Source organism: Anaerotignum propionicum, assembly GCF_024461735.1.
GTDB lineage: Bacteria > Bacillota > Clostridia > Lachnospirales > Anaerotignaceae > Chakrabartyella.
Window position 1 is genome coordinate 115,344 of sequence record NZ_JANGAD010000005.1, and the last position, 57,671, is coordinate 173,014.

The 57,671-nt window shown below is 41.0% G+C and carries 49 protein-coding genes (1 of these 49 only partly in view); 35 read left to right on the top strand and 14 right to left on the bottom strand.

Annotated features, from left to right (window positions below; genetic code table 11):
• The 20 genes from NE558_RS08330 to NE558_RS08430 all read left to right on the top strand — a co-directional run.
• Positions 1-822: the 3' portion of a hypothetical protein gene (locus NE558_RS08330; protein WP_256149555.1), read on the top strand. Its footprint begins 636 nt before the window's first position; 822 of the gene's 1,458 nt are visible here — the last part of the coding sequence; the start codon falls outside the window, past its left edge; the stop codon is at positions 820-822.
• Between the two features lie 392 nt (positions 823-1,214).
• Positions 1,215-1,391, top strand: coding sequence for a hypothetical protein (locus NE558_RS08335; protein ID WP_256149556.1), 177 nt, complete (start codon positions 1,215-1,217; stop codon positions 1,389-1,391).
• 69 nt (positions 1,392-1,460) lie between these two features.
• Entirely contained in the window at positions 1,461-1,619 is a 159-nt protein-coding gene (locus NE558_RS08340; protein WP_256149557.1) for a hypothetical protein, read from the top strand.
• Positions 1,616-2,095 (top strand): lipoprotein, encoded by a 480-nt coding sequence (locus NE558_RS08345; RefSeq protein ID WP_256149558.1) that lies wholly within the window; start codon positions 1,616-1,618, stop codon positions 2,093-2,095. Before NE558_RS08340 ends, NE558_RS08345 begins: the two co-directional genes overlap by 4 nt.
• Before the next feature lie 93 nt (positions 2,096-2,188).
• Positions 2,189-2,743, top strand: a complete 555-nt coding sequence (locus tag NE558_RS08350; protein ID WP_256149559.1) for a LemA family protein — start codon at positions 2,189-2,191, stop codon at positions 2,741-2,743.
• Between the two features lie 301 nt (positions 2,744-3,044).
• Positions 3,045-3,224 carry a hypothetical protein gene (locus NE558_RS08355; protein WP_256149560.1) on the top strand — a complete coding sequence of 60 codons (180 nt, stop codon included), beginning with the start codon at positions 3,045-3,047 and terminating at the stop codon, positions 3,222-3,224.
• Entirely contained in the window at positions 3,221-7,831 is a 4,611-nt protein-coding gene (locus NE558_RS08360; protein ID WP_256149561.1) for an S-layer homology domain-containing protein, read from the top strand. The genes NE558_RS08355 and NE558_RS08360 overlap by 4 nt, the downstream gene beginning before the upstream one ends.
• A 10-nt stretch (positions 7,832-7,841) precedes the next feature.
• The gene (locus tag NE558_RS08365; protein ID WP_256149562.1) at positions 7,842-7,970 is read left to right on the top strand and encodes a hypothetical protein; all 129 of its coding nucleotides are present in this window, start codon (positions 7,842-7,844) and stop codon (positions 7,968-7,970) included.
• Between the two features lie 1,177 nt (positions 7,971-9,147).
• Positions 9,148-9,297 (top strand): YezD family protein, encoded by a 150-nt coding sequence (locus NE558_RS08370; protein WP_256149563.1) that lies wholly within the window; start codon positions 9,148-9,150, stop codon positions 9,295-9,297.
• A 62-nt stretch (positions 9,298-9,359) separates the two neighbouring features.
• On the top strand, positions 9,360-10,661 hold the full coding sequence (locus NE558_RS08375) for an O-acetylhomoserine aminocarboxypropyltransferase/cysteine synthase family protein (RefSeq protein WP_256149564.1): 1,302 nt from the start codon (positions 9,360-9,362) through the stop codon (positions 10,659-10,661).
• Positions 10,662-10,881: 220 nt separating this feature from the next.
• Complete coding sequence (locus NE558_RS08380; RefSeq protein WP_256149565.1) at positions 10,882-11,250, top strand: NifB/NifX family molybdenum-iron cluster-binding protein; 369 nt, start codon at positions 10,882-10,884, stop codon at positions 11,248-11,250.
• Positions 11,234-12,109 (top strand): radical SAM protein, encoded by an 876-nt coding sequence (locus NE558_RS08385; RefSeq protein WP_256149566.1) that lies wholly within the window; start codon positions 11,234-11,236, stop codon positions 12,107-12,109. Before NE558_RS08380 ends, NE558_RS08385 begins: the two co-directional genes overlap by 17 nt.
• 400 nt (positions 12,110-12,509) lie before the next feature.
• On the top strand, positions 12,510-14,093 hold the full coding sequence (locus NE558_RS08390) for a nitrogenase component 1 (protein ID WP_256149567.1): 1,584 nt from the start codon (positions 12,510-12,512) through the stop codon (positions 14,091-14,093).
• 58 nt (positions 14,094-14,151) lie between these two features.
• Positions 14,152-15,495, top strand: a complete 1,344-nt coding sequence (locus NE558_RS08395) for a nitrogenase component 1 (protein WP_256149568.1) — start codon at positions 14,152-14,154, stop codon at positions 15,493-15,495.
• Between the two features lie 29 nt (positions 15,496-15,524).
• Positions 15,525-16,376 (top strand): nitrogenase iron protein, encoded by an 852-nt coding sequence (gene nifH / locus NE558_RS08400; RefSeq protein ID WP_256149569.1) that lies wholly within the window; start codon positions 15,525-15,527, stop codon positions 16,374-16,376.
• A gap of 832 nt (positions 16,377-17,208) precedes the next feature.
• Positions 17,209-17,943 carry a LytR/AlgR family response regulator transcription factor gene (locus NE558_RS08410; RefSeq protein ID WP_256149570.1) on the top strand — a complete coding sequence of 245 codons (735 nt, stop codon included), beginning with the start codon at positions 17,209-17,211 and terminating at the stop codon, positions 17,941-17,943.
• On the top strand, positions 17,940-19,208 hold the full coding sequence (locus NE558_RS08415) for a sensor histidine kinase (RefSeq protein ID WP_256149572.1): 1,269 nt from the start codon (positions 17,940-17,942) through the stop codon (positions 19,206-19,208). Before NE558_RS08410 ends, NE558_RS08415 begins: the two co-directional genes overlap by 4 nt.
• A gap of 96 nt (positions 19,209-19,304) precedes the next feature.
• Positions 19,305-19,604 (top strand): hypothetical protein, encoded by a 300-nt coding sequence (locus tag NE558_RS08420; protein WP_256149573.1) that lies wholly within the window; start codon positions 19,305-19,307, stop codon positions 19,602-19,604.
• On the top strand, positions 19,601-25,294 hold the full coding sequence (locus NE558_RS08425; RefSeq protein ID WP_256149574.1) for an S-layer homology domain-containing protein: 5,694 nt from the start codon (positions 19,601-19,603) through the stop codon (positions 25,292-25,294). Before NE558_RS08420 ends, NE558_RS08425 begins: the two co-directional genes overlap by 4 nt.
• 865 nt (positions 25,295-26,159) lie before the next feature.
• A complete protein-coding gene (locus NE558_RS08430) occupies positions 26,160-27,305 on the top strand; it encodes a Kelch repeat-containing protein (RefSeq protein WP_256149575.1) in 1,146 nt (381 codons plus the stop codon).
• Positions 27,306-27,726: 421 nt separating this feature from the next.
• Here the strand turns inward: NE558_RS08430 and NE558_RS08435 are convergent, their stop codons facing one another.
• On the bottom strand, positions 27,727-28,494 hold the full coding sequence (locus NE558_RS08435) for an OmpA/MotB family protein (protein ID WP_256149576.1): 768 nt from the start codon (positions 28,492-28,494) through the stop codon (positions 27,727-27,729).
• A gap of 31 nt (positions 28,495-28,525) precedes the next feature.
• On the bottom strand, positions 28,526-29,329 hold the full coding sequence (locus NE558_RS08440; protein WP_256149577.1) for a motility protein A: 804 nt from the start codon (positions 29,327-29,329) through the stop codon (positions 28,526-28,528).
• Positions 29,330-29,534: 205 nt separating this feature from the next.
• Here NE558_RS08440 and NE558_RS08445 point away from each other — a divergent pair, with 205 nt between their 5' ends.
• From NE558_RS08445 to NE558_RS14605, 5 genes are all read left to right on the top strand, one after another.
• Positions 29,535-29,684, top strand: a complete 150-nt coding sequence (locus NE558_RS08445) for a hypothetical protein (RefSeq protein ID WP_256149578.1) — start codon at positions 29,535-29,537, stop codon at positions 29,682-29,684.
• A gap of 387 nt (positions 29,685-30,071) precedes the next feature.
• On the top strand, positions 30,072-31,031 hold the full coding sequence (locus NE558_RS08450) for an alpha/beta hydrolase (RefSeq protein ID WP_256149580.1): 960 nt from the start codon (positions 30,072-30,074) through the stop codon (positions 31,029-31,031).
• 672 nt (positions 31,032-31,703) lie between these two features.
• Positions 31,704-32,945: a S8 family serine peptidase gene (locus NE558_RS08455; protein WP_256149581.1), complete on the top strand. Its 1,242-nt coding sequence runs from the start codon at positions 31,704-31,706 to the stop codon at positions 32,943-32,945.
• 177 nt (positions 32,946-33,122) lie between these two features.
• Positions 33,123-33,827, top strand: a complete 705-nt coding sequence (locus NE558_RS08460) for a response regulator transcription factor (RefSeq protein WP_256149582.1) — start codon at positions 33,123-33,125, stop codon at positions 33,825-33,827.
• A 307-nt stretch (positions 33,828-34,134) separates the two neighbouring features.
• Positions 34,135-35,421 (top strand): sensor histidine kinase, encoded by a 1,287-nt coding sequence (locus NE558_RS14605; protein WP_256149583.1) that lies wholly within the window; start codon positions 34,135-34,137, stop codon positions 35,419-35,421.
• 306 nt (positions 35,422-35,727) lie between these two features.
• Here the strand turns inward: NE558_RS14605 and NE558_RS08470 are convergent, their stop codons facing one another.
• Positions 35,728-36,387, bottom strand: a complete 660-nt coding sequence (locus NE558_RS08470) for a helix-turn-helix domain-containing protein (RefSeq protein WP_256149584.1) — start codon at positions 36,385-36,387, stop codon at positions 35,728-35,730.
• A 581-nt stretch (positions 36,388-36,968) separates the two neighbouring features.
• Between NE558_RS08470 and NE558_RS08475 the strand changes: the two genes are divergently transcribed.
• The gene (locus NE558_RS08475; RefSeq protein WP_256149585.1) at positions 36,969-37,367 is read left to right on the top strand and encodes a hypothetical protein; all 399 of its coding nucleotides are present in this window, start codon (positions 36,969-36,971) and stop codon (positions 37,365-37,367) included.
• A gap of 74 nt (positions 37,368-37,441) precedes the next feature.
• Positions 37,442-37,960: a DUF1456 family protein gene (locus NE558_RS08480; RefSeq protein WP_256149586.1), complete on the top strand. Its 519-nt coding sequence runs from the start codon at positions 37,442-37,444 to the stop codon at positions 37,958-37,960.
• Positions 37,961-38,361: 401 nt separating this feature from the next.
• On the opposite strand, the gene NE558_RS08485 is transcribed toward NE558_RS08480, so the two are convergent.
• Positions 38,362-39,303, bottom strand: coding sequence for a helix-turn-helix transcriptional regulator (locus NE558_RS08485; RefSeq protein WP_256149587.1), 942 nt, complete (start codon positions 39,301-39,303; stop codon positions 38,362-38,364).
• A gap of 107 nt (positions 39,304-39,410) precedes the next feature.
• Here NE558_RS08485 and NE558_RS08490 point away from each other — a divergent pair, with 107 nt between their 5' ends.
• Positions 39,411-40,025 (top strand): peptidase E, encoded by a 615-nt coding sequence (locus NE558_RS08490; RefSeq protein ID WP_256149588.1) that lies wholly within the window; start codon positions 39,411-39,413, stop codon positions 40,023-40,025.
• A gap of 175 nt (positions 40,026-40,200) precedes the next feature.
• Here the strand turns inward: NE558_RS08490 and NE558_RS08495 are convergent, their stop codons facing one another.
• Positions 40,201-40,542: a winged helix-turn-helix transcriptional regulator gene (locus tag NE558_RS08495; RefSeq protein WP_256149589.1), complete on the bottom strand. Its 342-nt coding sequence runs from the start codon at positions 40,540-40,542 to the stop codon at positions 40,201-40,203.
• Between the two features lie 184 nt (positions 40,543-40,726).
• Here NE558_RS08495 and NE558_RS08500 point away from each other — a divergent pair, with 184 nt between their 5' ends.
• Both NE558_RS08500 and NE558_RS08505 read left to right on the top strand, forming a co-directional pair.
• Positions 40,727-41,053, top strand: coding sequence for a cupin domain-containing protein (locus NE558_RS08500; protein WP_256149590.1), 327 nt, complete (start codon positions 40,727-40,729; stop codon positions 41,051-41,053).
• A 45-nt stretch (positions 41,054-41,098) separates the two neighbouring features.
• A complete protein-coding gene (locus NE558_RS08505; RefSeq protein ID WP_256149591.1) occupies positions 41,099-41,479 on the top strand; it encodes a VOC family protein in 381 nt (126 codons plus the stop codon).
• 569 nt (positions 41,480-42,048) lie between these two features.
• Here NE558_RS08505 and NE558_RS08510 read toward each other — a convergent pair.
• From NE558_RS08510 to NE558_RS08520, 3 genes are read right to left on the bottom strand one after another with little or no spacing between them, the layout of a single operon-like run.
• Positions 42,049-42,837, bottom strand: a complete 789-nt coding sequence (locus NE558_RS08510) for an ABC transporter permease (protein ID WP_256149592.1) — start codon at positions 42,835-42,837, stop codon at positions 42,049-42,051.
• Positions 42,834-43,757 (bottom strand): ABC transporter ATP-binding protein, encoded by a 924-nt coding sequence (locus tag NE558_RS08515; RefSeq protein WP_256149593.1) that lies wholly within the window; start codon positions 43,755-43,757, stop codon positions 42,834-42,836. Before NE558_RS08515 ends, NE558_RS08510 begins: the two co-directional genes overlap by 4 nt.
• Positions 43,754-44,875 carry a helix-turn-helix domain-containing protein gene (locus tag NE558_RS08520; protein WP_256149594.1) on the bottom strand — a complete coding sequence of 374 codons (1,122 nt, stop codon included), beginning with the start codon at positions 44,873-44,875 and terminating at the stop codon, positions 43,754-43,756. Before NE558_RS08520 ends, NE558_RS08515 begins: the two co-directional genes overlap by 4 nt.
• A 706-nt stretch (positions 44,876-45,581) precedes the next feature.
• Between NE558_RS08520 and NE558_RS08525 the strand changes: the two genes are divergently transcribed.
• From NE558_RS08525 to NE558_RS08545, 5 genes are all read left to right on the top strand, one after another.
• Positions 45,582-46,010, top strand: a complete 429-nt coding sequence (locus NE558_RS08525; protein WP_256149595.1) for a MarR family winged helix-turn-helix transcriptional regulator — start codon at positions 45,582-45,584, stop codon at positions 46,008-46,010.
• A gap of 87 nt (positions 46,011-46,097) precedes the next feature.
• Positions 46,098-47,861 carry an ABC transporter ATP-binding protein gene (locus tag NE558_RS08530; protein WP_256149596.1) on the top strand — a complete coding sequence of 588 codons (1,764 nt, stop codon included), beginning with the start codon at positions 46,098-46,100 and terminating at the stop codon, positions 47,859-47,861.
• A complete protein-coding gene (locus NE558_RS08535) occupies positions 47,854-49,704 on the top strand; it encodes an ABC transporter ATP-binding protein (RefSeq protein ID WP_330643419.1) in 1,851 nt (616 codons plus the stop codon). Before NE558_RS08530 ends, NE558_RS08535 begins: the two co-directional genes overlap by 8 nt.
• Positions 49,705-50,166: 462 nt before the next feature.
• On the top strand, positions 50,167-50,625 hold the full coding sequence (locus NE558_RS08540) for a MarR family winged helix-turn-helix transcriptional regulator (RefSeq protein ID WP_256149597.1): 459 nt from the start codon (positions 50,167-50,169) through the stop codon (positions 50,623-50,625).
• Positions 50,618-51,148 carry a flavodoxin domain-containing protein gene (locus tag NE558_RS08545; RefSeq protein WP_256149598.1) on the top strand — a complete coding sequence of 177 codons (531 nt, stop codon included), beginning with the start codon at positions 50,618-50,620 and terminating at the stop codon, positions 51,146-51,148. The genes NE558_RS08540 and NE558_RS08545 overlap by 8 nt, the downstream gene beginning before the upstream one ends.
• A gap of 312 nt (positions 51,149-51,460) precedes the next feature.
• Here the strand turns inward: NE558_RS08545 and NE558_RS08550 are convergent, their stop codons facing one another.
• The 6 genes from NE558_RS08550 to NE558_RS08575 all read right to left on the bottom strand — a co-directional run bounded on the left by NE558_RS08550 (position 51,461) and on the right by NE558_RS08575 (position 57,006).
• Positions 51,461-51,862 (bottom strand): arsenate reductase ArsC, encoded by a 402-nt coding sequence (locus NE558_RS08550; RefSeq protein ID WP_256149599.1) that lies wholly within the window; start codon positions 51,860-51,862, stop codon positions 51,461-51,463.
• Positions 51,855-53,612: an arsenical pump-driving ATPase gene (gene arsA, locus NE558_RS08555; RefSeq protein ID WP_256149600.1), complete on the bottom strand. Its 1,758-nt coding sequence runs from the start codon at positions 53,610-53,612 to the stop codon at positions 51,855-51,857. The genes NE558_RS08550 and arsA overlap by 8 nt, the downstream gene beginning before the upstream one ends.
• Positions 53,609-53,986, bottom strand: coding sequence for an arsenite efflux transporter metallochaperone ArsD (gene arsD / locus NE558_RS08560; RefSeq protein ID WP_256149602.1), 378 nt, complete (start codon positions 53,984-53,986; stop codon positions 53,609-53,611). The genes arsA and arsD overlap by 4 nt, the downstream gene beginning before the upstream one ends.
• A 52-nt stretch (positions 53,987-54,038) precedes the next feature.
• The gene (gene arsB / locus NE558_RS08565; RefSeq protein WP_256149603.1) at positions 54,039-55,088 is read right to left on the bottom strand and encodes an ACR3 family arsenite efflux transporter; all 1,050 of its coding nucleotides are present in this window, start codon (positions 55,086-55,088) and stop codon (positions 54,039-54,041) included.
• On the bottom strand, positions 55,075-55,401 hold the full coding sequence (locus NE558_RS08570) for an ArsR/SmtB family transcription factor (protein WP_256149604.1): 327 nt from the start codon (positions 55,399-55,401) through the stop codon (positions 55,075-55,077). The genes arsB and NE558_RS08570 overlap by 14 nt, the downstream gene beginning before the upstream one ends.
• 357 nt (positions 55,402-55,758) lie before the next feature.
• The gene (locus NE558_RS08575; RefSeq protein ID WP_256149605.1) at positions 55,759-57,006 is read right to left on the bottom strand and encodes a [Fe-Fe] hydrogenase large subunit C-terminal domain-containing protein; all 1,248 of its coding nucleotides are present in this window, start codon (positions 57,004-57,006) and stop codon (positions 55,759-55,761) included.
• Between the last annotated feature and the right edge of the window lie 665 nt (positions 57,007-57,671).

A 57,671-nucleotide genomic window follows, 5' to 3' on the forward strand; every position in this document is an offset into this window, starting at 1 on the left:
ATGAAATATAAAGAGAACGGCGCGCAAATCACGAAGGGCTATCGCTTCTGGGTGCCGGGAGAGAAAGACCTGTGGGTAGTTGTTGGGAACAAGAGCATTGTCATTCCGTTTACAGTTACGCCATTTGTTTCTTCCGTTGAGGTGAGTGATGAACCTGATGGGGGTAGCTCGACCTTCTCCACAGGTGACTACTCCGTTAAAACTAAGTATAAGGACGGAACTTCAGAGGTACTCAGTGGCGACTGTCTCAACATTTCAGTCGGGGGTCAGAGAATGTATCAAGGCGGCGAATATGTAGTCCCTTCTGGCACCTCCACTGTTAAAATAAGCATGGGTGATTTTTCTGTTCAACGTAAAATGACTGCTTTGAAAAAAAGCGAATCTAAACCATCGCCGTCAACACCCCCAAACGACAACGCCACCATTATTGAATCCGGCGAATACTATATGAAAATCGGTGACAGATGGGTTTACCCTGATAATGGTTATGATTACTGGCTTACGCTATCAGAAAAAAAGCCCGATAAACCATTTAAGGTTACACTCGTCGGCGAAGATAAAGACCGTGGACCTGAATATACAATTGAGTATTGGGACCGTTATGTGGTCTGCAGTAATATGTGCGTATCGGATCTGCAATTGCACGCAGATATTAACAAGCTAACGTATAGAATCAATACCTATCCAGGATCTGGCTTTAGCACAATAAGGATTTACACAAGCCAAAGTTACCTTGTTAAAGGCACAGGGGGTGGAGTATTCGCTGAAGTCTCAAAGGGTTCTGCTCCCGACTTAGCCAAAATCGTATTCATAAAAAGCTGATACGCTTTCCGACGCACTTTCCTTCACACCAACTTCATCCGCTCCTGTCACCGCTGAGCAGACTAAAACTACCTTTATACTAAATGCACAGAGGTTCTTCCGGCTTACAGTATTGATAACAACAACTATGTCTAGCCCCCTTGATGTAGGCGCACTCCCAAATACACGCTTTGATGTGTTGGGAGAACGGCAAGGTGTTGATCGAGCCTGATGCGGCCCGTACACGGAGGACTAAGTGCGCAGCCCCCACGGAACAAAGCGCCCGCAAGATCATGTTTCATGTGGAAAAAAACATGTTTATACGGCGAAAGGTATTCTGTGGTAGGGTTTTGATAGAGTGAACCTATGAAAATTTGTCCAATACAATCAAATAGAAAACGGAGGATATATAAATGAAAAAATTTCTGATACTTATAATGGTACTTGCCATGACGCTGAGTCTTGTAGCCTGCGGAGGAAACAATGCTGCTCCCACTGCGGCTCCTTCCACCCCCGCACAAGTGGAGAAAACGGAATTTTCAGCAGAGCAACAAGCCCTTGCCGAGGATTTTATGAGCATGGCAGAATAATATGATGCAATTGCTGACAAGGTAAATGCAAGCCCTGAGCTTTTAGAGAATGAAGAGCTTGTCACTTCCATGAACGAGCTTGCTGATGAAATTATCAAGGCGGACGAATACTTTGCCAGCCCTGAAACCCTCACGCCTGAGATTATGGGCGCTCTGACAGTTGCCATCGAGGTAGGCCGTTCATTCATCGCTGAAGCCGGTGCGGCTTTAGAAGAGTTTGGTCAATGATATTCCTTGAACGCCACAAAATTAAAAGAAATGAAATGGAGGAATTTATAATGAAAAAATTACTGGTACTTATGATGGCTCTTGCCATGACACTGAGCCTTGCAGCCTGCGGAGGCGGCAAGACCGAAACCCCTGCATCAGCACCTGCACCCACCCCCGCCACTGCGGAACGAAAAGACAACGTAACCCCCGAGCAGGCAGCGGCAATTGCAGACATCATGGGGAAGATGGGTCCGCTGTACAACGAGGCGGCTGAAGCTGCCTCCAAAAATGGCTGGGATAAGGAAGAGACTGCGGTGCAAGAGCTGAACATGGTATATGCCATTATGGACTCCGCGAGGGTTGGACTTGAAGAAATTGACGGATACGGGGATACTAGCACAGAGGAGATCGACACCGTTGTAGCACAGTATCAGGTTGTTCTGGATGAAATGCCTAACTTAGTTGCCAAGTACAGCGAGCCCTACAGCAAATAATTATTGCTGTTGTATTAAATCTAAAAAAGTATTCTTGTGGCTCAGGCGGATGCGGAACACCAGTATCCGCTTTTGCAAAAAGGAGGACAGACTATGTTGCCAACTTTCATCACAATCGTCGTAATTATAATGGTCATTGTTCTATGGATTATCTCTACCCAGCGCAGACTGGTGGTGCTGGATGAGAATATCAGCAATGCAATGAGCCAGATTGGGGTGCAGCTTTCCAGCCGTTTTGATGCACTGACTGCCCTTTTGGATTTGACAAAGGGCTATGCCGTACACGAAAGCGAAACGCTGATTGAGACAATCAAATCAAGAAGAAGTGTTATTACGGCAAAATCCACACCGGATGATGTGATGCGTCAGGAAGGAATTATTGCTGAAGCACTTAGCAGTATTGCCATGGTAACGGAGCAGTACCCCGACCTGAAAGCCAACCAAAATTACATCAAAACCATTGACGCGGTGCAGACCTTTGAAAATATGGTTCGCACCAGCCGTCTGATCTACAACGACAGTGTAACTAAGCTGAATCGTGAAATTCGAATGTTTCCGGTTTCTATGGTCGGCGGGATGCTTGGGTTTGGGCAAAGAGAATATCTTGTGGAGCAGGTGGATAAGGCGGATATGCCAAGCATGAAATGAGGTCCCTGCGAAAAAAAGTATGGTCTGATTTTAAGATGAATCCTCATTTGAAGAAATTGCAAAAGCTGGCTGCCGTGCTCAGGACGGTGGCATTCTCCGGCGCAGCCGAGCAGTCTGTTGGTGTGAGTAGGGGCGTTACATACCGCCCTGGCTCCACCTGCTGACGCCATCGAGGAAATAAAAAAATATACGGTACTCATGGAGGACGGGCGTGATTTCCCGGCAGGAGTTTGAGGCAAAGAAAAAGCAACTCCTTTGGATTTGAAGAAAATCAACCTGTCTATGCGGAAGGGGGCATGACATGACTTACGCCTGCGAGGACTGCGGCTTTTTATTCTGCCGGGTGGGATCGATAAAGGAATGCCCTTTCTGCGAGAAACCCAATATTCGCCCCGCCACCGAGGAAGAAATCGGGATGTTGGAAAAACTTTTGGAACAAGGAAAACCAAGTTTAAAAATCAAGGAGGGAGAGACCTTATGAACAAACGACTACTAAGTATGTTTCTTGCGCTGTGCATGATGGTGTCCATGCTGCCGGTATCGGCAATGGCGGAAGAAAACCATACGACCATTGGCGGGAGCGGAGAAATTGTCAGCTTTGCACCGCTGACAGAAACCAAAAAAGCGGTATCACTCAGAACATCCATTGAAGATTTGGAATTGCCCGAAACGCTGACCGCCACAATGCGGACAGCCGTGCCTGCCGATGAAAATACCACACAGGATTCCGGCAGCCCGGAAACGGCAACTCCCACAACGACCGCCGAGCCCCAATGGGAAGAAACCACTCGAGATATTCCAGTGAGCTGGGATTCGCCCGGGTATGACATGGATATTGAGGGCGTTTATATCTTCACCCCGATGATAAAGGGTTATACCGTGACGGCCCCGCTGCCGGAGATTACCGTGACGGTGGGTGAACCCACACTTGGTGTGCGGGGAATCGAGCTGTTGTCCATTGAAGACACAGATGTTGCTGCAATTGACAGTACAGGCTACCCCTCCCTGCAAGCTGCGGTTGACGTGGTGACCGGGGGTCAGACCATCAAGCTGCTTGATGACATTACACTTTCGACTGTTGTCACCATCTCACACAATAACAGCTTCACCCTTGACCTGAATGGCAAAACGCTTGACGGCGGCCCTAACGCTGCCATCGCACACGAAGGCGAAGGTATACTGACCATCATTGACAGCGATGTTGATGGCATGGTGACAAGCCGAACAACCATAGGCACGATTCGTGTAGGAAATAACAGCACCTTGAACATTTTCGGCGGAACGGTAAGCGCGACAGGCAGTAGCGGTTATGGGATTTATAGTCATAAAGCAACCTTAAATATTTCCGACGGAACGGTAAGCGCGACAGGCAGTAGTAGTTATGCGATTTATAGCACTATTGAGTCCGCCCAATTGAACATATCGGGCGGCACGATAAGCGCCGTCAACGGTACTGCGATTTTCTTCCCAAGGACTACTATTCAAACCGGAACAACCGCCATTATTCAAGGTGGCACGAAAGTAATGGCGCATACGCCGACGTTGGTCAGCGGCGTGCAGGGGGCGGCAAGTAAAAATTACAACGGCTCGCCGACGACCGAGTATAAGGCGACGAATCTCGCATCCTACAAATACTTAAAGTTTGAGCCTGCCGCCGCTATCAGCTATGACGTTTGGGTGGGCAGCGTGCGGGTAACCGACGCCAACGCAAGCGATGTACTGGGCGACGGAAAGGTAAGCTATGCTCCCGCTGAGGGGTGGATGCCCCAAATCCTTACCCTGAACGGTGTGACGCTTGGTGCGGAGAGTCAGTATAGCTGGGAATCTACAAGCAACCTTGGCGTTACCTTCTATGCCGCCGTCTATGCAAAAGAGAGCCTGAGTCTTGTCTTGACTGGCAATAACATCCTGACAGGCGCTTCTCAAGATACTCGTAATGAAGAGAGCTATGGGCTGTATTGCGCCGGTGCCTTAACCGTCACAGGCAGCGGAAGCCTTGAAGCGACCGGCGCGGCAATGAGCCAATTTAACTGCTCTAGCTACGGTTTGTCTGTGAAAGGTGACCTAAGCATCACTGACGATGCAACGGTAACCGCACGCGGAGGAAATGTGGGCACTAGTAATAGCAGTAGTTTTGGCGTGTTATGCACTGGAGCCGGTGGTCTCATTATCGACAATGCGACGCTGACGGCTTCCGCCGGTAAGGGATATAACAGCTTTGGCTTACGGGTTAAAGAGGATATCAGCATCACCAACAGTGCTGTTATCGCCACCTCCGATGAGCCGTACAGTTCTAGCGAAGCTATGAGCACGGTTGCTGGCAATATTCGGATTTCCAGCGGAACGGTATCAGCCGTCGGCGACCGCCGAGCGATTACAGTCCCCAACGGCAAGAGTATTACAATCTCATCGGGCGCCGCAGTGACAGCACAGGGGATCCGAGGTCTCGCCATGAGTCAAGCCCCCAATCTGGACGCTTACGGCGGCGCGTATTACATCACGGCCAGCGAATCCTATCTTGGCAACGACCCGACACCCTATGATTCGGAGAAAATATCTACCTATCGTTATCTTGACATCGGGCAAAAAACCACAGCTCCCGTCGTCTCTTCGGTAACGGTGCCGAACAACGGAACTTATTTGCCCGGAAATTATTTGGACTTCACAGTAAATTTCCACGAAAATGTTCTCGTCACCGGCACGCCGTACATCTCGCTGATGATTGGTACAACGGTTAGACATGCAATGTATGTAAGCGGCCATGGCACATCGGCGCTGGTCTTTCGTTATACAGTGCAGGCGGGCGACAGCGACAGCAACGGTATTGCCGTCGGCCCGCTGGACCTCGACGGAGGCACCATCAAAGACGCCTCTGGAAATAATGCGGTTCTGACGCTCAATAGCATAGGCAGCACGGCCTATATACTGGTGCATACTCCGGTGGCTACCGTTATCACCGGCCATCCATCCCCTCAAACGGTGGACGCAGGGGAGGATACTGCCTTTTCAGTTGCGGCAACGGGAGAGGGTTTAACCTATCAGTGGCAGGTTGACAGCGGCTCCGGCTTTTCCAACATTTCGAACGGTGGAGTATACAGCAGCGCCACAAAGGCGAAGCTATTCATCACCGGGGCAACCGCAGGGATGAATGGCTATCAATACCGCGCCGTCGTAACAGGTGCATACCCGCCTGCCATTTACTCAACTCCAGCCATGCTAACAGTAAACGCCGCCCCTAACTACACCGTCACAGCGAATCCCACCAGCAAGAACTTCGGCTCCCTGGCAGTGGGCTACGATGCCCCGGCAGCACAGACTGTCACTATCACAAACACCGGAAACTCCAGTGTGACGCTGACCCAGCCGACCAGCACCAACTATACCATCGGGACACTCAGCAGCACCAAACTGGTGGCAAACGGCACGGCAACCTTTACCGTTGCACCGAAAGCTGGTCTTGCAGTGGGTAATTATAATGAGGCGCTGACCGTAAGCACCAACCAAAGCACTAAGGCTGCGGTGGAACTGAGCTTCTCTGTAACGACGGTTCCGAACTACACCGTCACCTTCAACCCGAATGGAGGCACAGTTAGTGAAGCTTCACGCTCGGTTGCATGTGGTACGGCGGTAGGAACGCTCCCAAAACCGATACCTTCCGGTAGTTATAGCTTTGTCGGCTGGTATACGGCGGCAAGCGGCGGAACTCAAATCTCCCCAAGCACAACTGTTAATGCAAATGTGATCTACTATGCCCATTGGACTTATATCGGCGGTGGTGGCTCTGGAAGTGGCGGGGGAAGCTCTTCTAAAGATAACAGCAGCACCGTCATCATTACCCTACCTACTGCCGATAAACCCACTGCCCCCACACAGGGTGAAATCAAAGTTCCAGCCATGGCAGACGGCCAAGGCAATGTTACAGTAAACATCACTGATAAAATCGTGACCCATGCCTTTGACAAAGCTTACACCGACGCAAAGAAAAGCGGTAACGAGCAAAACGGCATTGCAGTGGTTCTTAGAGCAGGCCAAGACAGTAGTACGGCATCTCATGTTACCATCAATCTGTCTAAAACTGCGCAGGATACCATTATTCAGAAAAAAATCGTCAACACCGTCGTGGTGGTAGATAACCCTAATATTAAAATTGGTATGAACCTAGCCACAGTGAAAGAAATCAACAAGCAGGCAAGCTCTGATGTTAACATTACTGCAACCCGTGCAGACAACGGCAAGCTGACGGAGGATGCCAAAAAGGTTATTGGTAGTCGCCCGGTATTTGATCTTAACGTAAACTACGGTAGCGGAAAACAGGTAGAAAATTTTGGTGATGGTAACGTTTTGGTGACTATCCCTTACACCCTTGGTGAAAATGAAAAGGCACAGAATGTTTGCGCTGTTTATGTGAATGTGAATGGCAGTGTAGAATGGCTCACCGACTCTATTTATGACAGCAGGGAAAAGGTATTGCGCTTCAGTACCAATCATTTTTCCACCTATGGCGTCGGCTATAAACAGCCTAGCACTGCATTCATGGATATTGAAGACCACTGGGCAAAAGAAAATATTGCGCTTGTAGTAGGCCGTGGATTGTTTAGTGGGACTTCAGACTATACTTTTAGCCCGAACATGACGATAACAAGAGGAATGTTTGTCACCGTACTGGGGAGGTTAGCAAATGTTGATGTGAGCAAACATAAGCAGAGCAGCTTCACTGATGTAAAAAGTAATGCTTACTACATGGGTTACATTGAATGGGCAAGGGAAAATAGTATCGTAAAGGGATATGAAAATGACGAATTTGCCCCAGATCAGTCCATTAGCCGTGAGCAGATGGCGGTTATTATGAGCAACTATGCTAAGACCATGAAGATTAATCTGCCACAGGTTCAAGCAGAAAACATCTTTGCTGATAGCCACAAAATAAGCGCTTATGCTAAAGATGCCGTGAAGCAGGGGCAGATATTGGGTATTCTCAGCGGTAAAAATGACAATCTCTTCGATCCTCAGGGAACGGCCACTCGTGCTGAGGTTTCAGCCGCTCTTTCTCGTTTTGTAAAGCTAATGGATTCGAGTGAAACCATGTAGGGGCTAAGCGTTGACGCACAATGATAGACCCGAATACCACGGAAATGTCTCCATCCTTTATGAAACTCTGCCTACCAAGGAAAAATGTGAAACACTTGTTATCATAGGTGGTAGCATGGCGATTGAGAAGAATACATAAGAAATCAGATGCAAGAGGACTTAACGGCAGACCAAATAACCCTAAAGAATACATTGACCCGTTTACGGTGAGCAAGTGAGAACAGGCAGGAAATAAACTGCTTTAGCAGTAGCCAGAGAATAAGAAATGGTTGGCAAACCGTTCAATGCATCTTTAGATGTAAGTCGGTAAAAGCCCCTTCTAGGGGCGCATATCAAACCACCAGCTGATCTGATGGTGATGATTTTGATAAGATTCATCTAGAAAAATTTGCCCAAAACATTGCCTATCATTTTTAAGATTGTATTGTAGAAATCACCATGCGCATAAACCGGCAAGGCAGCATGACTTTTTAAGCTGTAAGTCTTGTAGGATAGAATTTATCAACTAAATGCAGACAGAGCACCCACTTGAATTGTAGCGGGTGTTCTTTTTGTATGCAGATGGGGTCGTCACAATCTTATTTGCACACATTTAATTGCAGAAAAGAGTAATGTACGATTTAATTGAGGTTTTTTTCTCATGACTACCAGAGACTGACATAGGCAGACAATTCACTTAGAAGATGTGAAATAGGCAACGAAGGCATATAGGTTTAGGATATAAACTTCTATATTCATTGTATATTGGACGTATAGAAGAACCCGTGATATTCTTATAAAAAGATCAATGGGAGGAAAACATCAAGATGGATTTTACAATAAGTGCAGAATGCATCTGTGAAGGAGAATAGTAAAAGTGAAGGGTATCATACTTCAATTTGATTTGTTGGACTAGATTCGCTCGTTATCAGGATTTTGGAAAAGATGATATTAATCATTGGAAATTGATACAAAATTGTTTGATACTATCAGTATTATAAATATATTAGGAGGTGCAAGTAGTATGAAAAAAACAAATAATTGTTGGATGCAACTGATGTGTTTCCAAATGATGGAGATGGGTCAAATGTGTAATCAAATGAAGGAAACAGTACGAATGTGCTATCTTGTCATGTGTGAATCTAAACGATGTTTTGCTTATGAAAAATAATATTGTTTAGGAGTATTTTAAACATATCACACACCATATGGAAATCATAAGAAATTATAAAATAATGATTTGACACTATGCATAATGGCTGTTTCAATAAATGATTTTGTTTTATTAGGAACAGTTTTTTTATGCCTTTTTTATATCATTTTGAAGGAGTTCTTATATGGATAAAAATATATCAACAGAGATGAAAGCCGCATTTGAACAAATTGAGAAGATTCTGAAGCAAATTAAATTCGGTTCCATTACATTAGTTGTTCAGGATGGAAAAATCATTCAAGTAGAACGCTTTGAAAAAATAAGAATTAAGTAAAGTAAATTATAGTGTATAAACTAGCGTCGAAAAACCTGATGAGAGAAAAGAGGTAATTTATTATGAGTAAATTAAACGAGAGAAATGTAAAATTTGAAACAAAGCAGATTCATGTTGGGCAGGAAAGTGCAGACCCAACAACAGATGCTAGAGCAGTTCCCATTTATCAAACAACATCTTATGTGTTTCACAACAGTGAACATGCTGCCGCAAGATTTGGGTTGAGAGATGCGGGAAATATCTATGGAAGATTGACAAACCCAACTCAAGGTATTTTTGAGGAAAGAATTGCAGCCTTAGAAGGGGGTATTGCGGCATTGGCAGTAGCATCAGGAGCAGCCGCCATAAGCTATGCCATCCAGAATCTTGCCCAAAACGGTGACAATATTGTCTCCGCAAAGACAATTTACGGTGGTACCTTTAACTTATTGGCTCACACACTTCCTCAGTATGGAATTACTACAACCTTTGTTGACGCAAATAATCTGGATGAGGTTGAAAACGCAATTCAGGAAAATACAAAGGCAGTTTTTATTGAGACCCTTGGTAATCCAAACTCAAATGTAGTAGATATTGAAGCAATTGCAAAAATTGCGCACAACCATAAAATTCCCCTTGTGATTGATAATACCTTTGGAACACCCTACTTAATCAGACCCATTGAATATGGTGCAGATATTGTGGTTCATTCAGCAACGAAGTTTATCGGTGGACATGGAACGGCAATAGGCGGTGTAATTGTAGATAGCGGTAAATTTGATTGGGAAGCATCAGGTAAGTTTGCTTCCCTTACAGAACCCAATCCAAGCTATCATGGAATTAGCTTTATTCAGGCAGCGGGACCAGCAGCATTTGTGACAAAAATCAGGGCGATTTTGCTCAGAGATACAGGCGCAGCATTGTCGCCTTTCCATGCATTCCTTTTCTTGCAAGGCCTTGAAACATTATCCTTAAGGGTTGATAGGCATATTGAGAATACCCTAAAAGTCGTTGACTTTTTATCAAAACATCCTCAGGTTGAAAAGGTTAATCATCCATCCCTAAAGGATGCGCCAACCTACGACCTTTACAACAAGTATTTTCCTACGGGAGGAGGCTCGATCTTTACGTTTGAAATAAAAGGTGGGGAGGAAGAAGCTAAGGAATTTATTGATCATCTACAAATATTTTCTTTGCTGGCAAATGTTGCCGATGTGAAATCTCTTGTTATACATCCTGCATCAACAACACACTCTCAGTTAACACAGGATGAGCTGCTTGACCAAGGAATCAAGCCGAATACAATCAGATTATCCATTGGAATTGAGCATATAGATGACATCGTTTTTGATTTGGAGGAGGCATTTAAAGCACTGAATAACTAAATAAATTTGGTTGACTAAAAAAATTAGAGGCCACTAAACTTTGCATTGCAGGGTTTAGTGGCTTTTGAATTACAAAGGCTTTTTTGGAGCATTGGATAAGAACAAAAATGGAGGTTTATAAATTGACCGGCATATTAAGAGTAGAGATCTTAGTTGAATTCTATAAAGGTTTTGGAAATTGTGAATGGAGAAAAGCAATTTCCCTTTTGGGAGGGAAGAGATGATAGTTAAAGTTGCAGTTGCAAGCACAGATGGAAAAGTGGTGAACGAACATTTTGGAAGGTCCAGAAACTTTCATATTTTTGAGGTTGAAGGAGGCGGTTATAAGTATCTGGAAACGAGAGGCGTGGAGCCTTGCTGCACCCAAGAAGGTCATACCAATCAAGCGTTTGATAAGGTGATAGAAAGAATTAAGGATTGTGGGGCTATTGTTGTATCAAAAATTGGGGACGGTGCAAGTTTTTATATGGAAGAAAAGGGGTTTACAATTATTGAGGCACCCTATTTTATAGATGCAGTTATTAAAAAGATGATTCAGGATCATTTATTGGAATGGGAAAGAGAGGAGAAGGATGGGAATTTCTTATAACGAATTAACACTTAGGCATCCGTGCTTTGCCAAAGAGAAAAAAGGCGAAACGGGAAGGATTCACCTCCCAATAAGTCCTGGCTGCAACATAGAATGCAAATTTTGTGACAGGCAAATCAATGATTTTGAAAAACGTCCCGGTGTTACATCAAAGGTGATATCTCCAGAGGAAGCAATTGATGTCATAAGAAGATCTCTTGCATTATGTCAGGTGATTACCGTAGCCGGCATTGCCGGACCGGGGGACACGCTTGCAACACCCTACGCACTGGAAACATTTCGTTTGATTAAGAAAGAATTTCCTGAGCTTATCAAGTGTATGAGTACCAACGGATTGCTTCTTGTTGAAAAGGCTGATGAAATCATCGAAGTTGGCATAGATTCCTTAACGGTGACAGTCAATGCGGTGAACCCTGAAATTGAAGCTCTGCTCAATGGAGGTATTACATATCATGGGAAACATTATTTGGGTGTGAAAGGGGCAGAAATTTTAATAAAAAATCAGTTGGAAGGCATAAAAAAGGTTTCATCGGCAGGAATTACGGTTAAGGTAAACACGGTTTTGGTGCCCAGCATTAATGAGAATCATATTGAGGAAATTGCAAGAACAGTTCATGAGGCTGGCGCAAGCATTTATAATATTATTCCACTGATACCACAGCACGAATTGGCAGATTGTAGTGCACCAACCTGTGCCCAAATTGACAGCACAAGACAGCTGGCAGAGAAACATATTGACGTATTTCGGCACTGTCAGCGATGTAGAGCGGATGCCATTGGGGTTCCCGGAGGCGAGGACTTTGGAGAAAAAATATACTTAAAAAGGATGCTGCAAAAAGATACATTTTCCCATGGATGATAAATATATGAAAGGTTTTGAAGAATTCCTGTTTCCGCTTACAGATGGCTTGTAGCAGGAAGTAGAAATTGCAAGGGTGCTTGCTGAGGGTGTTTCTATTCTTTTAATGGATGAAGTATTTAGTGGGTTGAGGTAAAAACCAGAAAGCATAGCAGGTAATTCGATTGGAGAAAAAGCCATGAAAGAAAACAGTGGTTTTTGTGACCATAATATTGACAAAGAAGTGTCCTATCAAGACGGTTGATTATGATGACGTAGAACAAGGTGTGTGTTTGTAAAGTATTTAAAAGTATTCCCAGACAAGGAAATCAGGAAGTATTGATGAAATCAAGGAATATTAAGTTTTAGAAAGGAACGTATGTCTGGGTGCATGAAATCTTAGAATGGGAAGGAGATTCGTATGGCTAGAAAAAAAATTAATTTGAATCTGGCAAGTGTAGACAACCGAGAGATGCGTTTGGGTTCCATTATCTCATGGGACGGCAGTGCTAGTGAGTTGGTTGAAGCATCAAAGTATGAAATCAGAGGCCAGAAAAAAACTGAAGGAGGGGGATGCGCAGGTGGGAGAAGCACAGGCTGTAAGCTTTGTGAATTAAATATGCCATTTAATCAGCAGACAATGTGCAGCCATTCCATTGTGGGCTGTCAGGTGGGAAATATCCCCGATTGTATTTTGATTGAGCATTCACCCATTGGGTGTTCGGCGATACACCCAAGATTTAACCTGGGATTTCGGATTGGCCTTATGAGGCGAGGAAAAGAAGCAGAAAACATTCAAATTTTCAGCACAAATTTGTTGGAGCGAGACATGGTGTTTGGAGCAAGCGATAAGCTGCGTCAAACAATTCGTGATGCATGGGAAAGGTTTCATCCAAAGGCTATTTTTATTTCTATGTCATGCTCCACTGCCATTATTGGTGAGGACATTGAAAGCATTGCCGCAGAAATCGAGGAAGAGATTGGAGTTACTGTTATTCCATTGTTTTGTGAGGGCTTTCGAAGCAAGCACTGGAGTACGGGGTTTGATATTTCTCAGCACGGCGTTGTACGGCAAATTGTCAACAAAAATCCCAAAAAGCAAGAGGATTTAATTAATATTGTGGCTTTATGGGGAACCGATTATTTTACCGAGATGCTGAAACCTCTGGGATTAAGAGTGAATTATCTAATTGACATGGCAAGCTATGATGAGCTGGCACAGGCATCAGAGGCGGCGGCGACGGCAACCTTCTGTCACACTCTTGGTTCTTACATGGCAACGGCATTGGAGGATGAATATGGCGTTCCTCAAGTTGATGCGCCACAGCCCTATGGCTTTTCTGGAACGGATGAATGGTTGAGGGCAATAGCCAAAATTATGGGTAAAGAGGATATTGTGGAAGATTACATTGCAAGGGAGCACACAAGAGTGCTACCAAAAGTAGAGGAGTTGAGGGAAAAGCTAAAAGGAATCAAGGGCTTTGTAGCCACCGGCTCCTCCTATGCCCATGGCATGATTTCCGTTATCAGAGAATTGGGAATAGAGGTTGATGGCTCCATTGTATTTCATCACGATCCTGTTTATGATAGCGGTACTACAAATCAAAATACGTTAAAGCATTTGGTGGAAAATTACGGAGAGATTGACCATTTTACAGTAAGCAAAACACAGCAATTCCAGTTTTACGGTTTATTAAAGAGGGTAAATCCCGATTTTATAATAATCAGACATAATGGTTTGGCACCTCTGGCTGCAAAAATCGGAATCCCTGCTTTTGCTATGGGAGATGAACATTTCCCTGTGGGTTATGATGGAATTGTTAGAGTTGGAGAGGCACTGATTGAAATTCTTGCTCGTAAAAAATTTAATCAAGTTTTACAAAGACATGTAAAGCTTCCATATACGGATTGGTGGCTTAGCCAGAAGGATCCATTTATTTTGGCAAAACAGCCTGAAATTTTAGACGATCCAGTTGATATGGGGGAGGACAAAGCGGCAATTTAAGAGAAAAACAACGCCGTAAAGGTATTTATTTATAAAACGGATCGAAAGGGAGTAGGATATGGCAGAGTCGAAAAAAAATAAAAAAAGCAACTCCATTGTGCATCCAAGATACGGGTGTGCCATTGGTGCGGTAAATACGGTGGCGGCGATTCCCAGAGGAATACCCATTGGGAATTGCGGCCCTGGATGTGCGGATAAGCAATATTTTATGATTTCCTTTGAAAATGGCTTTCAAGGTGCCGGTTATAGTGGTGGAGGGGCTTTGCCCAGCTCCAACCTTGGGGAAAACGAAATTGTATTCGGCGGGCATAATAAGCTAGATGATTTAATTAAGTCTTCCCTAAAAATAATGGATGGTGATCTGTTTGTTGTGTTAACAGGATGTACGGGAGAGCTGATTGGGGATGACATTGGCTCCATTGTAAGAAGATATCAAGATGAAGGATACCCTGTGGTTTATGCGGATACAGCAGGGTTTAAAGGCAATAACCTCATTGGTCATGAAATAGTGGTGAAGGCAATTATCGATCAATTTGTGGGTGACTTTAATGGAGAAAAGCAAAAGGGGTTGATTAACCTTTGGTTTGAAATTCCCTACTTCCATACAAATTGGCGGGGTGATTATATTGAATTAAAAAGAGTACTGGAAGGTGCTGGCTTCTGTGTAAATGTGCTGTTTGGTTCAGAATCTAAGGGGATAGAGGAATGGAAATCCATACCAAAGGCTCAATTTAACCTTGTGGTTTCTCCTTGGGTTGGGATAGAGACGGTGGAATATTTACAAGGGAAATATAATCAGCCCTTTTTACATATTCCTGTAATCCCTATAGGCGAGGAGCAAACAACTGAGTTTGTCAGAAAGGTAGTTGCTTTCGCAGGGATTGATAATAAACAGGCAGAGGCATTTATTAAGATTGAATCAGAAAGGTACTATTACTTTCTGGAACATTTTTCGGAGTTTTTCTCGGAGTATTGGTTTGGGCTTCCAGCCAGATTTACTACCGTGGGGGATGCGGCTTACAACCTTGCAATTACAAAATTTTTAACTGATCAGGTTGGGTTAATTCCTGTAAAACAGATTATTACCGATAATACACCGGATAAATTTAGAGAAAAAATTAGAGCGTTATACCGAAACATTTCGGAGGATGTCTCTTTAGAAGTTGATTTCATTGAGGATGGTTATTTAATAGAGCAGGAAGTGAAGAATGCGGATTATGGTTCCAGCGTTCCCTTGGTTTTAGCCTCCTCGTGGGAAGCGGATGTGGTGAAGGCGTTGAACGGTTTGCTTGTTCCCATTGGCACGCCGATTACCTCAGAGGTGGTTCTAAATAGAAGCTATATCGGGTATCATGGTGCGCTGACACTGCTGGAACGAGTTTACACGGCAACAGTCAAATAAAAGATATTCATTTGGAAGGAAGCGATAAAATGGCAAAAGGATTAAGACAAATTGCAATATACGGCAAAGGCGGAATCGGAAAATCCACAACCACACAAAATCTTACCGCAGGCCTTGCGGAGGCAGGGAAAAAGGTCATGATTGTTGGATGTGACCCAAAAGCCGATTCTACCAGATTATTATTAGGGGGGCTTGCGCAGAAGACCGTTTTGGATACCTTAAGGACAGAGGGGGAGGACATAAGTCTTGACCAAATTCTAAAGGAAGGTTTTCATGGGATTGAATGTGTGGAATCCGGTGGACCTGAGCCCGGGGTCGGCTGTGCCGGACGTGGTATTATTACCTCTATTGGACTTTTGGAAAGTCTAGGTGCCTATACAGAGGATCTGGATTATGTATTTTATGATGTACTGGGGGATGTTGTGTGCGGAGGATTTGCCATGCCCATTCGTGAGGGCAAAGCAAGAGAAATTTATATTGTGGCTAGTGGAGAAATGATGGCATTATACGCAGCCAATAACATTGCAAAAGGCATTCAAAGATATGCAAAGCAAGGTGAGGTCAGGCTTGGAGGCATTATTTGCAATAGTAGAAATGTGGATAGAGAAATTGAATTACTAAAGGCATTTGCAAAAGAATTGGGTACACAGCTGATTCATTTTGTCCCTAGAAATAATATTGTGCAAAGAGCTGAAATTCGCAGGAAAACGGTAATTGAGTATAAGTCAGATGCAGATCAGGCGGATGAATACAGAAATTTGGCAAGAAAAATTGAGGAAAACAAACTGTTTGTTATACCCAAACCCATGACACAGGAAAGGCTTGAAGAGATTCTTCTAGAATACGGTCTGATGGATTTAGCTGGAGATTATGAGATATAGTGTGATTGCAGTAAGAAATGGAAATGGTTCTAACGCAAATAATCATGTAGGAAGCAATGTATCGATAGTGCACATGGCCCAGAAAGTGGAATCGCAGGCTGATCCGACAATAGAATTATTCCATTTGTTTGGACTAAGAGTTACTCGGGTAAAAATTGAGCAAAAATATGGCGGTTTTTGCTCCTTTAAAATAAAATCCAATTATATAATTTTTGGTTTCTGTTTCTACTGATGATACAGACCAAGGTACATATATGTATCAATATGAAGACGGTCTTATAGCAGAAATTCAACTTAAAGAATCTACTGATGGTAATGTTAGGTTGAAAATTGTTGAAGGTAATAAAACTGTTACTAGATTATCCCTGTTGCTGTGAATTTGAAAGAGAAATTCTCAAGTGAATAATCTTTCTTCCAAATTGATTTAATGTTAAGAATGTAGTCTGAAAATCCAACAGAAGCAATCTATCAGAAAGAATGAGAGAAGAAGCTGCAGGGTAAGTTGGGCTTGCTTTTCATCCGCTTTTCTATGGATGGTGGCATGGGTCATTTTGCAGACCCTTGTCTATTGAAACCATACGGATATTCGTATATAATATATTGTATATTTTTATATACACATGGAGGTGAAGTAGTTGAGCAGTTTGCAGGGATATATCTCAGCGCGGGAAGCGTCATCTAAATGGGGCGTATCAGAACGGCGCGTACATCAATACTGCCAAGCTGGGCGCATTTTGGGGGTTTCCCGTTTTGGGCGCTCATGGGCCATTCCTGCCGATTCCCAAAAGCCTTCTGACCCACGAAAAGAACAAACCGGAAGGAAGTGACCGCTATGCTGCGCATTGCTATCTGTGACGACCAGGCGAGAGAGCTGGATATCATCACCGAATACATAAAAGAATACCTCAATGCCCATTCAGAGGAAGCGGAGATTCAAGAATTTTCACACCCGGATCATTTGCTGACCGCTATTGAAACTGAGAGTTTTCATATTTACATTCTGGATATTGTAATGCCCATGGTCAGCGGACTGGAGTTGGGGCAGAGCATCCGCCGTATCAGCCGGGAGGCACAGATCGTCTACATCACCACCGAGCCAGGCTATGCACTGGACGCCTATGCAGTCAATCCGCTGCATTATCTAATTAAACCTGTAGAAAAGCCTGCGCTGTTTTCCGCACTGGAGTTGGCTTTTTCCAAGGTGGATTACGGCAGGGGAATTACCGTTACTGTGAAAATCAAGGAGGGTCTTCGCACCTTGCCCGCAGATCAAATTGCCTGCTGCGAGTATAAAAACCACACTGTACGCTATACGCTTATCAATGGTGAACAGGTGGAAACGACCACGCTTGCCTGCGGTTTTGCTGAGCATATCACTCCCCTCCTGCGCGATGCGCGCTTTCTGTCACCTCATGTTTCCTTTGCGCTCAATATGAGCCGTGTGGAAAAGCTAACGCGAGAGGGTTTTTATTTACGAGATGGGGGATTTGTGCCTGTTTCCGCCAGACAGTATGCCGCCGTGCGCAATGCTTATTTGAACTACCGCTTGTGCAGGGAGGAGAAATGATGGACATCTTTTTCGCAAACCTTTTGCGGGGTATCGTATCCGCCGCCATGAACGTGGTGCTTCTGATTTCCCTCCTGCAGCCGAAATACAGCCGAAAAGTAACAAATCTCGTTATGTTTACAATCCTTACCTTAAATTTATCCACAGCGATTTTTTGCTATAGCATCGGCAACCTCACCTTACTTGCTAAGATTGATGTAATCTTGTTTGCACTGCTGTGTTTTGCAGCACGGCCTTTTTTTCGTGACAGCTTCATGCAGTGGCTGTTCTCTTACATCACTGTAATAAACGTAAGCTTTATTGTGACGATACTCAGCTTTATTTTTTCAAGATATTTACCTTACCCTGCATATGCAAACACTGTATTGCGGCTTTTTCTTTTTGTAGTCGTTATTCTGCTGTTCCGCAAGGTTCTGCGGCCACTCTACCTCCAAGTGGCGGAACATTGGGCGGTGTTTTTCTATGTGGCAGGCAGCGCTTTCTTGGCCTTTTCGTGGTTCATGTTCAACAGCGATAATATCGTACAGACCCTTACCATCCAAACCGTGCCGCTGCTTTGGCTCATCCTTGTAACTTTGGCGGCGTATGCATCGGTTTTTTACGGTCTCAAAAGCGTGGGCGCAGAATACCGCCTAAAGCAGGATAAGGCCTTGTTAGAGCTGTCCAGCGAGACAATGAAGCAGCGACTTTCTCTTATGGAGGAAGCGGTAGGGCAAATGCGCGTTGTGCAGCACGATCAGCGTCACCTGAACGCCACACTTTTGGAGCTGATGCAAAAGGGCGATGTGGAAAATGCCGCCGCTCTGATTCGCCGCCACATTGCCGCTTTACCGCAAAAGCCGGTGCGTTATTGTGATAATATTACGGTAAACGCTGCCGTAAGCTACTACGCTGCCTTGGCCGAGGGGCGGAGAATCCGTTGTGATCTTAGGCTGGATATCCCTGAAAAGCTGCCTTTTTCTGAGCTGGCTCTCGCTATGGTGCTATCCAACCTGATGGAAAATGCCATACACGCCTGTGAGAAACTCGATCCCCAAGAGGAGCGCTTTCTTTGCGTCCGCACCATCTACACGGGCCAGCTTATTTTGGAGGTAGAAAATCCTTATTCCGGCCAGGTATTGCTGGATGAAAACGGTTATCCCCTGGCTCAGGAGGAGGGGCATGGCTGGGGAGGGGAGAGCGTCCGCGCTTTTGCACGGGAAAATGGCGGTGAGCTTCTCTATCGGGCGGAGAACGGTATTTTTAATGTGCGGCTGCTGATCTAAGCACAGACTGGTTCCTTTGTCAAGAGAAAATTTGGGGTTATTCTCAAACATTAAGTAGAAAAACAAGTCTTTTAAGTAGAATTTGGTCGCTTCCTTTTGTTTTGTGCTATCCTGCCCTCAGGAAATCACAAAACAGAAGGGAGCGATTTCTTTATGAACGAAAAAAACAGACGCAAAGACGATAAAGAAGATCAGGTTCTTTCCGCTCCCAACGCGGAGGGCAATGTATGGCCAAGGCAATCCTGCCCGGCCTTTACCCCTCGTATCGGCGCGGTAGAGGAAACCTGCTGGTACTGCGGCTACGCAGATTTTCATTTGGACAAGCCCCGCGCATTGGATGTGGGTGTGTGCTATTATCCAAAAAAACAATCAAAACAGGAGGAGACGAAGGAATGAAAAAACGATTAGTAAGCTTCGCACTGGCATTGTGTATGATACTGACCCAACTGCCGATTCCAGCCATGGCGGAGGAAGCGGATACTTCCGTCGATGCAAGCGGAGAAATTATCGCATTTGCACCGCTTGATGAAACAGAAAAGTCAGTATCAACCGGTACAGCGATTGAGGATTTGGGGCTGCCTGAAAGCCTCACAGCAACAGTGAAAACGGCCGTGCCTGACGACAGCGGTACAACGGCGGAACCTGTGCAGGATTCGGGTGAGCCAGAGGAGAGTGTGACGTCGGAAAATCCGGCAACAACAACCAGCAGCTCTGCCCTACAAGGAGATATGAATGAGCAACAGAAAGCAACTGCTCCAAAATGGGAAGAAAAAATCGTGGAGATTCCGGTTAAATGGACATCTGATCCGGAATATGACATGGACACCAAGGGCGATTATGTATTTACACCAGTGATTGAAGGCTATACGGTAAGTACCGACCTGCCGAAAATCACCGTGACAGTGGACGCACAGCCCCTTATGAGGGCGCTGACGGCAACCGACTACGGCATATGGGTGGGTACGACCAAGGTCACCAGCGACAACGCAAGCAATGTGGCCGGCGACGGCATCAGCGGCATCGTCACTTATGATGCGACTACCAACACACTTAAGATGAACAACGCAACCATCACAGGGACGAACAACTACGGATTTGCCATTTATAGGCCTTCCGGTGACCTGAAGATTAACCTCATCGGAAGCAACTCCATTAACATCAGCAGTGTTACAAACGTCGATGGGGATTGCTTTGGGATTGTTGTCCAAGATGGTAAGTTGAGCATTCAAAGCGCGACGGTGGGCGGCAGCCTTTCCATCATCAGCACCTCGACTGTCAGAACCTCGAATTCCACCCCCAAAAACAACCTCGGCATTTTGGCTCGGGGTGTTTTGACAATCGAAGACTGTACGGTAGCTGTTACGGCGGGCAGTGCTGATGCCCCTTACTCTATATGCAACGGCATTGAGGCCATTGGTCTTTCTATTAATAACGCTACCGTTACGGCCAACGGCGGAACCTGGTTGTCAAGCAGTGGCAGAAACATAAGCTATGGCATAAATGTTATTGGCGGCTCTCTTTCCATTGAAAACTCCACCGTTACAGCCAACGGTGGTAGCAGTATTTCTAGCGAGAGCTATGGCATAAGAACCGCATCCAACGTTAATACCACGATTTCCGCCTCCACCGTTACCGCCACAGGAAACAACTGCGCACTCAATTTTAGCAAAGTTCCGACTGCCACCGGTCTTGCGGCGACCGCTTCGAGTGATAAAACAGGTACCGATGCGCTTGCTGTTACCTTCGACGGAAATGTTTATGGTGAGAACAACACCTATAAGTACGTGCAAATCAGCCCGGCCACCCCAACATCTCAAGCCCGATGGGGCGTGGCGGGAAGCGCTGACGCCACACCGACAGCGTGGACATATGGTACGCTGACCGAGGCCATGAGCTATGCCAACAGTTTAGCAAGTGGAAAGGCATATATTCAGCTTCGGGAGGACATAGCTATTACTGAAGCGCTGGTCTTTGCGTCGGGCAAGACCACTATCCTTGACCTGAACGGCAAGGATATCGACCGGGGGTTGACGACGGCAACTCCAAACGGAAATGTAATTAATGTCAGCGGAAGCCTGACCCTCAAAGATAGCAGCACGGATACCGTTGCAAGTCAAGGCAAAATCACCGGCGGTTTCTCCCAATACCCCGATGAGCCCAATTCCTACTACGGCGGCTGTGTCGACGTCAATACATCCGCCAGCTTCACGATGCAGGGCGGCAATATTAGCGGCAATAAGACCAAAGCATCCTCCACAGGTGGCGGCGGTGTTTATGTCGATGAAGATGGCATCTTTACCATGACGGGCGGCAGCATCGCGGACAACCAAGCGTACTGGGGCGGCGGCGTGGGCGTGTATGGCGGCAGCTTTACCATGCTGGGCGGCAGCATCACCGATAATCAGAGCGCAAACGGCGGTGTTTACTTTGACTCTGGTTCAACCTTTACGGTAGGCGGTACGGCCGTGATTGATGATAACACGGTGTCCGGCTCCTCCACTGAGTGCAACGTAATGCTGACTGACAAGACGATTTTGGTGGATAGCGGGACGCCTCTCACCACCGGCGCATTCATCGGTGTGACCGCGAACACTGCGCCTTCAAAGGGCAGCCCGGGAAGCGTCACCGGCACAAATTCCGCCGATTACAGCGGCTATTTCCACAGCGATAACAGCAGCTACATCATTCAGAACAGCGGCTCAGGCAGTGCACAGGTGATGCAGCTTGCAGTGGGTCCCGTCACCATCAGTCCGCTGACCATTACCGGCTCTTTTACGGCGGGGCATAATCTCACGCTGAGCGAGCTTGATAGCAAATATAAGCAAACCATAACGAATAATGATGAGATGTTTACAGTGATTACAGAATATGGCTGGCAGACTCCCAATGGTCTTGGCGAATGGACAAAGTGGTCGGAAGGATTTATTCCGCTTGACACCTCGGGTACCTATAAGCTGCGCTATTATGTGGACTACACTAGCGACAGTAGCCCATCAACGGCTTACTCCAACGCAGTAACGCTGAACGTCGTCGGCAACACAACCTCCCTTGCGCTGACGTCAGCGCCCGAAAGTCCGCAGAACACGGGAACCCCCATCACCCTGACTGCGACCCTCACGGGCTTTTTTGCAAACGCCGGCGTAAACAATCATACAATTACCTTTAAGAACGGAACGACGACCCTCGGCACGGCAAGCTTGAATTCCAGCGGCGTGGCTACCTATACTTTGATACCCAGCAGCACGGGCACGTATTCCCTGACCGCTACGTATGCCGCCACTGCTTACAACAAGGCCGCCACCTCAAACACCTTGAACTATACCGTGAATGCCAATCTCCCCACGGCGGCGATGTATGCGGCGGACGCGGCTTCCGGCACGGACTATGTGCTGGACGACACAAATCAAACCCTCACCATCAAAACCGCCAAGGGCGCGGCGTTCTGGTCGGCAAGCGGCACAGCCTATTTGAGCTACACCGTCAAGCTCGTAAGCAGCATCGACGTTTCCGGTTTCCAGTGGACGCCGGTGGGTGACGGCTCAAATAAATTCACCGGAACTTTTGACGGGCAGAGAAATACGATCACAGGGCTGACGGTCAATTTGAACGGACAATACGCCGGATTGTTTGGCAGTATATCCGGCGCCACGATCAAGAACGTCGGGCTGGTTGGCGGCACGGTAAGCGGCGTAAGCACCTCAGCTTCCGCTTTCGCCGGCGGCATCGCGGGTCTTGCCGATGGTTCCACGATTGCCAACTGCTATAACACCGGCACGGTAAACGCCTCCTGTAATGTTAGCTTCATCTGCGCGGGCGGCATTGCCGGCAAAATCACGAACAACTGCTACGTCACCAATTGCTATAACACCGGCGGCGTAAGCACTACCAATGATGGTGGGAACGACAACTACTCCGGCGGCATTGCCGGTTTTGCAGACGAGAGCAGCACCATCCAGAACTGCTATAGCATCGGCACGATCTCGGCTGCCGGCAAGTTTGGCGCCACTGCCTTCCTCGGTGGCATCGCGGGCGGCGTATTCACCTCCAGCCACATCTACAAGTGTTACTATTTGACAAGCTCGGTTGGAAAGGGTATCGGCAGCCAATGGGATGCCATTATTTCAAACTGCGGCACTTTATTGGACAACTGCGGCACACTGACGGCGGGGACGGCAGACCAGTTTGTGTGGGCGCAAACTCTCGAAAACGATGCCGATACCCTGCTGAACGCCCTGAACGGATGGGTTAACGCTAAAGCAAGTGCAGACTACAACACATGGCAAGCCGACAGCGCCACCCCCACAAACGGTGGCTACCCGGTGCTCAACGCAGCGTGGACTGCCCACAGTTCTCTTGATTTGACCAGCGTGAGCTGTGACGTTGCAGCTGGGAAGCTCACCGGCACGGCGGCCAATATGCAGTACAGTCTGGATGGCGGCGGCACATGGCGGGACTGTGTCGCAGACAGTACCACCGGACTGACCTTTTTTGCTGGCACTGTCAAAGTGCGACAGAAGGACGAAACGACAAATGAACGCACCATTATCACCATTGCTACCGCAGTGACTTCCAACGCTCCGACGCTGGAAAGCAAGACCTATAACAGCGTGACGCTGACCGCTATGGCAGGTTATGAATATTCCAAGGATGGAGGCGCGACTTGGCAGAACAGCAATCTATTTTCCAGCCTGAGCAGCAGCACCACGTACAGCTTTGTGGCCCGAGTTAAGGCCACCGCCGCAACACTGCCCAGCAAAGTAAGCACGGCGCTTAACGTCACAACGAATGAGGTATCCTCTGGCAATGGTGGCTCCAATGGCGGTGGTTCTACAAACCCTCCGTCTACCAAGCCAACCGAGCCGGTCACCGGCAGGACAGAAAATAAGGCTACGGTGGACAATAAGGGCAACGCCAGCGTCAGTCTGACCGACAAAAACATCACAGATGCCATTGCAGATGCAAAGGCAGAGGCAGCAAAGAAAGGCGTGAACCCAGGCGACATCACGGCGGTGATCCATGTTACCACAGACGCTAAGGATGCAAGCACAGTTACAGTAAATCTGCCCAAGACAACACAGGTGCAGGTCATAGGCAACAAGATTGCCAGCGTTCAGCTTGTTATTGACCGACCCGACCTTATCATCGGCATTGACCTTGCGGCGGTAACCGAGATCAACCGGCAGGCAAAGGCAGACGTACAGCTTTCCGCCACCCGCATAGACAATGCAAAGCTGTCCGGCGATGCAAAGGCCGCCATCGGCAATCGTCCCGCATATGACCTCAAAGCACTCTACGGTAGCGGCAAGACCGTGACCAATTTCGGCAACGGCAGCGTCAGCGTGGAGATTCCTTATACCCTGCAAAAGGGTGAAATCGCGGGCAATGTTTACGCCGTCTATGTGGACGTAGAGGGAAAAGTAACCTACCTTACCGATTCCAGCTATGATGCAAAACGTGGGACGGTGGTATTTTCCACCAGCCATTTCTCCACTTACGGCGTAGCCTACAAAGCCAGCTTCCAATTTACCGATATTGACGGACATTGGGCAAAAGACGATATTCTCTTTGTCGCTAACCGTGGCCTTATGACCGGCACCAGCGCTACCACATTCAGTCCCAACGGCTCCATGACACGAGGAATGTTTGTAACAGCACTGGGACGTTTGGCAAATGCCGACATAAGCACCTACAAGAAGTCCAGCTTTACCGATGTAAAGGTTGATGCCTACTACATGGGATATATCGAATGGGGCGTAAAAAATAACATTCTGGTGGGCATCGGCGGCGGCAAGTTTGATCCTGACGGTCTTGTGACCCGTGAACAGATGGCGGCTATTATGGACAGATATGCTACGGCTATCGGATTCAAACTGTCGGAGGTTCACGCACAGAACGTCTTTGCGGACAATGCCAAGATTGGTGCATGGGCGGCTCCGTCTGTAAAGCGCATCCAGATGGCAGGCATCATTCTGGGGAAAAACAACAATTTCTATGATCCTCAGGGAACAGCTACCCGCGCCGAGGTTTCGGCAGTGCTGCGGCGCTTTGTGGAGCTTACGGTTTTCAGTGATACAGCACAGGGCTGAGTGAAAAATGATTCCGGCCAGTGAATGTACTTTAAAGACGATTGGCTCTTACAGTGTGCAGACCATTAATGGAAAGGTCTACCGCTTTGACAGCATGAGCATGTTGTCGCTTTCGCAAGCGGTTGGAAGCAGCCAATTTCCATAGCCAAAGAAAACTGACTGGACTATAATAATGCGTTAAATAAATATGCTTCGGTATTCTAGATGATTTTATTAATATGCTTGGAGATTTAGAAGAGGTTCAGCTTGATAAATATATTTCTATTATAGTAACACAGAACCAATCACAACAAATGTAAACTAGCTGAAATTTAAAATATCAAACTTTTATCTTATGTAACCCAATAAAGTTTCTTTTTTAAAATGCAACCCATTTGGGTTGCATTTTTGCAGTTCTATACAGAACTACGTAATTACAGTAATCGATGAATTAAATAAAGTGTTTTCCAATTCATTAGCCAAAGATGTTGAATTCAGTGGGGTAGATGAGGTTCAAGGTTTGTTCCTCACTACAGAAGATTCATATATTTATTTCAGAATGTTTTTACATGCTTATTTCTCCTGTTGAAATATGAGCAGGAATTGGGGTAGGGGAATGGAATGTAAATTGAAAATGCAAGTACCACTGCTCAAGATAGACCTGTATATCATAATGCAAGAAAAGCCATTGAAAATGTAAATGATGCCATAGGTAATTTGACTTTTTTAGATAGAATTGTAAGTGTAAAGGCAAATGTCATTACAAAATGTATTTGAATGTGATTAACAATTGGTGTGGTGGGATTCCAATAATTTACAAAATATAGGAAGTGTTATATACTAGTATTGACAATTCTACAGACAAATACACGAAAGGGATTTAATGATGAAGAAAATAATGGTTAAAATCTTGAGTTTTGTAGTAGTATCTGTGCTATTCTTGCCGATTACAAATGTATATGCTAATGAGGAAAAAACAAGCTGGATAGAACTGGCATCTATACCTACAGAAAGATTTACATTTCAATCGGAAGTAATTGATGGTAAAATCTACACTACCGGAGGTAGTTGGAACATCGATTACACAAAAAAATTTGCACACATAGAAGTTTACGAACCTTTTACAAATACATGGACCAATCTAGCTTCTATGCCAACAGCTCGGGAGAAATTCCAAACAGCAGTATTAGATGGTAAACTTTATGTCATTGGAGGCAGTAAGCTGGGAACTTGGGAGCTTGTAGCGTCTACAGAAGTTTATGATCCTACAACAAATACTTGGGGAAAGAAGGCATCTATGCCGAAAGTCCTATCAGATTTATATGGATTTCAGACCGAAGTTGTTGATGGTAAAATCTATGTTTTTGGGGTTATTCCTGATGGGACTAGGACACCAATAACAGAGGTTTATGATCCATCTACTGATATATGGACTATTTTAGCACCTATGCCAACGTCTCGTCAGGGATTTCAAACAGAAGTTATTGATGGAAAAATATATGCCATTGGAGGATATAGTGGCCCCCTCGTAGCTGGTACTATTTCCCATATGGATTCACTTTCAGTAGTAGAGGTATATGATCCTGCTACCGATCAATGGAAGACACTGGCTTCAAGATGTTTTTTTCAAACAGAAGTCGTTGACGGCAAAATATATACTATTGGTGGTTGGAACGTAAAGGTTGGAGAGTATCTAGGTAAGGTACTATCATCAACTGAGGTTTATGATCCATCTGTGAATAAATGGACGACTCTTTCGGATATGTCCACAGCTCGACATGTTTTTCAAACTGAGGTCATTGACAATAAGATCTATGCAATTGGTGGTGCTGGACCGTTTGGCCCTGATAATAATTTATTGTCGGCAGAGGCTTTTGATACATCTACAAATAGATGGACAACTCTTCCATCAATGAAAAAAGAAAGGACATTTTTTCAAACAAAAGTAATTAATAATGTAATTTACGCCATTGGGGGAATGAATGTAACCGCTATGGAATCCTATACCGTTCCTATTAGTACAACAAAATAATTCTGAATAATCTTTTTTTAAAATAAGTGATATATATAGTGCTCAAAAAATTACAAATAAACATGGGGTTTCTGGTTTATATAAAGTTCCATATTGGCCAGTAGGTTTTGTTTGGTAATCTTCTTCAAGAAGGTTCATAAAACAATTCACATTTATTACATAAAAAAATTATCTCTCACAAAAATAATTATAAGCTTTCCTTATGTATTATAGCATGGCAAAATAAATTTATATTCGTATAAAATCTAGAAGGTAAGACTGTTCTTCTAAAGAAAATATAAAAAGCAGTAGATACCATGGGATGGTTTCTGCTGCTTTTACTTGTTATGTATTTTTCTACCAGTAATAAAACAGTGTTGTGAAAGTTATCTACTTATCCCCAAAGGAAAATGAATAAGTTCATATTATATAGAATTTAAGACTAGTGAGAACCAGTGCTATTTTCTAATACATCATGCTCAATGTCAGTAGTGCTTGGATCAGGATATTTATAGATGGTAATATCCACACGTCGATTTCGAGCAAGACCTTCTTCTGTTCCAGAAGTATCTACAGGCGAAAAGTAAGAAAACCCTTGTATGGAGAGCTTATCTTGCTGAATGCCATGATTTACAAACTCTGTCAGTACAGTTAATGCTCTTTCTGTTGACAATCTCCATGATGCCAAGTCATCCTGCAAGGAATGATCTCCTACATCGGCGATATGTCCGCTAAACGTAATATAATCTGCCTGATCATAGATTAGAGATACCATGGTTGCAAGATCATTTATAACAGCAAGACTTTTAGGATACAAATTTGCTGTATTTGGCTGAAACATTAGATTGTCTTTTACCTGAATTCTTACATAGTTATCAGTTACTTCAATAGAAAGGCTGGCATCCAAGCTATGTTCGTCTATATATGAGGATATCATATTGTATACTTCTTGTAGTTGTACCTCATCTGCTTCACCATTCGCTGTCGTCTTTTCAGATGGAGCTTGATTTTTAGGAGATGCATCTTGAGAGGGACTGTACGCCTGACTGGCTGCATCTGCAATTTCTTGAAACTTCTGAGCATTTACATTGCTGATTGCATATAGAATAATGAAAAGGGCCAGCAACAGTGTAATCATATCCGCATAGGTTAAGAGCCAACGCTCCGAATTTTCTTCTTCCTCATGAGAAGAATGATTTCTTTTTTTCAACTAAATTCCTCCAGTATTAAGAGAAGAAATGCTATTTTTCAATACCTGCTTTATATTTTTTAAGCCCACCGGGAAAGGCTTGATAGTATATAGACAGTTTATTTTCGATAACACGAGGGGGTTCCCCATTTACGATCATACAAATACCAGAAATCATCATTTCTTTTAGAATCTGCTCTCTCTTTAAAAGACCTTTGATACGGCCTGCAAAAGGAAGATATAGAAGGTTTGCAAAAACAACACCGTAGAGTGTAGCGATAAATGCTGCACCAATGGCAACAACAAGCTTGTCAGGATCCTCCATGTTTCCTAACACGTGCACCAATCCCATAACGGTACCTATGATACCAAAGGTGGGGGAATAGCCTCCTGCGGCACTCCAAACGCCAATGTCTAGCTGTCGTTGTGCAACAAAGGCATTCACATCCGCATAGAGAGCTTCTTCAATCTCATCAGTGGATTTCATTTCCAGTGCCATAATCATACCCAACTTTAAAGTTAGATTATTTGGCTTGTTGACTTCAGGGTTATCTAGGAGTTTTTCCATAGCAAGCAGTCCTTCAGTTCGGCAGGTTTGTGCCACCTCTGTAAGTAAGGCGATCAGTTGATCTGGTGCCTTTACTTCTGCATTGGTAAAGGTTGCTTTAAGTGCTTTTAAAGCACTTATTACATCAGATATTTTATTCGTAATGATGACGGCACTGATAGTTCCTCCAATTACTATGATGCTTGGACTTAAAAGAAAAAGGCTACTAAGATGCCCACCTTCTAGGATATACCCAAAAATAATCGAGCCAAATGCACATACAATACCTATAATAAGAAAAATATCCAAAAAGCTACACCTCTTTATAGTGGAAACAAAATGAAAAGATAAGGAGAACTTGAAGGAAAATAAGATTGTTTGTCGAACAAATTCTCTAAATTAAGAATAGCAAAAAAAGAGAATAGTGTCAATTTATTTAAGAAAAGCAATAGAATTATTTGATTTTTAGAAAGAATAACTAAATCTTAAGTCTGGGGAAGGGGGAAATGAAAGGATGGATAGAAGGCATATGATAATAGATATGTGCAGATTCTTCAGTCCCGATGTCATTAGCAGTTGCCTTTGCTTGGAGTATCACCATGGTGAATGTTTGTCTGATGTACCGCAAGTTTGCCGTCTGCTCCTCCATATTGTTCGATCATGATTTTTGCTAATTTTGCGTCAGGTTTTCAATCTTAACTGGAAACTCTAATTTTTTAGATAAATCCACATTTACATACACCTCTTTTTGCCAATAGAAAATTTTGTTCCGCTTGCCAAGGCCATGAGCTTTAAATCCAGGCCCATTCGGGGTTTTTAATTTCTATATTTTATTTGGGAATACTATCGTCATTGATTACATCTCTGCTATCATTATAGGTTATCAAAATTGATGCATCGAAATGAGTGTATTTAATAGCAGGATTAGTTAAATAACTTAATTTTTCTAACGTAATGTAGGAATAAAGCCCTTATAAATTTTGTATGATTATGAATCCATAATGGATATAAACTGAAATCAAATGCAAATGAAAATCATGGAGGAAAATAGATGAAAAAGACACTTAAAAGAACCGGTAAGGTATTACTATGGATTTTGGTGATTATAGTTGGATTAGTAATGATTTCAGCAGTAATGCACAACATTCTGAAATCCGTTGAAAAAAATAAATATAAAATAGGTCAGACGATAAATATAGATGGTAAAAATATGCAATCTTATGTGACTGGCTCAGGAGAAAAAACAATCGTGTTATTAAGCGGATTAGGAACCGCTTCACCAATTGCGGATTTTATGCCTTTAGCGGAAAGACTAAGTGCGGATTATAAAGTTGTAATCCTTGAATACTTTGGGTATGGTTTTAGTGATACAACAAAAAAAGAGCGTTCTAATGAAAATATTGTAAATGAAATAAGATCAGCACTAAAAGAATTAGAAATTAGTGGACCATATATACTGATGCCCCACTCCATATCGGGCGTATATGCAATGTACTATGGAAAAAATTATCCAAATGAAGTAGAAGCAATTATTGGAATTGATGAGTCTGTACCAAATCAAACAAAAATCAATAAAAATGCTAGCATGTCGCCGAATTTGACGTTATTTAACACATTAGGAATTTTGAGGGATATTAAATACCTTTCACCAAGTACTGATGATGGTATGAACAAAAACAATTATTATTCTGTTGAACAAGTTAAATTAAAAGAGATGGCAACTGTTTGGAATAGTGCAAATGTCTCTGTGATAAATGAAATGAATATGGTAAATAAAAATACAAAAGAACTTTATGATGCAAAATATCCAAATGATTTGCCTGTTCTTTTATTTTTATCTAAAGAATCAGTGGACACAGATAATGAGTGGTTACCGCTTCATGAAGAAATAATCTCAAATCCAGCTATACAAAAGATTGAAACTCTTAGTGGAGGACATTATTTACATTGGACAAATGCTGATAAAATTGTCGAAATGACAAAAGAGTTTATTTCCACACATTTAAAATAACAGTGAACTTCTTAGGTAAAAAGAATAGCATTAGTAATTATTAGTATTGACTGAATAGCAAGAGCTTGTTAAAATGTCCAGATTTCACTAGGCATAATATACCTAGTAAAATGTAAAGGAAAACGACAATTCACAATTACAGTAGATAATGGCTAGAATTATGGACATGAGAGTGAAAACTTTCACGTCCTTTTTTTAGTAAGAATAAGAGGATTACTCGTCTTACAGGATTTCTGAGAATTGCGAGTCAATACATTGAGTCCCACTCAGAGACTTGGTATTGATTGGTAATCCCATACAAAGATATTACAGAGCAGTCAGATTGAATTTTTTTCGGTGTTTTTTATGATGTAAGAAGTGGTTTACAAGTATCTGTTTTCATGGCTTAAGTTTCAGCTTACCTCAAATGAAGTATTGAGCGTACTAATTCGTGTATGTATGTAAGAGTGAGGGTCAGATAGCTCAGTTTGATTAATTGCTACAGCAACCAAATCAGTATCTTTCATTAGCCCAGATATTAGTATGAACTTAAGAATTTACAAACGATAAATGAAAGAAATATGAAAGGTTAATGTAGAAAAAATATTGGGTTTTCCTGTTAAGCTTTAAATAGTAAGAAGCAAAAGCTTCAAAAACTCTTCTATACAATATAAAAAGAAAGGATAAATTCGTATGAAAAATCTAAAAAAAGTAATATGCATCATATCAATAATTACCATAATGATGCAGGCAATGGGGTGTTCACAAATAGATACAAATGCAGAGAAAAATAGTCTGAGCGAAGTATCTATGGAGAGCGCATCGGGGGAAAAACAAACAATATCTTTGCCGTATATCGAAAGGCATCCATCGCAGGATAATTATGGTAGGATTGTGGGGAAGGTATCAAAATTACCAAATACTGAAAATGGTGAAATTGAAATCAGAAGCGCAGACTTATCGCAGATAGATTTATCTGATGAGCTGGAGAATCTATTGTTAACTACTTATGACAGCAAGACGAAATGGCCGGATAATTTACCGGAAGGGTTTAATCCGAATAATATTATGGAGAGATGCAAAGACCCAGGATTAGGGGTAAGAAATCTCCATAAAGAAGGCATAACAGGAAAAAACGTTGGGATAGCTATCATAGATCAAGAGCTATTAACCAAGCATAAAGAATTCACAAAACAATTAAAATATTATTCAGAGAATGATTTAATAAAAGCATACTCTGCAGCTTCGATGCACGGAGCTGCAGTAGCGTCCATTGCAGTGGGGAATACCTGTGGGGTTGCACCGGAGGCTAGCCTTTATTATATAGCCGAAAATTTTATTACAGAAAACTATACCGGTAGAGTTGCCAAGGACATTAATGAGCTGTTGGATTTGAATAAATCATTGAAAGAAGAGGAAAAGATTCGAGTTATTTCAATCTCCTGGGGTGCGGAGGAAGAAGAAAGTGATGGCTATAAGGATTTGAAAAAGGCATATCAAAGAGCTAAGGAGGAAGATGTATTCGTTATTACAACTTCACTTCTGGAGGATGACAGAGAGGATATCAAAGGAGTTAATTTCATCGGAATGGAAAAAACCAAATTAACAGATCCAAATGATTTTTCTGTTTATGGTAAAGCCTCATGGGCAGAAGAATCGGATCTTTATAAAAAAGATTATTTGTGCATTCCTATGGACAATCGTTGTGTAGCGGCACCAACCGGAGTAGATGATTATGCTCTCTATCAAACGGGGGGACTTAGCTGGAGTGTACCTTATCTTGCTGGAGTGTATGCGTTGGCGTGTCAGGTAAAACCGGATATTGATTATAAAGAATTCTGGAAAATCGCACTGGATACTGCAGTTGCTAATAACAAACTGGATATGATCATTAATCCGCAAGAAATTATAGAAAAGCTGAAGGAGCAGAAATGAAGGGATTGATTCATATTATATTTTTATGATATGAAGCAATAGGTAAGCCTTACAGCAATATTTTTGATTGTTTTTCTGTTTTTTTTGCCACTTTCTGCTAAACTGTGTTAGGCTATAAATATAGATAACTAAGGATTATAATAATATGATACCGAAATACAGAGAAAGGTAAAAATCATGAAGCAAATTAATATATTAGTGGCGGATGATGATAAAAATATTGTTGAGGTGCTTACCAAACTTTTAGAATTGGAGGGCTATCTTGTACATCAAGCTTATAATGGTATTGAGGCTTTGGAGTGTGTACAAAAACAGGAGCTTCAATTAATATTACTGGATGTTATGATGCCGAAAATGAATGGATTGACTGCAATGCTGAAAATAAGGGAGAAGAAAAACATTCCCATTATTATATTATCAGCGAAGACAGAGGAGAGTGATATTGTTTCTGGCTTAGAGCTAGGAGCGGATGACTATATAGAGAAACCGTTTAATACACCAGTATTACTTGCTAGAGTAAAGGCGCAAATCAGAAGGTGTTTTCTTCTTGAAAATAGCACAAGTAAAGACGCAGATAGTATCCTTCGAAACGGTTTACTTGAACTTAATCGATATAGTAAGCAGATAAAAGTTAATGGAACGGTATGTAGGCTTACGGCGACAGAATATAAAATTATGGATTTATTGATGGAGAATGCCGGAAGAGTTTTTTCAGCAGAACAGATATATCAAAGTGTATGGAATGATGAGGATGCCTACAGTGTTGAGAATACAGTTATGATACATATACGTCGGATTCGTGAGAAGATAGAGACCGATCCAAAGAAGCCGAAATACTTGAAGGTGGTGTGGGGAATTGGATACAAAATTGAAAAAATATAGACGGTATCATCTACTCTTTTGTATTAACGTAATTCTTTATGGTACTTTCTGGGCAGTTATAAGCAGTATGAAAAGCAGTATGTGTTTTGGTATATATGAAGAATATGCCTATATGGGGAGATATCCAAGCATATTTACTGGTATTGTAATATTACTCCAGATACTTATGCTGTTTTTCTTACTTTGCTTTATAAACCATACGGAGATTGGCAAGGCTTCTTATTTCAGAAAAATACCATCAGAATTAGCGGTAATGCTCTTTTTTTTGTATACTTTATTTATCATTTATTTATATCGTTATGAGCAAGTGTTTGCGTTTCAATTTAAAGAAGTATATTTCGAAGGGGTCTATGAGTTTTGGGAAACTTATGGTGATATAATCAGGGAAACTGTAATCACATTTATTCAAAATATACTGATTAGCAGTGGATATTTATGGATCATTACAGCGATCACTGTAAAAACAAAAGGAGGGCACTGGAAGGAAGATAGCTTAGTTGTAAAGCTTTTTCAGCACTATAAGAGAAATAGGATAAGTTCCTTAAGGCAAATGTATTTTAATGATATTTTCTTTTTGTTCCTTCAGCTGGGAATTATCCTGTATGAAAACATAGCATGCATTATGATTATTACCAGAAAAAATTCTGTTTTACTATTTAACCTAGTGATTCTTCTAGTAATACCATTATTGCTTGAAACTTTGTTGATATTGTGGAAATGTAAAGTGGAGATAAAGGCAAAGGACATTCGTTCCCTGGTTGATGAAATTCACAAAATCAAACAAGGACAAAAACAAATTGAAAATAATATCTCTAGGAATTCATATCTATATGAGACCGGTGAAGAGATAAAGAACATTTCTATTAATCTATATAACAGCATGCAGCAGCAAATGAAGAATGAGAAGCTCAAGGTGGATCTAATAACGAACATTTCTCATGATTTGAAAACACCTCTTACTTCTATGATAGGCTACATTGACTTATTAGCTACAAAGGATTATTTAAGCAGTGAAGACAGGCATTATGTTAAAGAGCTTAACAAAAAGGCAGAGAATTTGCGTGATATGATCAATGCAGTGTTTGAACTATCCAAGGCCTCCAGTGGGAATATGAAGTTTGATAAAACAAAACTGAATTTGAATAAATTGATTATGCAAACAATGGCAGATATGGAGGATATTATTGCAAATTCTGGATTCGATATAAAAACCGTTTATTCAAAGGAATATTTAGAGATTTATGGTGATGGAGCAAAATTATATCTTGTTTGCCAAAATCTGATAAGTAACGCGTTAAAATATTCTTTGATAGGTAGTAGAATCTATATTAGAACATATTTAGAGTCTGGGAATGCAGTTTTTTGCATCCAAAATACCTCCGCATATGAAATTGATTTTTCACCTGAGGAAATTATCGGAAGATTTGTCCGGGGAGATGAATCAAGATGTGATGGAGGTAATGGACTTGGGCTTGCGATTGCGAAAACATATTCAGAAGTATGTGATGGTGAATTTAAAATTGATATTGATGGGGATATGTTTAAAGTAACTATTCAATTTCCTATGGTAGTAAATAATATTTTAAATGATTGAAAAGTTATCCACCGCCAAAGAACCAGTGCACTCTGACGTCATCATTAATATCGCTTCAAGGCATGTGGAAATTTTATGCTTATTATCTTTCATAATAAGGTCTTACGCGGTTTGATATACTGGTAACGGCGGTAGTGACAACCATTTGGCTACCCTTTTTTGAGATGTTGCCAAATGGAAGCCGCCTTTCCAAATAAATCTACCCTTCGGGATACCGTTATGTCGGTTGCGTGGGTATGACGCAGTAAGTGGAAGACAAAGGCGGCTTTCAACTCATTATGAATACCCTGGATACTACCAAATTTATCACACTTCCTCTAATTCTTCAATTTTAGAGATGGTGTTAATATCTATTCCTTTTCCAAACTTTAATAGAGCTTTTGACTCAGTAAATGACTGAATGACAACATCTAGATAATCATCATTGCGAAAGTCAAAAAATCCTTTAATGAAACCTTCTTTTGAAGCTAATTCAATGAATACATGTCTATTACAAAAATAGTCTTTATTTATTATCTTAATATCTTCTAGTGCAATATCAGATTGTCTTGTCGCTGTTAACGTTGTAATACATTTTTTTCCAATCAGGCCGAACACATTTTTTTTATTAAACGGTCTTTGATAAAATAGAAAATCTTTATCCTCATTAATAATAAGAACATCTGCTACCCCGTCACTCCACCCATCGAGTTCGATTTCATAATAGTTGCCTGCATACTCCCTACAATCTAATATTATTTCATTCTTAACATCTGTTTTGCCAATCGTTCTTGATTCATCTATCAGCTCGTCAACACTTACATCAAAAACTTTTGATATCAATATAAGATTACTTACTTCTGGAACACCACTATTTGTTTCCCACTTTGCAATAGCAGAACGAGATACATTTATTTCTTCTGCCAGTGATTCTTGTGTAATTCCTTTTTCAGTTCTTAAACATTTTATTTTTTCGCCTAATGTCATACTAGATCTTCTTTTCTAAACGTTTTTCAAAAGCATACAGCTAAAGACCGGATTAGTCCATACACACACCGTGACCTCACTGTCACTTATCATAACAATGCTGCAAATTCAAGTTTATCTAACTCAGCATTTGTTATTTTTCATAAAAAACCACAGTAATAGGCTTCACAATTATGAGAATAATAATATCATTCATTGTATCATACAGATAAGGATTTAAGATAACAAAATTATTTAGTCATTTATGTGAGAATGGCTTTAAAGATGTTTGAAAATGAAATGGTGAAATAAAACATAGAAGAAGTTTTGAAATTTACAGACTTATTTCTGCGCAAAGATGACTAGAGTGCAATAAAAGATCGTGTTGTTATGGCAATGAAAAGTTAATTTTTTAGCTGAAAATTCCATAAGATAAGCGTAGAAAAACGGAAAATATTATTTATATATTTTTACATAATTTATACTTTTAATAAGTTTTATTTGATTTATTTGCAGAATGCAATTAAGATAAATGTTTAAAGTAAAAAGCAACAAGGTTGTAAAAAATCATAAATTGGAATAAAAAATTACGGAGGTTTCTAATGATTAAAGTCTATTTAGCAGGGATTGCATCCTTATATGAGGGTGAGGATATAGAAATTCAATATAGTATTTATGACGATCTAGAACTAATATGCAAGAAATCCGTGAGTATGGACTATGTCAAGCCAGCAATTGTAGGACAAGTTGCTATGAGAACGGTACTTAATAAGTTAAAAAAATATATTAGCAAAGAGGTAGTAGTTGTTGTTAATGACACGGCGTTATATGAATCGATTAGAGGAACGTTGAAAACAAAAAATATAGACGTTTTGAAAATGGCACGAGAAACAAGAAAAAAAATAGCTGGTTTTGAAAATTTTACGATTGAAAATGTAAGTGGTAATTATGTAAAGACAGAAAAATGGATGCAAGCATTAAAAGATTGTAAAAGTATTTGATTTTCTCAGGATTATTACCGAAAAAGATTTGCTAGTGAAAAAGGTTTACGTTAACTAAGAAGGAGAGTTTATAAATGGATAATAATGATATACTAATTAGGTTAAGATATGCACTAGATATAAAGGACTCAGATATAGTGAAAATATTTCATATTGATGGTGTTGATCTAACAATAGAAGAAGTACGAAAAATGCTAATTAAATCTAAAGACAGAGATAGTTTAGAAGACGAAGCTCTTGATGATATAGAAGAAAATAGAATATGCTCGAATGACGAATTAGAGTCGTTTTTAAATGGGCTGATTATATTCAAAAGAGGTAAAAAAGATCAAAATTCAGATCAACCTGCAAAACCAGTTTTGTCTATAAAAAACAAGCAAAATATTAATAATATTGTGCTTAAGAAATTAAAAATAGCCCTGTCATTAACTAGTGAAGATATGCTTGATATATTTAACGAAGCAGGAATTAATGTAACAAAAGGGGAACTAAGTGCTTTATTTAGAAAAGAAGGGCATAAGCATTATAAAGAGTGCGGTGATAAATATGCTAGGAATTTCCTAAAAGGTTTAGCTTTAAAAAATAGGAGATAGGTGTTTATACAAAGTCGGGTTTTTAGTTAAGGTATAGTTCCATTTAATAAATCCATATTTCCTTCTTTTTTAAACTAAAAAGCTGGATAAGATAACAAGCATTTCAGCTTATCACCTTATCCAGCTCGTGATTTTGTTTCATGACTTGCCTTCGAGTGCAAAAATATTTATCACAGATTTATGCGAAATGACAATCCCTTGATTAGTGTAGATAGGGCAATATAGACTAAAAGCCCAACCTTTTCCCATCTTTAAGCAAGGATTCTTTGAATAATACAGGATTGTGATGGTGGAATAGAAAGTGGGCAACCAAGCCATAAATGGAGAGGTTACCAACCTTTCAGCTTTAGTAGTAGTAATTTAGGGGTTTCTAAAGTGGTTGCATAATTGTATGGTTTCAGCTACAACATTTCAAAATGCAGATGCAACTGGTCAAGTTTTGCAAGTATTATTTTGGATAATTCTTCAGGTTGCACTGATAGAATACTTTTGCCATATCTAATAAAATAGCTTGCAATAAAGTTTTCCTCTCCTTTATTGTAAAATCCACGAATATAATATTGCCCATTTTCAAAATCAATTCGCATAGAGGGATAGTGTTCTTTTTGGAATAGGTCTACACCCTTACTGTCTACCGAAACCTGAAAATCTGTAGCAGTAGCAGTTTTATATAGTGTATCAGAGGATTTTTTAAAGTCTGTAAACGGTTTTGGATGGTATTGTTTATTTTCCTTTATGGTAACTACTTTGTCGCACCGTAATACCTGCGTGCTCTCTGTTTCGAAATTATAACCAGTAGCATACCATTGACCGAAAGATGCGGAAATATGGAAAAATTGCATGATATAGCATTTTTCTAAGTCTTTTTTTCGATAGTTCACTTCACAAACCTTCTCTTCTATGGCATACTGCAAAATAACCTTCAAAAAGTCACAATGATTAATCTGCGGAACAGAGCCTAAACGAAAGACTTTTTCTGTTTTCCGCAACATTTCAATTTTTTCCGGAGAAAGGCAGTTTTCAAACTTTTCCTTTAATTTCTCTACACTTAGATGGAATGGTGTGGATTCATAATCTTTTAATGTTAGCATGGAAAAATAAAGTGCAAGCACCTCATCAAGGTTAAATACAATGGGGGATAGAAGCCTATTTTGAAGGATGCCATAGCACCCATTTCTGCCGAGCTGCGAAAAGATCGGCATGCCGATTTCTTCTAATGACTGTATGTCTCTAAGAGCTGTACTCTTTGAAATAGAATATTTTTTCATGATATCTTTTAGATTAAATGAATTTTTATCATTTAGATAAAGCATCATATCATTTAGCCGTTCTGATTTATTCATAGACTCCTCCTACATTTATGTTATTGGAAAAAGGTATCACAATATGATACCTTTTTATAGTATAGTATAATCAAATCAAATGAAATGAAAAGGAGAAAATTAAAAATATGAAAAAAATGTTTTTGGCATCGTCATTTAAAGATGTAGCAAATATATTTGCAAAATTTGAATCAAATTTAGAGGGGAAAACAGTGACTTTTATACCAACTGCAAGCACAGTGGAAAAAATCAAATTTTACGTTAATTCAGGTAAAAAAGCACTTGAAAAATTAGGCCTTATTGTAGATACTCTAGACATATCTACCGCAAATGGGAATGAAATAAAAGCAAAACTTACCAACAATGATTTTATCTATATCACAGGTGGTAATTCATTCTTCTTGCTGCAAGAATTAAAAAGAACTGGGGCAGATAAAGTCATTGCAGAGGAAGTACAAGCTGGTAAACTTTACATTGGAGAATCTGCAGGGGCAATGGTTATGTCAGGGAATATTGAATACGCAAAGGCAATGGATAGTGTAGAGAAAGCACCTAGTTTGATGAACTATGATGCCTTAGGGTTGGTAGACATTTATCCGGTACCCCATTATGAGAGTGCTCCTTTTAAAAAGATAGCCCAAGCTATCATAGATGCCTATTCACCTTCGTTGAATTTAACGCCGATTAGCAATCATGACTGTATTTTGATTGAGGGTAGTAATATAAGAATTGAAAAGAATTGATTTTATATAGCATCAGTAAAGCCCGCACACTAACCCTAGAGTAATGTGCGGGCTTATACGTATATGTTTATATGACACCAAAAAAATGTATATAAGTTCCAAAATCATGGTGATTCTTGACTGTTGCTAAACTTAGTGATGAGAGGTAGAAACTACTACTAAGAGTATTAAACTGTCAATTATTCCTTTGATCATTAAGATTAATGAGCTTTAGGTGTTCTTTTCCCCATATATTCATCTGTTCTAAGATTGGACTTAATGATTGTCCTAGTTCCGTAAGTGTATATTCGACTTTTGGCGGTATTTCTGGATAAACCTTTCTATAAATTATCCCATCGGCCTCCAACTGCCGAAGCTGTTGAGTCAGCATCTTCTGGCTGATTCCGTTTATTCCTTTATTTAGCTCTACGAACCTTTGTGTACCGTTATTAAATAGGTTTCTTAGAATAAGAACCTTCCATTTTTGGCCAATCAGGTTGACGGTATGCTCAATAGGACATGATTTATCGCACGGCATTCTTATCCCTCCTGTCAATTGTTATATTTACTTACTATTTGGTTAGTATAACACTAAATAGTGCCTTATTGCAAAAAGTTTGTAACTTTAATATAGTAATTGTAGAGCAAGTCTATTTAGATTAATTGGTTATGGTTTCAATTGCCACTACTATCTAAATACAAATTAAAAGGAGGAATAAGTAATGGAAAAAATAAATATCGATGGTATTCTTGATTTTGCAACTGAGAGAAGTGCACGTAAAGCAATTTTCAAAGAAGGACATTTTGATACAGGACTTTTGCTTTATGCCCCAGGACAAACAACACCGGATCATAAGCATTCAGATATTGATGAAATCTTTTATGTGATTTCTGGTGAAGGTACAATCACCATAAACAATGAAGAAGTGCTTGTAAAAGAGAAGGATATCATATTTTCACCCTATGGAGAGACCCATGGATTTAATAACACCAGTGCTAACAATTGGGTTGTATTGCAAATTAAAATTGATACTCTTAAAAATGCTTAAACCATTTTATAAAAATTCGGAATTGAGTACAGGAGGTAAAAATTTATGTTTACACGAATAGACCATGTTGCGTTATCTGTAAAAAACAGAGAAAAGTCCATTGACTTTTACGAAAAAAACTTTGGGTTTAAAAAATATTTTGAGCACGATGTTCCCGGTGTGCCAGACCTTGAAAAGGTTGTTTATCTTCAGTTGGGTGATACGGTGTTAGAGTTTGAACACTGGACAATTGATAGGGAAAATAAGGGGTATCATTTCTGTCTTATTAGCGATAATTTTGATTCGGATTATCAAAAGCTTAAAGATGCAGGGATCCCGGTCGTAACTGAGCCACATATTCCTGATCCCAGAACACCTCAGGAAACAGGCTGGAGACGAGTTGTTTTTCGAGGTCCTGATGGGGAATTGATTGAGTTTAGAGGATAAGGAAATGAAATTCCTTCAAGGCGAGAACTATATGTAAAGCAAATCATGAAGCGGTAGGGTGATTAGTTGGAGACGAGTTGGCATACGACACTGTTAACATTACCATTTATAAAGGACACGTGAATCTTACATGTGGCAATTCTCGAAATAAGGATGAAAGTTATCACTGCAATGAGATGCAAAATCCTATCGCTGTCTATATGGATTCAGCCAAGGAAAATTAGCAGTTTTACATCAAAGACGTATACCAGATTAAAACAGGTTATACAACAAAGTACATGTGAGATGTGAACAAATAAATACCAATACAATGAAAGCTAAATTCACCCACCCACTGTCCTTTTGAGAGGATACTCAACTATTTTGAGCATATAGGTAAAGAGATAGCCGCTAACAAAATTTGATATGCTCCCCCGCAAAGTTGACTTTGGTTTTTTTAGGTCAACCTTAGGGAGAGCATATCATAATACAAATTAGCGGCTCAATCCTGTAATGAATTGATTTCATCTAGTGTATTTCTTTTTACAATTCTCATTACCTGTAAAATGAATCGAATTGTGCTGTTATCATTATCTTAAAAGCTTTTCATATGTGAATTTTCCTACAGCGCCCTTCATAAGAAGTGCAGCAAGCAGGGCTAAAACGACACCCATCCCCAAAAGAAGCCATGTGCTTACCAAGATTACCCCAGTGAATTGGCCTATGACAAGTGCAATGATGGGAAAAATCAAGAATACGGCACGTTGCTGTGCTTCTTCTATGGTTTGTGCCTTTGCGGAACCGCGAACCGTTATACCGATAGCAACAAGGGAGATAGCTGGTGCGATAAGCAGCATAACAATAAGCCAACTAATATCAGGCATAATCCCAGCACCTGTCAAAAAAAGCATCTCTATTTCCAGTACTATCATCATTGCGGCAAATGAGATGAACGAAACCATCATACCTACCGAAAAGCCGGCTAATATTTTTGACTGAAACAATTGCTTTAACGAGAGCGGGGAATAAAGCAAGGTTTCCAGCGTGTGCTTCTCCTTTTCTCCCACAAAGGAGCTGGCCGCCATAACAGACGACGCCATAATGGGAATCATTAGAAAAAAAGCCGGCATGATTTTGTTGAGCACAAGCCTTAATATTATCTGATCTTGATTGCCCTCTCGCTCAGTAATTGGCAGCATATTCAGTAATGCCTGAAAATCCGAAGCCGCATCCGGAACCAGTGCCGTGACAAATACTAAAATAGAAGGGAGTACAATAGTAAGTGCAAGGGGCACAATCAGCATAACCATGAACACCTGCTTATTTGATGTAATGCCACGAATATCTTTTTTAATAAGGGCAAGTTGTTTTGTATTCATAAATTACCTCCCTCCATTTTCCCATTATTCATGTCAATTAGTGAAAAATAAATTTCCTCTAACGACATCCGCTCTGCTGAGACATGATATACATCGCCCCCCGCCCCAACAATTCCTTTGACAATAAGGGGAATTTCGTCCTCTGAGCCTACTGTGATATCATAGGTGTGTTCTCCGGCTTTCTGATATGCCATACCATCGGGTATGAGGCTTGCTTTCAACCGTACCTTTACTTTAGAGGAAACCATGGTGCGAAGCTCCTCGATATTTCCTGTAGCCAATAAACTGCCCTTATTAATCAGTCCGTATGTGGTGCAGATTTCTTGGGCATAGCGCAGCTGATGGGTGCATAAGAAAATTGTTGTCCCCCTTGCGGCAAGTTCCTGAATGAGAATGTTGACGTTTTGCGCACTTTCAGGATCAAGACCTGAGGTTGGTTCGTCCAAAAACAGAATTTTGGGGCTGTGTATCATAGCTCTGGCAAGGGAAAGCCGTTGGCGCATACCGGTGGAATAGGCAGACAGCTTCCGTTGCCGTGCATCTATCAAATTTAGCCGTTCCAAAAGAGCAGTTGCTCTCTTTTCACAATCAGACAGATTCATACCGAAAAGCGTGCCATAAAAAATGAGATTTTCAAGACCCGATAAATGGTCATACATTTGTGCATGTTCTGTAATCACGCCTGACAATTGATGAAGCTTTTCTGGATTTTGGGCGGGGTCAAGGTCAAACACCCGACAGCAGCCATTTGAAGGCGTAAGCATGCCACAAAGCAATTTGATAGTGGTGGTCTTTCCAGCTCCGTTGGGACCCAAGAACCCAAATACCTCACCTTGCTCCAAGCTGAAGCTAATATCATCGACTGCCTTGTTTCCTCCGGTATAGGTTTTTGACAAATTTTCTAGTAAGACTGCTCTCATATTATGCCTCCAAACATTTTGTTTTTTAGCTTCTCCGCAATTCTCTGAAAACGGTGTTCATCGGTAAGGTTGGTAAACACAGGGTTTTTGACGATACTGTCGACCATACTTTGGCGCACGATCTTTTCATCCCGGGGAAGGGCAGCTCCTAAATCATACGCATCAATCCACTCATCAAGCAAATTGAAGTAAGTGTCTCCTTTTAACTTAAGGGGATAAATATCTCCTGTAACAAGCTCTACATATTCTTCAAGGATTTCAAGGGCTCTGTCTGTATTTCCAAGCATTGTATATCCTTGCGCAGCAATGATGTGGAACTTCACCAGCATTGTCGGGTGAAGATTTTTCAAGTCAAAAGTTTCAGCAACAGCAAGCGCTCGTCGGTATGTTTCCTCAAACTGATCCGGCGCATCGGTGCAAAGCGGGAGATAGTCGGTGAGCGCAGCAAAAAGAGAACCCATGTGTTGATAGATGCCGGCTTGTAATACCGACTTTGCTTCTCTTTGCTTGCCGATCATTTGATAGGCTGGTGCAAGTAGCGTTTCTGTGCTAATTATCTTGTTGCTTGTTTCCTTAAGCAGTTCTATCACCTCTTCTGCATTGCCCAGTGTCAAGGCGCAAAATGCCTCCATGTTAAGTGCAAGCTGGCAAAGCTCCGCATCTTCACTTTCTTTTTTCACTCGGATAAACAGCTCTTTAGCCTCCGTAATGACTGCCAAGGTTTTACCCATGTCACCTGATTCCATGCTGTTGTTAATGAGCAGCGCACCGATTTGAAAGAGTAACGGGAAGCAGGAAAAATACTTTTTAGCAATTTTACGGCAATGCTCCAGCACTTCATCAAAGGGTTTTACTGTAAAATCGGAGGATAGGCTCAGATACAATTTGCGGATATCCTCTTTGCCCATTTGCGGCTCGTATCCCATTAACTCATCCACGCTGATATTGAAAAAAGCTGCAAGCTGTGGAAGAAATGTGATATCGGGAAAGCTTTGTCCGGTTTCCCATTTTGAAACAGATGCCTTGGAAACGCCGATGTAGCTCGCAAGGTCATCTTGCGTTAGTCCTTTTTCTCTACGCTTGTTTATAATTACTCGAGCAATATTAATATCTTTCATGTAATCACCTCATTTACTATTATATCAGTTGATTAAATCAACCACAATGGATTCATAGTTGATTTTAGTTGAAAAAATCAACTACAGAGAAACAAAAAAACAGACGCTAATAGTATTTGATTTTAATTCGTAGTTTATAAATTCCCTCCTCGAGCCCAAAAGGAAATAAAAAAATATTTTTCAAAAACATATTACACAGTAGTGAATATAGATAGTTTCATATAGTAAGCAAGGCTTTCAAGCGACTAATCATGAAGCAAGATAAAAGAAACAAATTATCCCACTATGAATAAAAGAAACAGAAGAATACGAAGATTCATTGATTACACTTTCCTTGTGACAGTTAAGCAGAAAATGAATGATTGGCTGTAGTAGCAAAAAGCATAATATGATTAAAAGTAATATTGTGTAAGTTGATTCACCAACTGATTCAATCCTAAAAAGTACGGGGAGCTATATACATCTTCATTCTATGGTATTGAGAATAAAATCTTGATACCTCTTATTTATTATCTTTGATATTGTCTTTGTAAAAAATGGATAAATAGGCATAACCAAATAAATTTTGTTGTTGTGATGGCAGTCAGAACAAAACATAGATTGACACTGGAAATGATAATATGAGCAAAAACAGTGTTGACAAAATAACTAACATCAAATATAATAAACAGTATTAGATAATATATTGATGTTAGAAGGTGACGAAGTGGACTTTGAGCAGATGGCACAAGAGTATTTGGAAACAATGTATTACATGCGAAAGATAAATTCACACAAGGAGATTCATGATTCCGTCCATGGAGAAAATTTTGTACTCCTTTTCATATCTCAAAGAGGAGGAAAAGTAATTCCAAGTGATATTAGTAATGAGATGGGAATTTCTACGGCAAGGGTAGCAGCGGCACTGAATAGTTTGGAAAAAAAGGGCCTTATTATAAGAAGGATTGACGCAGAAGACCGGAGAAGAATTTTGATTGACTTAACGGATTCCGGAATGGAACAAGTAAAAAACCATTATAGTATGGTTTTGAATATGGTAAAGAATATGCTCCATTTTCTTGGGGAGAAGGACGCAAAAGAGTTTATACGAATTATGAAAAGACTTGCAGAAAAAGGGCCAGAAGGATTTAAGTAAAATGCAGTCACATATGTGGCTGCATATCTTCTAGTCTAAAACCTAACAATATTAGATTATAGTACCATTAGCAAAAGGAGAATTAGCATGATAAAGTTATTAAAACGTTTCGATGTATCAGAATGGGTTCAGGTGTTGATCAGTTTAATATTCATTGTAGCTCAGGTTTGGTTAGATTTAAAGCTTCCTGATTATATGTCCGAAATCACAAGATATTCGCAGATGCCCGGTGGTGAAATGTTAGATATCTGGCTGGCTGGGGGCAAAATGATGCTTTGTGCCATGGGAAGCTTAATATCATCAATCATAGTAGGCTTTTTTGGAGCGAGAATAGCGGCATCTTTTTCCCGAAGAATAAGAAGCCTTCTGTTTGCAAAGGTTGATTCTTTTTCTATGGAAGAAATGAATCGTTTCTCAACAGATAGTTTGATAACAAGGTCAACAAATGACATCACACAAGTACAGCAATTTATTACAATGGGATTGCAGTTGTTAATCAAAGCACCGATTATGGTTGTGTGGGCATTAGTAAAGATTTCGGGAAAAGGATTTGAATGGACAGTTGCAACCGGTGTGGCTGTTGGGGTTATGGCGGTGGTGATTGCCTTATTAATGCTGTTTGTAATGCCCAAGTTTCGTAAAATGCAGGTGCTTACAGATAATTTGAACCGAGTTACAAGAGAAAATCTCACAGGCCTGCGTGTGGTGAGGGCATACAATGCAGAAGGCTATCAGGAGAAGAAATTTGAGAGTGCAAACCAGGAGTTGACGTCTACCCAACTGTTCACAAATCGAGGTATGGCAGTTATGATGCCTATGATGACAGCGCTAATGAGTGGATTGTCACTGGCAATTTATTGGATTGGTGCATATCTGATTAATGGGGCACAAGCAATGGATCGTTTAACGCTTTTTTCCAATATGGTTGTGTTTTCATCCTATGCAATGCAAGTAATTATGTCATTTATGATGCTGGTAATGATATTTGTAATGCTTCCAAGGGCTTCCGTGTCTGGAAAGCGTATTAATGAAGTATTGGATACGCAGGCCACCATTTTGGATGGAGATAAATGTCAAGGCAAAGATGGCTTAGTAGGTCATGTGGAATTTAAAAATGTTAGCTTTAAATATCCGGGGGCTTCTGATTATGTTCTGGAAGATGTCAGTTTTACTGCAAAGAAGGGTGAGACGGTTGCATTTATTGGATCCACAGGTAGCGGAAAAAGTACTTTGGTAAGTCTAATTCCAAGATTTTATGAGGTTACAAGTGGTGAAGTTATCATAGATGGAATAAATGTTAAGGAATATAAACAGGAAGAATTATATAACAAGATTGGATATGTTCCTCAAAAAGCAGTTATGTTCCGTGGCACCGTAAGTAGTAATGTAGGTTTTGGTGATAATGGAAAACACAAGCCGGATCAAAAAGAGATTGAGACCGCTATAAAAATTGCACAGGGAAGTGATTTTGTAGAAAAAATGGATCATCAATATGAAGCAGTGATTTCTCAAGGGGGATCCAATGTGTCAGGTGGACAAAAGCAACGATTGGCCATTGCACGGGCTGTTTGCAGAAAACCAGAAATGTATGTTTTTGATGATAGCTTTTCTGCATTGGACTATAAGACTGACCGTATACTAAGGTCTGCGTTGAAAAAGGAAACGGCCGGTGTAACAAATCTGATTGTTGGACAACGGATTGGCACAATTATGGATGCCGATCAAATTATTGTTCTTGATGAAGGAAAGATTGTTGGCAAGGGAACACATAAAGAACTTTTAAATACCTGTGCCGTATATAAAGAGATCGCTATGTCTCAGCTAAGCGAGGAGGAGCTATTACATGACTGAAAAGAGAGAAAAGCAAAATAAGCAAGCTGGTTCCATGGGAATGGGTTCTGTGGGAGTGCCGGGGGAAAAATCAAATAATTTTAAATCGACAATGGTTAGATTGTTACAATACTGTAAGAGATATTTGCCTTTTATAATATTTGCTTTGATAGCAGCAATAGCAGGAACAGTGCTGCAGATTGTGGGGCCTGACAAATTAAAAGAACTGACAAATGAAATTATGAAGGGATTGCCCGCCGTTGTTGAAGGAACCCCGGTGATTGGTAGTATAGATTTGAATGGGATTTCTAAAATAGCCTGGACCTTAGCACTGTTTTATGGTATTTCCTTTTTACTTAGTTATTTACAAAGTTTGATAATGGCTACGGTGACCCAGGTGATTTCTAAAAAAATGCGGTCAGACATATCGCAAAAAGTGAATCGTCTTCCCTTGAAATATTTTGATTCTACTAGCATTGGTGATGTATTAAGCCGAGTGACCAACGACGTGGATGCTATAGGACAGACTTTAAATCAAAGTGTTGGTACACTGATTACTTCTGCAACTATGTTGCTTGGTTCCTTGGTTATGATGTTTTACAATAGCTGGATTTTAGCACTGACTGCAGTGGGTGCAAGCTTTTTGGGGTTCACCTTTATGATGATAATTATGAAAGCTTCTCAGAAATACTTTAAAGAGCAGCAGACTGAGTTAGGCAATATTAATGGTCATATTGAAGAAGTCTATACAGGGCATAATGTTGTAAAAGTTTACAATGGAAGCAAAGAAGCCAAAGAAGAATTCGAAAGAAGTAACAGTAAATTATATACGAGTGCTTGGAAATCTCAATTTTTATCTGGACTTATGATGCCCCTTATGAGCTTTGTAGGAAACTTCGGTTATGTGGCAGTATGTGTTGTTGGCGCAGCACTTGCTATGGAGGGAAAAATAACATTCGGTGTTATAGTAGCGTTTATGATGTATATTCGCTTATTTACCCAGCCACTTTCTCAGATTGCCCAGGCAATGAACAATTTGCAAAGAACAGCCGCAGCCAGCGAGCGTGTATTTGAATTTTTAGATGAAGAAGAATTGGAAAATGAAGTAGAAAAACAAAATAATCTAAACAATGTCAAAGGAGAAGTGTTATTTAACAATGTGAAGTTTGGATATACATCTGATAAACCGATCATTCACAATTTCACGGCAAAAATTAGGGCTGGGCAGAAGGTAGCGATAGTGGGTCCAACTGGAGCTGGCAAAACAACAATCGTAAATCTGATTATGAGATTTTATGAATTGGATGGAGGCGAAATAATGATTGATGGAGTACCAATTCATGAAGTCCCAAGAGAAAATGTCCATGGGCAGTTTAGTATGGTATTACAGGATACCTGGCTTTTTGAAGGAACGATACGAGATAATATCATATATAGCAAACAGGATGTTACGGAAGAAGAAATCATCAAAGCTTGTAAAACTGTGGGACTACATCATTTTATTAAGACTTTACCAAACGGATATGATACGATATTAAATGATAAAGCAAGCCTATCGGAAGGGCAAAAGCAATTAATCACGATTGCAAGGGCCATGATACAAAATGCTCCGTTGTTGATTCTGGATGAAGCCACAAGCTCAGTGGATACTCGTACGGAACGTTTGGTACAGTCTGCTATGGATCAGCTTACGGTTGGCAAAACCTCGTTTGTAATTGCCCATCGTTTATCAACTATAAAAAATGCGGACTTAATTTTGGTCATGAAAGATGGAAATATTATTGAGAGTGGAAATCATGAAGAATTGCTTGCAGAGAAAGGGTTCTATGCTGAGCTTTATAGCAGTCAGTTTGAGGTAGCGTAGGGAAAATCATGTATTATCAGAGAGTATGTAGGGCATTTCAAATGATACAGTATTAGAAGAGATTGAAGAAATTTCAGCGAAGCAAGAAGATGACTTAAAATAGTTATAGAGTAGTATGTATATGGTAAATTTTGCAACAAAATAATCAGCTCATTTTAGCTTCTGTTAAAAAATGCAACCAGTCATGGTTGCATTTTGCTTTGTTGTAATATAAAAATAGTAGAGGTAATGATATGACATTACGCCTTATTTTCAGATGTAGAGATTATCCCTTGTGATGCTAAAGAAATACAAACTCTAATCATGTTTCATAACCAAATAATTAAGCTACTAGTGAAATGAGTTTAATGAGTGTTTATGTAAATCTGTCATTGTCTTTTCTATATGCTTATTGACAAAGGATATAAATAGGTAATATAATACCTATATGGATAATATATTACCTATATTGGAGGGGTGTCAATGTATGATTTTGATAAAATGGATAAAAGATTGATTGTATTTGGCTATCTGTTTCGTGTAGCTAATCGCCTTCAAAGCAAAATGGATTCTCAGATGAAAGACCTAACTGCCAAGCAATGGTTTGTAATTTTGGTATTGGGATTATTTGAACAGCCGCCCACACTAAAGCAACTTGCAGCAGCTTGCGATACTTCTCACCAAAACACAAAGCAACTTGTTATGAAGCTGGTCGAAAAAGGCTTTGTGACAGTCCATAACGACGAGAAAGATGGCAGGGCGATGCGTATAAAAGTAAGCGAACAATGGGAGCAGTGGGACAAAGATAACGAACAAATTGCAACTCAGTTTATTGACAGCATGTTCTCTGGTATGAGCATGGATGAAGTTAATAATTTAAGCAGCTGGCTAATTAAGATATTTGATAATTTAGATAGTATAGCGGAGGTATCTGATGTCTAAAAAAATTTTGGTAGTATACACATCGAAATACGGCTCAACGCAAAAGTATGCGGAATGGATTGCTTCAGAACTAAGTGCAGATTTATTTGCCGCCAAAACGGTTGAGCCGAAAGCGCTAAGTCAATATGACATTGTTATATATGGAGGTGGTTTGTATGCAGGTGGTATCGCAGGTGTAAAACTGATTACCTCAAATTTATGCAAGAATATTATTGTATTTACTGTTGGATTAGCCGATCCCAATGCGACAGACTACAGCACAATCTTAAATAAAAACTTTACGCCAGAGCTTTTGGTGAAAACAAAATTTTTCCACCTGCGTGGTGGAATTGACTACAAAAAGCTTGGGCCAATCCATAAATCTATGATGGCTATGATGAAAGGCATGATTCAAAAAAAGCCAGAATCTGTGCGAGAACCCGATGACAAAGAATTTCTTAACACTTATAATGCAAAAGTAAATTTTGAGGATAGGGGAACGATACAACCTATAATCTCCTATGTGAAGGACTTATATTTCTAGAAAGCAACATTCCTATCTACTATTTTTCTGTATCATAAGAATACTGGCAGGTGCTGAAGCACCTGCCAGCCAGACTGAAGACAAACCTTGGGCGTTGCCCAAACCAACTTGCTTTTTGGAAAAAGCAAGACCAAAAACTTTTATTAAAACTGCATATTCATGCGGTTATAGATGAGTCAATGATGCAATGGCAAAGAAGTGCCATCTGTCCGCAGGACAGCTTTGCAAAGTAAAGTGCTGATAGGAAACCCTTGTGGGTGTTTGAGGGCAAAGCCCTCGAGATTTTGACTTTGTCTACAACCTGCCAGTATTCTATAACAATTTGTTTTGGATACGTTCCTTAAGGTCTAAAATTTTATCTTTGATAAGAGATATGGTTTCCAAAAACATGTTGTCATCCATGCCGCTGGGGTCATTAAGACCCCAATCCTCACGGTGCTTGCAGGGCAAGAAAGGACACTCTACGTTGCAACCCATGGTAACAACAATATCTACGGGTGGTATATCGGCCAGAAGTTTGGAATACTGAGTTTTTTCCATATCAATCCCATAAAGTTCTTTTACCAGACGCACAGCATCTTGGTTGATTAGTGGTTTTGTTTCTGTTCCTGCTGAATAGCACTCAAATACGTCTCCTGCAAAATGCCTACAAAGAGCTTCTGCAATTTGAGAACGACAGGAATTGTGCACACAAACAAAGGCAATCTTATTCATGCTCCTTACCCCCTAAAAGTGATAGTAAATGACTGCCTTTAACATCTTCTGGGCTCCACTTAATAACGGCTAAATTGCCTTGAGATAGTTCCATTACCTTGTTAATCCATTCGATTTCATGGCTTGCTTTGGCTCTTAAAAGCTGATTTGTGGTTTCGGTGGCATACAGTGATGCATTGATAACCCACCATTTTGTTGAGATTTCGGCACGCTTCAAATCTTCTTCTAGCCGCATGGCTTCAAAAACAGGCGTGGTTTCAGCCAAGGTTACAATAATAACTGCTGTTTCATGAGTGTTGCGGAGTCTGGGAAGAAGTTTTTTAACAGCCTCTGGGACGTTACCCTGTGTGCGTTTCACTTCGTGATGATAGCTCTGTGTGGAATCCAGCAGAAGCAATGTGTGGCCTGTGGGTGCGGTATCAATCACGACAACCTCATTTTCCGCTCGCTCCACAATTTCCGCAAAAGCACGAAATACAGCGATTTCCTGTGTACAAGGGGAACGCAAATCCTCCTCCACATAGGCAATATCTTCTTCTGACATAGACTCTCGTGCTTTATTTAACACTTCTTCTTGATAACGTCGGAGTTCTTCCTTTTCATCAATATTGCTCATGGTAATACCATCGGTTTCGTCTAAGACAAATTTCAGATGGGCGGCAGGGTCTGTGGTTGTCAGATGTACCTTTTTCCCCCTTGCAGATAGGCCAAGAGCGATGGCAGCGGCAATGGTGGTTTTACCAACACCGCCCTTGCCCATGGTGAAAATCACCTTTTTACCACTTGTATACAAATCGTCAATGACCTTGTCGAGGGCCGGTATATTGGTGGCATTTAGTGAATGGTCGCTCATGGCAAGGATGTTTTTTTGGAGCAGATTACGAACATTTTCCATACCGGTGATGTTGTAGGCACGCAGTGGAACAAAGTATGCAGTAATATTTTTTAATCCCACAGGCATATGGCTAATTGCTGCTTGTTGCTTATTATATAGGCTTTCGGATATGACATCATCAAAAGAAGATAGCATTCCATTCACAATCAAAAGCTGATTGTGTACACCCAAATCGGCAAGCTCATTGGAAGCACGTTCCGCTTCTTGTAGGGGAGAGCTTTCAGTGCGAGAAACTAGTAGGAGAGTAGTCAATTTGCTGTCCGCTAAAGTATCTACCGCTTCTTTGTACATCTCTTTACGTTCTTCTAATCCTGATAGCTGACCAAGACAAGAAGCACCATGTGTGCTCTCATTGATAAATTTGCTCCATGCACTGGGCAGTTGCAGCATTCGCAGGGTATGGCCTGTGGGGGCAGTATCAAAAATAATGTGGTCGTATTCTTTTGCCGCACTTTCGTCTGTAATGAAGTTTGTAAACTCATTAAAAGCGGCAATTTCCACCGTACAAGAACCGGATAGCTGCTCCTCTATGTTGATAATTACAGATTCTGGTAATTTCCCGCGATAGGGTGCAACAACACTTTCCCTGTATTGTGCCGCCGCCTGTATCGGGTCTAGGTTGGCAACCACTAGCCTGGGAACTTCCCCAATGGGTACGCCTTTGCCATCAAGCTGGGTGCTGAATACATCCTGCAAATTGGATGCGGGGTCCGTGCTGACAAGCAGTACTTTTAGCCCATTATCTGCAAGCGCTACAGCGGTGGCACAAGCGATAGACGTTTTTCCAACACCGCCTTTACCTGTAAAGAAGAGATATTTTGTAAGGTTTAGGTTTTGCAGTTCAAAAGGTTTCATTCACAGCAACCTCCCGAACAGCAGCATCCACCATCTTTCTTTTTGGTTTCAGGAGCATCAAGATATGAGGATGGGATTTCAAGCCATGCGATAATTTCCTCATTGGTAGGATATGCTTTAGTTTTAACAATTTTACCGTCAATGACCGTAGCAGGTAAAGACTCCACGCCATCGCCCATTATCAGTTTATTCATAGCTGTATTGTTTATAAACGCCTGTGGGGCACTGTTTAGGTTAAAACGTGAGGCGGTAATGCCGTTCTTTTGCAGATTATGGAATACGGTTGAGATGCGGAGCAGTTCGGGATCCACACCAACACCGCAGATACCCGTTTCACAGCACATGGCAGGTTCGTAAATAGACATTGTTTTCATAGAAATCACTCCTTAAATTAGATTATTATGGACAAACCAATGGTAGGTCACTTCATGAAGGAAACCAGTGCTTTGTTTTATTTGCAATTTTAACAAGTATCAGCATCACTGGAACTTCGGTAAGCACCCCCACAATGGTAGCCAATGCAACAGGCGATTGGGCACCAAACAGGGCAATGGCAACTGCAACGGCAAGCTCAAAGAAGTTTGATGCACCAATCATTCCCGCAGGAGCGGCGATGTTGTGGGGCAGTTTGAGCACCTTGCTCACCAAGTAGGCGATAAAAAAAATCAGGAATGTCTGAATGGTCAGGGGTACAGCAATCAATATGATGTGTAGCGGATTTTCCAAAATCACATTTCCCTGAAATGAGAAAATTATAATCAGCGTCAAAAGCAGACTTGTGACTGTAATACTGTTCCATTTTGGTAAGAAAACGTTGTTAAAGTATTCTGCACTTTTGCGTTTGATAAGCTGTGTTCTGGTAATGATGCCAGCCGAAAGAGGTATAACAACGAATAGTACAACGGACATTAAAAGTGTATCCCATGGAATAGAAATGCCGCTTACGCCAAGTAAGAGCCCCACAATAGGTGTAAAGGCAACGAGGATAATCAAATCGTTGGTTGCAACCTGTACTACGGTATAAGCGGGGTCACCTTTTGTTAGATGGCTCCATACAAACACCATTGCTGTGCAAGGTGCGGCACCAAGCAGTATGGCTCCAGCCAAATAGTCTTTTGCCAAATCCGTAGGAATGAGTGCTTTGAAAATCACGAAGAAAAAAAGACTTGCAATCCCAAACATGGAAAAGGGTTTAATCAGCCAATTTGTAACCCAAGTTACAAAAAGACCTTTTGGATTTTTACCAACGTTGTGAATGCTCTTAAAATCCACCTTTAACATCATGGGGAAAATCATAAGCCATATTAGAATGGCAATTGGGATAGACACCTGTGCATACTCAAACAGACCTAAAAAAGAGGGGATAGAGGGTAAATACTTGCCAATCAGAATACCTGTTGCCATGCAAAGCAGTACCCATACCGTTAAATACTTTTCAAAAAAGCCGATACCTTGAACTTGGTTATCCTTTTCCACAGTTGCACGCCCCTTCCTTGCAAATACAATCCTCTTTATCAATGGTTATGGCACATAAGAAGTTTTTAAAGTCCTGAACCTTTGCACTATTTAGTGAATAATACATCCATTTGCCTTCTTTACGTCCCTTTACTAAACCGCAATCACACAGTATTTTCATGTGGTGGGAAAGGGTTGGCTGTGTTATTTGAAACTTTTCTAGAATTTTGCAGGCACAAAGTTCACCACAAGACAGCATATCCACAATCATAAGACGGTTCGTGTCTGCAAGGGCTTTGAACAACCCAACATTCTCGGTATATTTATTAATCAAGTCAATCACCTCACATAGATATTTATCTATATGTATTATATGTTAACATATAGATAAATGTCAATATATTCTCTGCTTTATTAAAATATACAGTAAATATTTTTACTATCAATAAATATAGGGAGCAATTAGAAGTAAAATTTAATATAAGCAATAGCGTTATCTGTATTTTATTGCAGATAACGCTATTGCTTTTGTTAAGACGTAAGATTAATGACTATGACGACGTTATCCACGCCTGCACCTATCCCCACCGCTGCGGAATGGATATAATACTCATCTGCCAAGGAATCACCAGCTATTCGTGACAGCATTTTTGTCTACTAAAATAAGCAGTGATTTTTCACTGCTTATTTTTTACCATTTTCTTATAAAAATATCTCTTTCCTCAAGCAAACTATCCACGGTTTCTAACCCTAAATCATGCAACATTTTAACTACGTAAGGATTATCAAATGGAGTTTTGTAAATGGCTTCTTCTCCATAGCGAAGAACGCTTTCCTTTCCTTCTTCTTTGGGAATTAGGGCTTTTGGTCCCCCCACACAACCACCAACACAGCCCATTCCTTCATAGAAGTTGGCATTGCCTGCTCCTACGAGAATATCATTGAGCATTTTCTTGCATTCCGCAACTCCATTTGCATGACGTGTTTTTACAGTAATCTCTCTTGTTGGATTAATACGCTCTACTGCTTCTCGTACCGCTTCACTGACACCCCCCGTTCCCGCATAAATTCTGCCTGCCTTAGAAGAATGATCCCGTTCATCCTCTTCCATGTCTTTTAGATTAAGTCCTGCAAAGTCAAAGATATCTTGAATCTCTTTAAAGGTTAAAACAAAATCCGTAGAATCACTAACATCCTTTTCCTTTGCTTCTGCCTTTTTAGCCATACATGGGCCGATAAAGACCGTTATTGCTCCGGGATAAAGTTCCTTTATGGAACGTCCACATGCTACCATCGGTGAAACAGCTGCAGGGACATGAGAAACTAGCTGAGAATATACCTTTCTTATCATAGCAATCCACATAGGGCAACAGCAACTCGTTAACTGAAAATCTTCTTCTGTTTTAATATTTCTATCAAACTCTAACGCTTCTTTCATGGTCAAGATATCAGCAAACAGAGCAACTTCTACCATTCCCGTAAAACCAATTCTTTTAAATGCAGCACGCAATTTGCCTGGAGTGATCTCATCTGAGTACTGGTTTACAAAGGCAGGGGCAATCATCGCATATACGGGGGAATTGGAACTATAAAGTGATTCTAACATTGCCAAAGAATCCTTGCTCTCAATTATATTTGATTTTTTACAATTTTTAATGCAATCTCCACATCCTACGCAATTTTCACCGTTAATATCGATATTTCCATCAGGATTTATAAACAGTGCATCAAATAAACATTTTCCCTTACAATCATCCTTCTCCTCTGGGGAGCAATTGCATTGGCCTGTACGAAGAACCACCTCATGTTTGTGCGGATTTATAAGGCAGTCTAATTGATGAGGATCATACCCCTCATTCTCGATTAAATTTAATTCTTCAGGCATTTTACTGTTTACAGCTGCTTTCAAAAGTCTATTATATAGGTCTTCAAATGTCATAGTTTTACCTCTTTTATCGCAATGTATTTAGAATTCTTAACAACTACAATTGCTTATGTGGCTGAAAGATTCAACTGATTTTAATTGATTTATGATTATTCTATAATGTAAATATGTCCATAATTGACGGCTTTATGTTATGATTAATAGATCTAATCATCACTAGATGAAACAATTATGACTTAATCAATCTATAAGAAATAGAGCGCATTATCTTATGAAGAAAACAGATAGAGAAATGGAAGCATCCATATTTTAAGAGGTTCGAGAGAGATGCCACAAGTGAGGTTCCTGGCTATTTTTAGTTAGTTTTGAATTGACTTTTGGTTTTAAAAGGGCGTAAAAGTACTGTTTTAAATCCTTGAAAAATGATGGAGTATAGATGTGATAGGTTGTTTTACATAATATAGCGATATAAGAGGTTAAATTTAGACATAAAATGACACAGCGGTTTAATCCTATTTTTTATATATGGAAAAATTATGAAGATACATGTATAATAAAGTAAAGGGTATAAGGAAAGATGAATTCAATTGCTGCACATTTCAAACCATATTGTTGATTGTAAGTTTGTTTTAAGTAGTCTCATTTACATTACAGTTAGTATTCAGAGGGAATAGACACAGCAGTGTACCATAGTGAGAAATTAAAAGATAAATAAATTG

Bases quoted from the DNA above. Each gene is read 5' to 3' on its own strand.
- NE558_RS08500 (WP_256149590.1), top strand. From the start codon at position 40,727: ATGGAAAAAATAAATATCGATGGTATTCTTGATTTTGCAACTGAGAGA.
- NE558_RS08395 (WP_256149568.1), top strand. From the start codon at position 14,152: ATGGCAGAGTCGAAAAAAAATAAAAAAAGCAACTCCATTGTGCATCCA.
- NE558_RS08460 (WP_256149582.1), top strand. From the start codon at position 33,123: ATGAAGCAAATTAATATATTAGTGGCGGATGATGATAAAAATATTGTT.
- NE558_RS08360 (WP_256149561.1), top strand. From the start codon at position 3,221: ATGAACAAACGACTACTAAGTATGTTTCTTGCGCTGTGCATGATGGTG.
- NE558_RS08340 (WP_256149557.1), top strand. From the start codon at position 1,461: ATGAACGAGCTTGCTGATGAAATTATCAAGGCGGACGAATACTTTGCC.
- NE558_RS08515 (WP_256149593.1), bottom strand. From the start codon at position 43,757: ATGAGAGCAGTCTTACTAGAAAATTTGTCAAAAACCTATACCGGAGGA.
- NE558_RS08390 (WP_256149567.1), top strand. From the start codon at position 12,510: ATGGCTAGAAAAAAAATTAATTTGAATCTGGCAAGTGTAGACAACCGA.
- NE558_RS08475 (WP_256149585.1), top strand. From the start codon at position 36,969: ATGATTAAAGTCTATTTAGCAGGGATTGCATCCTTATATGAGGGTGAG.
- NE558_RS08505 (WP_256149591.1), top strand. From the start codon at position 41,099: ATGTTTACACGAATAGACCATGTTGCGTTATCTGTAAAAAACAGAGAA.
- NE558_RS08415 (WP_256149572.1), top strand. From the start codon at position 17,940: ATGATGGACATCTTTTTCGCAAACCTTTTGCGGGGTATCGTATCCGCC.
- NE558_RS08485 (WP_256149587.1), bottom strand. From the start codon at position 39,303: ATGAATAAATCAGAACGGCTAAATGATATGATGCTTTATCTAAATGAT.
- NE558_RS08450 (WP_256149580.1), top strand. From the start codon at position 30,072: ATGAAAAAGACACTTAAAAGAACCGGTAAGGTATTACTATGGATTTTG.
- NE558_RS08535 (WP_330643419.1), top strand. From the start codon at position 47,854: ATGACTGAAAAGAGAGAAAAGCAAAATAAGCAAGCTGGTTCCATGGGA.
- NE558_RS08385 (WP_256149566.1), top strand. From the start codon at position 11,234: ATGGGAATTTCTTATAACGAATTAACACTTAGGCATCCGTGCTTTGCC.
- NE558_RS08550 (WP_256149599.1), bottom strand. From the start codon at position 51,862: ATGAATAAGATTGCCTTTGTTTGTGTGCACAATTCCTGTCGTTCTCAA.
- NE558_RS08375 (WP_256149564.1), top strand. From the start codon at position 9,360: ATGAGTAAATTAAACGAGAGAAATGTAAAATTTGAAACAAAGCAGATT.
- NE558_RS08425 (WP_256149574.1), top strand. From the start codon at position 19,601: ATGAAAAAACGATTAGTAAGCTTCGCACTGGCATTGTGTATGATACTG.
- NE558_RS08410 (WP_256149570.1), top strand. From the start codon at position 17,209: ATGCTGCGCATTGCTATCTGTGACGACCAGGCGAGAGAGCTGGATATC.
- NE558_RS08335 (WP_256149556.1), top strand. From the start codon at position 1,215: ATGAAAAAATTTCTGATACTTATAATGGTACTTGCCATGACGCTGAGT.
- NE558_RS08370 (WP_256149563.1), top strand. From the start codon at position 9,148: ATGGATAAAAATATATCAACAGAGATGAAAGCCGCATTTGAACAAATT.
- NE558_RS08480 (WP_256149586.1), top strand. From the start codon at position 37,442: ATGGATAATAATGATATACTAATTAGGTTAAGATATGCACTAGATATA.
- NE558_RS08455 (WP_256149581.1), top strand. From the start codon at position 31,704: ATGAAAAATCTAAAAAAAGTAATATGCATCATATCAATAATTACCATA.
- arsA (WP_256149600.1), bottom strand. From the start codon at position 53,612: ATGAAACCTTTTGAACTGCAAAACCTAAACCTTACAAAATATCTCTTC.
- NE558_RS08470 (WP_256149584.1), bottom strand. From the start codon at position 36,387: ATGACATTAGGCGAAAAAATAAAATGTTTAAGAACTGAAAAAGGAATT.
- NE558_RS08510 (WP_256149592.1), bottom strand. From the start codon at position 42,837: ATGAATACAAAACAACTTGCCCTTATTAAAAAAGATATTCGTGGCATT.
- NE558_RS08575 (WP_256149605.1), bottom strand. From the start codon at position 57,006: ATGACATTTGAAGACCTATATAATAGACTTTTGAAAGCAGCTGTAAAC.
- arsD (WP_256149602.1), bottom strand. From the start codon at position 53,986: ATGAAAACAATGTCTATTTACGAACCTGCCATGTGCTGTGAAACGGGT.
- NE558_RS08520 (WP_256149594.1), bottom strand. From the start codon at position 44,875: ATGAAAGATATTAATATTGCTCGAGTAATTATAAACAAGCGTAGAGAA.
- NE558_RS08530 (WP_256149596.1), top strand. From the start codon at position 46,098: ATGATAAAGTTATTAAAACGTTTCGATGTATCAGAATGGGTTCAGGTG.
- NE558_RS08355 (WP_256149560.1), top strand. From the start codon at position 3,045: ATGACTTACGCCTGCGAGGACTGCGGCTTTTTATTCTGCCGGGTGGGA.
- nifH (WP_256149569.1), top strand. From the start codon at position 15,525: ATGGCAAAAGGATTAAGACAAATTGCAATATACGGCAAAGGCGGAATC.
- NE558_RS08490 (WP_256149588.1), top strand. From the start codon at position 39,411: ATGAAAAAAATGTTTTTGGCATCGTCATTTAAAGATGTAGCAAATATA.
- NE558_RS08430 (WP_256149575.1), top strand. From the start codon at position 26,160: ATGAAGAAAATAATGGTTAAAATCTTGAGTTTTGTAGTAGTATCTGTG.
- NE558_RS08495 (WP_256149589.1), bottom strand. From the start codon at position 40,542: ATGCCGTGCGATAAATCATGTCCTATTGAGCATACCGTCAACCTGATT.
- NE558_RS08445 (WP_256149578.1), top strand. From the start codon at position 29,535: ATGGATAGAAGGCATATGATAATAGATATGTGCAGATTCTTCAGTCCC.
- NE558_RS08540 (WP_256149597.1), top strand. From the start codon at position 50,167: ATGTATGATTTTGATAAAATGGATAAAAGATTGATTGTATTTGGCTAT.
- NE558_RS08350 (WP_256149559.1), top strand. From the start codon at position 2,189: ATGTTGCCAACTTTCATCACAATCGTCGTAATTATAATGGTCATTGTT.
- NE558_RS08345 (WP_256149558.1), top strand. From the start codon at position 1,616: ATGATATTCCTTGAACGCCACAAAATTAAAAGAAATGAAATGGAGGAA.
- NE558_RS08380 (WP_256149565.1), top strand. From the start codon at position 10,882: ATGATAGTTAAAGTTGCAGTTGCAAGCACAGATGGAAAAGTGGTGAAC.
- NE558_RS08545 (WP_256149598.1), top strand. From the start codon at position 50,618: ATGTCTAAAAAAATTTTGGTAGTATACACATCGAAATACGGCTCAACG.